54 protein-coding genes (2 of these 54 only partly in view) are annotated in these 57,514 nt (G+C 55.7%); 40 read left to right on the forward strand and 14 right to left on the reverse strand.

Features of this window, described 5'->3' with window-relative positions:
• The 3 genes from mutL to tsaE all read right to left on the reverse strand — a co-directional run.
• Positions 1–966: the 5' portion of a DNA mismatch repair endonuclease MutL gene (mutL, locus tag ACXAE6_RS00235; RefSeq protein WP_475142925.1), read on the reverse strand. Its footprint begins 894 nt before the window's first position; 966 of the gene's 1,860 nt are visible here — the first part of the coding sequence; the start codon lies at positions 964–966; its stop codon lies off the left edge, out of view.
• 85 nt (positions 967–1,051) lie between these two features.
• On the reverse strand, positions 1,052–2,395 hold the full coding sequence (locus tag ACXAE6_RS00240) for an N-acetylmuramoyl-L-alanine amidase (protein ID WP_475142927.1): 1,344 nt from the start codon (positions 2,393–2,395) through the stop codon (positions 1,052–1,054).
• Complete coding sequence (gene tsaE / locus ACXAE6_RS00245) at positions 2,386–2,859, reverse strand: tRNA (adenosine(37)-N6)-threonylcarbamoyltransferase complex ATPase subunit type 1 TsaE (RefSeq protein ID WP_475142929.1); 474 nt, start codon at positions 2,857–2,859, stop codon at positions 2,386–2,388. Before tsaE ends, ACXAE6_RS00240 begins: the two co-directional genes overlap by 10 nt.
• A gap of 152 nt (positions 2,860–3,011) precedes the next feature.
• On the opposite strand from tsaE, the gene queG reads away from it, so the two are divergent.
• Entirely contained in the window at positions 3,012–4,097 is a 1,086-nt protein-coding gene (queG, locus tag ACXAE6_RS00250) for a tRNA epoxyqueuosine(34) reductase QueG (RefSeq protein WP_475142931.1), read from the forward strand.
• On the opposite strand, the gene ACXAE6_RS00255 is transcribed toward queG, so the two are convergent.
• Positions 4,081–4,677, reverse strand: a complete 597-nt coding sequence (locus ACXAE6_RS00255; RefSeq protein WP_475142934.1) for an IMPACT family protein — start codon at positions 4,675–4,677, stop codon at positions 4,081–4,083. The genes queG and ACXAE6_RS00255 overlap by 17 nt on opposite strands.
• 167 nt (positions 4,678–4,844) lie before the next feature.
• On the opposite strand from ACXAE6_RS00255, the gene ACXAE6_RS00260 reads away from it, so the two are divergent.
• Together ACXAE6_RS00260 and ACXAE6_RS00265 are read left to right on the forward strand one after the other, a co-directional pair.
• Entirely contained in the window at positions 4,845–5,909 is a 1,065-nt protein-coding gene (locus tag ACXAE6_RS00260) for a BamA/TamA family outer membrane protein (RefSeq protein ID WP_475142938.1), read from the forward strand.
• A gap of 13 nt (positions 5,910–5,922) precedes the next feature.
• Complete coding sequence (locus tag ACXAE6_RS00265; RefSeq protein ID WP_475142940.1) at positions 5,923–6,798, forward strand: ion transporter; 876 nt, start codon at positions 5,923–5,925, stop codon at positions 6,796–6,798.
• 11 nt (positions 6,799–6,809) lie between these two features.
• On the opposite strand, the gene ACXAE6_RS00270 is transcribed toward ACXAE6_RS00265, so the two are convergent.
• A complete protein-coding gene (locus ACXAE6_RS00270) occupies positions 6,810–7,697 on the reverse strand; it encodes a helix-turn-helix domain-containing protein (protein WP_475151675.1) in 888 nt (295 codons plus the stop codon).
• 182 nt (positions 7,698–7,879) lie between these two features.
• On the opposite strand from ACXAE6_RS00270, the gene pobA reads away from it, so the two are divergent.
• The 5 genes from pobA to ACXAE6_RS00295 all read left to right on the forward strand — a co-directional run bounded on the left by pobA (position 7,880) and on the right by ACXAE6_RS00295 (position 12,997).
• Positions 7,880–9,061, forward strand: coding sequence for a 4-hydroxybenzoate 3-monooxygenase (pobA, locus tag ACXAE6_RS00275; protein ID WP_475142943.1), 1,182 nt, complete (start codon positions 7,880–7,882; stop codon positions 9,059–9,061).
• Between the two features lie 165 nt (positions 9,062–9,226).
• Positions 9,227–9,673, forward strand: coding sequence for an Lrp/AsnC family transcriptional regulator (locus tag ACXAE6_RS00280; protein ID WP_475142945.1), 447 nt, complete (start codon positions 9,227–9,229; stop codon positions 9,671–9,673).
• Between the two features lie 338 nt (positions 9,674–10,011).
• A complete protein-coding gene (locus tag ACXAE6_RS00285) occupies positions 10,012–11,109 on the forward strand; it encodes a TRAP transporter substrate-binding protein (RefSeq protein WP_475142947.1) in 1,098 nt (365 codons plus the stop codon).
• Between the two features lie 42 nt (positions 11,110–11,151).
• On the forward strand, positions 11,152–11,682 hold the full coding sequence (locus tag ACXAE6_RS00290; RefSeq protein WP_475142950.1) for a TRAP transporter small permease subunit: 531 nt from the start codon (positions 11,152–11,154) through the stop codon (positions 11,680–11,682).
• On the forward strand, positions 11,672–12,997 hold the full coding sequence (locus ACXAE6_RS00295) for a TRAP transporter large permease (protein ID WP_475142952.1): 1,326 nt from the start codon (positions 11,672–11,674) through the stop codon (positions 12,995–12,997). The genes ACXAE6_RS00290 and ACXAE6_RS00295 overlap by 11 nt, the downstream gene beginning before the upstream one ends.
• 7 nt (positions 12,998–13,004) lie before the next feature.
• Here the strand turns inward: ACXAE6_RS00295 and ACXAE6_RS00300 are convergent, their stop codons facing one another.
• A complete protein-coding gene (locus ACXAE6_RS00300; RefSeq protein WP_475142955.1) occupies positions 13,005–14,642 on the reverse strand; it encodes an EAL domain-containing protein in 1,638 nt (545 codons plus the stop codon).
• Positions 14,643–14,851: 209 nt separating this feature from the next.
• On the opposite strand from ACXAE6_RS00300, the gene ACXAE6_RS00305 reads away from it, so the two are divergent.
• Positions 14,852–15,559, forward strand: coding sequence for a substrate-binding periplasmic protein (locus ACXAE6_RS00305; RefSeq protein WP_475142958.1), 708 nt, complete (start codon positions 14,852–14,854; stop codon positions 15,557–15,559).
• Here the strand turns inward: ACXAE6_RS00305 and ACXAE6_RS00310 are convergent.
• Positions 15,556–16,071, reverse strand: coding sequence for a GNAT family N-acetyltransferase (locus ACXAE6_RS00310; RefSeq protein ID WP_475142961.1), 516 nt, complete (start codon positions 16,069–16,071; stop codon positions 15,556–15,558). The genes ACXAE6_RS00305 and ACXAE6_RS00310 overlap by 4 nt on opposite strands.
• Before the next feature lie 257 nt (positions 16,072–16,328).
• On the opposite strand from ACXAE6_RS00310, the gene ACXAE6_RS00315 reads away from it, so the two are divergent.
• The 16 genes from ACXAE6_RS00315 to ACXAE6_RS00390 all read left to right on the forward strand — a co-directional run bounded on the left by ACXAE6_RS00315 (position 16,329) and on the right by ACXAE6_RS00390 (position 31,982).
• Positions 16,329–16,736, forward strand: a complete 408-nt coding sequence (locus ACXAE6_RS00315) for a GreA/GreB family elongation factor (protein WP_475142963.1) — start codon at positions 16,329–16,331, stop codon at positions 16,734–16,736.
• A gap of 17 nt (positions 16,737–16,753) precedes the next feature.
• On the forward strand, positions 16,754–17,029 hold the full coding sequence (locus ACXAE6_RS00320) for an Lrp/AsnC ligand binding domain-containing protein (protein ID WP_475142966.1): 276 nt from the start codon (positions 16,754–16,756) through the stop codon (positions 17,027–17,029).
• Positions 17,030–17,204: 175 nt separating this feature from the next.
• Positions 17,205–17,792, forward strand: coding sequence for a hypothetical protein (locus tag ACXAE6_RS00325; protein WP_475142969.1), 588 nt, complete (start codon positions 17,205–17,207; stop codon positions 17,790–17,792).
• Positions 17,793–18,310: 518 nt separating this feature from the next.
• On the forward strand, positions 18,311–20,248 hold the full coding sequence (locus tag ACXAE6_RS00330) for a methyl-accepting chemotaxis protein (protein ID WP_475142971.1): 1,938 nt from the start codon (positions 18,311–18,313) through the stop codon (positions 20,246–20,248).
• Between the two features lie 3 nt (positions 20,249–20,251).
• Complete coding sequence (locus tag ACXAE6_RS00335; protein WP_475142974.1) at positions 20,252–21,811, forward strand: chemotaxis protein CheW; 1,560 nt, start codon at positions 20,252–20,254, stop codon at positions 21,809–21,811.
• A 56-nt stretch (positions 21,812–21,867) separates the two neighbouring features.
• Positions 21,868–22,917 (forward strand): chemotaxis-specific protein-glutamate methyltransferase CheB, encoded by a 1,050-nt coding sequence (gene cheB / locus ACXAE6_RS00340; RefSeq protein WP_475142978.1) that lies wholly within the window; start codon positions 21,868–21,870, stop codon positions 22,915–22,917.
• An 8-nt stretch (positions 22,918–22,925) separates the two neighbouring features.
• Complete coding sequence (locus ACXAE6_RS00345; protein WP_475142981.1) at positions 22,926–23,570, forward strand: hypothetical protein; 645 nt, start codon at positions 22,926–22,928, stop codon at positions 23,568–23,570.
• A 1-nt stretch (position 23,571) separates the two neighbouring features.
• Positions 23,572–24,423 (forward strand): CheR family methyltransferase, encoded by an 852-nt coding sequence (locus tag ACXAE6_RS00350; RefSeq protein WP_475142984.1) that lies wholly within the window; start codon positions 23,572–23,574, stop codon positions 24,421–24,423.
• 38 nt (positions 24,424–24,461) lie between these two features.
• Complete coding sequence (locus ACXAE6_RS00355) at positions 24,462–24,860, forward strand: response regulator (RefSeq protein ID WP_475142986.1); 399 nt, start codon at positions 24,462–24,464, stop codon at positions 24,858–24,860.
• Between the two features lie 6 nt (positions 24,861–24,866).
• Complete coding sequence (locus ACXAE6_RS00360) at positions 24,867–27,659, forward strand: chemotaxis protein CheA (RefSeq protein ID WP_475142988.1); 2,793 nt, start codon at positions 24,867–24,869, stop codon at positions 27,657–27,659.
• A complete protein-coding gene (locus ACXAE6_RS00365) occupies positions 27,649–27,909 on the forward strand; it encodes a hypothetical protein (protein ID WP_475142992.1) in 261 nt (86 codons plus the stop codon). Before ACXAE6_RS00360 ends, ACXAE6_RS00365 begins: the two co-directional genes overlap by 11 nt.
• Before the next feature lie 19 nt (positions 27,910–27,928).
• On the forward strand, positions 27,929–28,627 hold the full coding sequence (locus ACXAE6_RS00370) for a ParA family protein (protein WP_475151677.1): 699 nt from the start codon (positions 27,929–27,931) through the stop codon (positions 28,625–28,627).
• Positions 28,624–28,995: a response regulator gene (locus ACXAE6_RS00375; RefSeq protein WP_475142996.1), complete on the forward strand. Its 372-nt coding sequence runs from the start codon at positions 28,624–28,626 to the stop codon at positions 28,993–28,995. Before ACXAE6_RS00370 ends, ACXAE6_RS00375 begins: the two co-directional genes overlap by 4 nt.
• Before the next feature lie 26 nt (positions 28,996–29,021).
• Positions 29,022–30,320, forward strand: coding sequence for a methyl-accepting chemotaxis protein (locus ACXAE6_RS00380; RefSeq protein ID WP_475143000.1), 1,299 nt, complete (start codon positions 29,022–29,024; stop codon positions 30,318–30,320).
• A gap of 14 nt (positions 30,321–30,334) precedes the next feature.
• Positions 30,335–31,285 (forward strand): sensor histidine kinase, encoded by a 951-nt coding sequence (locus tag ACXAE6_RS00385; protein ID WP_475143002.1) that lies wholly within the window; start codon positions 30,335–30,337, stop codon positions 31,283–31,285.
• A 10-nt stretch (positions 31,286–31,295) separates the two neighbouring features.
• Positions 31,296–31,982 carry a response regulator transcription factor gene (locus tag ACXAE6_RS00390; RefSeq protein WP_475143005.1) on the forward strand — a complete coding sequence of 229 codons (687 nt, stop codon included), beginning with the start codon at positions 31,296–31,298 and terminating at the stop codon, positions 31,980–31,982.
• Positions 31,983–32,055: 73 nt separating this feature from the next.
• Here the strand turns inward: ACXAE6_RS00390 and ACXAE6_RS00395 are convergent, their stop codons facing one another.
• Both ACXAE6_RS00395 and ACXAE6_RS00400 read right to left on the reverse strand, forming a co-directional pair.
• Entirely contained in the window at positions 32,056–32,973 is a 918-nt protein-coding gene (locus ACXAE6_RS00395) for a response regulator (protein ID WP_475143009.1), read from the reverse strand.
• A gap of 141 nt (positions 32,974–33,114) precedes the next feature.
• Complete coding sequence (locus ACXAE6_RS00400; RefSeq protein WP_475143013.1) at positions 33,115–33,396, reverse strand: helix-turn-helix domain-containing protein; 282 nt, start codon at positions 33,394–33,396, stop codon at positions 33,115–33,117.
• A gap of 151 nt (positions 33,397–33,547) precedes the next feature.
• On the opposite strand from ACXAE6_RS00400, the gene ACXAE6_RS00405 reads away from it, so the two are divergent.
• The 10 genes from ACXAE6_RS00405 (at position 33,548) to ACXAE6_RS00450 (ending at position 42,763) form a co-directional block, all read left to right on the forward strand.
• A complete protein-coding gene (locus ACXAE6_RS00405) occupies positions 33,548–34,057 on the forward strand; it encodes a helix-turn-helix domain-containing protein (RefSeq protein WP_475143015.1) in 510 nt (169 codons plus the stop codon).
• Between the two features lie 292 nt (positions 34,058–34,349).
• Complete coding sequence (locus ACXAE6_RS00410; RefSeq protein ID WP_475143018.1) at positions 34,350–34,991, forward strand: TetR family transcriptional regulator C-terminal domain-containing protein; 642 nt, start codon at positions 34,350–34,352, stop codon at positions 34,989–34,991.
• A gap of 134 nt (positions 34,992–35,125) precedes the next feature.
• The gene (locus tag ACXAE6_RS00415; RefSeq protein WP_475143020.1) at positions 35,126–36,067 is read left to right on the forward strand and encodes a PDR/VanB family oxidoreductase; all 942 of its coding nucleotides are present in this window, start codon (positions 35,126–35,128) and stop codon (positions 36,065–36,067) included.
• A 2-nt stretch (positions 36,068–36,069) separates the two neighbouring features.
• Positions 36,070–37,356, forward strand: a complete 1,287-nt coding sequence (locus tag ACXAE6_RS00420; RefSeq protein ID WP_475143022.1) for an amidohydrolase family protein — start codon at positions 36,070–36,072, stop codon at positions 37,354–37,356.
• On the forward strand, positions 37,349–37,810 hold the full coding sequence (locus tag ACXAE6_RS00425) for a RidA family protein (protein ID WP_475143026.1): 462 nt from the start codon (positions 37,349–37,351) through the stop codon (positions 37,808–37,810). Before ACXAE6_RS00420 ends, ACXAE6_RS00425 begins: the two co-directional genes overlap by 8 nt.
• Before the next feature lie 17 nt (positions 37,811–37,827).
• Positions 37,828–38,676, forward strand: a complete 849-nt coding sequence (locus ACXAE6_RS00430; protein WP_475143028.1) for a creatininase family protein — start codon at positions 37,828–37,830, stop codon at positions 38,674–38,676.
• A gap of 56 nt (positions 38,677–38,732) precedes the next feature.
• Complete coding sequence (locus ACXAE6_RS00435) at positions 38,733–39,728, forward strand: ABC transporter substrate-binding protein (RefSeq protein ID WP_475143031.1); 996 nt, start codon at positions 38,733–38,735, stop codon at positions 39,726–39,728.
• Entirely contained in the window at positions 39,725–40,564 is an 840-nt protein-coding gene (locus tag ACXAE6_RS00440; protein ID WP_475143033.1) for an ABC transporter ATP-binding protein, read from the forward strand. The genes ACXAE6_RS00435 and ACXAE6_RS00440 overlap by 4 nt, the downstream gene beginning before the upstream one ends.
• Complete coding sequence (locus ACXAE6_RS00445; protein WP_475143035.1) at positions 40,561–41,373, forward strand: ABC transporter permease; 813 nt, start codon at positions 40,561–40,563, stop codon at positions 41,371–41,373. Before ACXAE6_RS00440 ends, ACXAE6_RS00445 begins: the two co-directional genes overlap by 4 nt.
• Positions 41,374–41,416: 43 nt before the next feature.
• Positions 41,417–42,763 carry an FAD-binding oxidoreductase gene (locus ACXAE6_RS00450; protein ID WP_475143037.1) on the forward strand — a complete coding sequence of 449 codons (1,347 nt, stop codon included), beginning with the start codon at positions 41,417–41,419 and terminating at the stop codon, positions 42,761–42,763.
• Positions 42,764–42,912: 149 nt separating this feature from the next.
• On the opposite strand, the gene ACXAE6_RS00455 is transcribed toward ACXAE6_RS00450, so the two are convergent.
• Entirely contained in the window at positions 42,913–43,272 is a 360-nt protein-coding gene (locus ACXAE6_RS00455) for a nuclear transport factor 2-like protein (RefSeq protein ID WP_475143038.1), read from the reverse strand.
• A 27-nt stretch (positions 43,273–43,299) separates the two neighbouring features.
• A complete protein-coding gene (locus tag ACXAE6_RS00460) occupies positions 43,300–43,893 on the reverse strand; it encodes a phytanoyl-CoA dioxygenase family protein (protein ID WP_475143042.1) in 594 nt (197 codons plus the stop codon).
• A 222-nt stretch (positions 43,894–44,115) separates the two neighbouring features.
• On the opposite strand from ACXAE6_RS00460, the gene ACXAE6_RS00465 reads away from it, so the two are divergent.
• From ACXAE6_RS00465 to ACXAE6_RS00475, 3 genes are all read left to right on the forward strand, one after another.
• Complete coding sequence (locus ACXAE6_RS00465; RefSeq protein WP_475143045.1) at positions 44,116–44,472, forward strand: GFA family protein; 357 nt, start codon at positions 44,116–44,118, stop codon at positions 44,470–44,472.
• 64 nt (positions 44,473–44,536) lie between these two features.
• Entirely contained in the window at positions 44,537–44,947 is a 411-nt protein-coding gene (locus ACXAE6_RS00470) for a VOC family protein (protein WP_475143047.1), read from the forward strand.
• 315 nt (positions 44,948–45,262) lie between these two features.
• Entirely contained in the window at positions 45,263–46,015 is a 753-nt protein-coding gene (locus ACXAE6_RS00475; protein WP_475143050.1) for a hypothetical protein, read from the forward strand.
• A gap of 315 nt (positions 46,016–46,330) precedes the next feature.
• Here ACXAE6_RS00475 and ACXAE6_RS00480 read toward each other — a convergent pair whose 3' ends face one another.
• The 3 genes from ACXAE6_RS00480 to ACXAE6_RS00490 all read right to left on the reverse strand — a co-directional run bounded on the left by ACXAE6_RS00480 (position 46,331) and on the right by ACXAE6_RS00490 (position 48,578).
• Positions 46,331–47,032: a Crp/Fnr family transcriptional regulator gene (locus ACXAE6_RS00480; protein WP_475143054.1), complete on the reverse strand. Its 702-nt coding sequence runs from the start codon at positions 47,030–47,032 to the stop codon at positions 46,331–46,333.
• 167 nt (positions 47,033–47,199) lie between these two features.
• Entirely contained in the window at positions 47,200–47,970 is a 771-nt protein-coding gene (locus ACXAE6_RS00485) for a Crp/Fnr family transcriptional regulator (RefSeq protein WP_475143058.1), read from the reverse strand.
• Between the two features lie 461 nt (positions 47,971–48,431).
• Positions 48,432–48,578: a lmo0937 family membrane protein gene (locus tag ACXAE6_RS00490; protein WP_475143061.1), complete on the reverse strand. Its 147-nt coding sequence runs from the start codon at positions 48,576–48,578 to the stop codon at positions 48,432–48,434.
• A gap of 257 nt (positions 48,579–48,835) precedes the next feature.
• On the opposite strand from ACXAE6_RS00490, the gene ACXAE6_RS00495 reads away from it, so the two are divergent.
• Complete coding sequence (locus tag ACXAE6_RS00495; RefSeq protein ID WP_475143065.1) at positions 48,836–48,982, forward strand: hypothetical protein; 147 nt, start codon at positions 48,836–48,838, stop codon at positions 48,980–48,982.
• A 638-nt stretch (positions 48,983–49,620) separates the two neighbouring features.
• Positions 49,621–57,514, forward strand: the 5' portion of a protein-coding gene (locus ACXAE6_RS00500) for a GH36-type glycosyl hydrolase domain-containing protein (RefSeq protein ID WP_475143068.1). It continues 815 nt past the right edge of the window; 7,894 of the gene's 8,709 nt are visible here — the first part of the coding sequence; the start codon lies at positions 49,621–49,623; its stop codon lies beyond the right edge, outside the window.

Here is a 57,514-nt window from a genome sequence, read left to right on the forward strand (position 1 = left end):
CAGAAAATCGTGCACCAGACGCTGATCACGAAAACGCACTTCGTGTTTGGTCGGGTGCACGTTGACATCCACACCGGCCGGATCGAGCGACAGATACAACACAAAACAGGGATGACGACCGTGATAGAGCACATCACGATAGGCCTGCTTAACGGCATGGCCGATCACCTTGTCGCGCACCACCCGACCGTTCACAAAGAAGTACTGCATGTCCGGCATGGAACGCGAAAAGGTTGGCAATCCAATCCAGCCGGTCAGCCGCAAACCCGCGGCTTCAACATCGATGACCAGCGCATTGTTCATAAAGTCGGCGCTAAGCAACTGCGCCACCCGACGTTCCTGCTCGGCCTGAGTGGTGGCCGCGCGCAACGAATGAATGGTGCGGTTGTTATGACGCAGCGAAAAGCCGACATCAAAACGCGCCAGCGCCTGACGTTTGATGACTTCTTCGAGATGATTGAATTCGGTTTTTTCGGTGCGTAAAAACTTACGGCGGGCCGGCGTATTAAAAAACAGATCGCGCACTTCAACGCTGGTGCCATCGGTATGGGCGGCCGGACTGATTTCGGTGTCCATATCCTGGCCGTGGGTATTAACCTGCCAGGCTTCAGCTTGCTCGGGCGGTTTGGAGGTCAGTAGCAAGCGCGCCACAGAGGCGACCGATGCCAAAGCCTCACCGCGAAAACCGAGCGAAGAGACCGCTTCCAGATCGTCCAGATTATAAATCTTGGACGTGGCATGACGGGCCAGCGCCAACGCCAAATCATCACGACCGATACCGCCGCCATTATCGCGCACGCGCATCAGTTTCACGCCACCGGCTTCGACCTCCACATCGATGCGATTGGCACCGGCGTCGAGCGAATTTTCCAGCAGTTCCTTGATCACCGACGCCGGTCGTTCAACCACTTCGCCCGCTGCGATCTGGTTGGCCAGACGCGGCGTCAGTATCTGTATTCGTTTCATAAGAACTCTTGTTGGTCGTCGCGGGTGTTGGTGGTCACTGTTTTGAGGTAACCGTGCCGTCTTTTGCGGTAACAATAACGCCGGCTCAGGCTTCGGGAATCAACAACACCTGGCCGATGCGGATAGAACTGCCCTGCAATTGGTTCACTTCGCGCAGGCGGCCCACTGAGGTGCCGTTGCGCGTGGCGATGCCCGACAGTGTATCGCCGCTGACCACGGTATAACGACGCATGCCATCGTTACCGCTGCTTTGCCGCCAGGCCACCCAGGTACCTGGTGGCGGGTTGTCATTAAACCAATCGATCACACCATCGCGCACCGCGCTGGCCAGTTGGCGGCGATAGCCCGCCGAACCCAGATTGGCTTCCTCGGTCGGGTTGGAGATAAAACCGGTTTCGACCAAGATGGAGGGCACATCGGGCGACTTCAAGACAGCAAAACCCGCCTGCTCAACGGTCGACTTATGCAGTCGTGCCACGCTGCGCATTTCACCCAACACCCGGCTGCCAACATCCAGACTGGAACGCATCGTCGCGGTCATCGATAAATCGACCAGCACCGATTTCAACACCTCGTCTTTGTCTTCCAGACTGATGCCGTTAATACCACCAATGACATCGGCCTCATTCTCCTGGTTCGCCAGATAGGCCGCCATGGTTGAGGTCGCGCCGCCAGAGGACAGTGCAAATACCGAGGCGCCGGAAGCACGAGGACTGGTGAACGCATCGGCGTGGATGGAGATGAACAAATCAGCGTTATGTTCACGCGCAATCTGACGCCGACGGTGCAATGAAATGTAGTAGTCGTCGGTGCGCACCAGGAACGGCTCGAAACCTTCGACCTCACTGAGTTGCCGATACAGCTCACGCGCTATCGCCAGCACAATATGTTTTTCGCGTGTACCGCGACCACCAATAGCGCCGGGGTCTTCACCGCCGTGACCGGCATCAATGGCAACAATAATGTTGCGTCTTTGGCCCGACAGATCGCCCACCGTCTTGCTAACCTGCTGTTCGCGCGGTTGCAGCGCTTCACCACTGGGACGTTCCAGATCGAGCACCAGGCGATGACCGTATTGTTCGTTCGGAGTGAGGGTAAAACTGCGCGGTGTTAGATCGGTATCCAGATCCAGCACAATGCGCAGATCGCCATCCGGACGGGCGCCACTGCGAATGCGCTGAATACCGCTGCGTTGCAAATCGAGCGACGCCAGAGAGGTTCGCAATTCGGAACCGGCAATATCGACCACCACCCGACTGGGATTGGACAGGGTGAACACCCGGTGCTCCACCGGACCGCTCAAATCGAATACCAGACGCGTATTATCCGGCGCAGGCCAGACCCGCGCACTTTCAATCTGCGCAGCCAAGGACACAGGTGCCAGCACGCACATCACGACCAGCATCAACAACCGATGCATCAGGCGCATTCCCCTTCTTGCTGCAACCATTCAATCAGACTCTGGCCCCGCTCAGTGCAGGACTCGAACGCCAGACTCCGGGCGGAGCCAGCTTCGCTGAAATGTATCACGACATCAGCACCGGGCAAGACCCCGGTACCACGCTCCGGCCATTCCACCAGCCAGGCGGTATGGTCCGTTAAGTAATCACGCAAACCAATAAATTCCAATTCTTCAGGATCGGCGAGCCGGTACAGATCGAAATGCACCACTGTTATGGACTCGCATTCATAAGGCTCAACCAGAGTATAGGTCGGGCTTTTTACCCGCCCGGTCCAGCCACAGCCCGCAATAATGGCCTGGCTCAAGGTGGTTTTGCCCATGCCCAGGGTGCCATCCAGATAGAAGCGGGCACCGTCCAGGTGCATCAGAGCACGCGCCAGCCGTTGGCCCAGCGCAGGCATCTGAAATTCATCGACAGTCAGTCGGTACAAGCGGTTTCTCCGAACCCGGGCAGATCAGTTGGCGCGCAGTGTACCATTGCCACCTGTTGGCCCAAAGGCTGAACCCACCCCGCCGCATTGACGGCGACCCGCCCAGCGACCACACTGCGCCCTGTTCCTGCTGACTCACTCCTATCACCGCCATGTCTGCTCCTGCCACCCGCATCGACGCTTTGGATCTCAGCGCCCTGGCTGAACGCATCAAAGCCTGCGCCCGCGATCTGGGGTTTCAGGCGGTGCATATTGGTTCGGCCAATAGCGAAGCCCACCGTCCGGCTTATGAAGCCTGGCTGGCTAAAGGCTATAACGGCGAGATGAAGTGGATGGAGCGCAATCTCGACAAACGCTTTGACGGCGCCCAGCTGCACCCGGGCACCGAACGCGCCATCTCAGTACGGCTCGATTACCGGCCCGAAGGCCCGATGCAGGCCATCCTCGATGACCCCAACAAAGCCTACATTTCCCGCTATGCCTTGGGTCGTGATTACCACAAAGTGATGCGTAAACGGCTGACGCAACTGGGGCGCACCATTGAAGACTGGGTCGGCGAACATGGCTTTCGCGCCTTTGTCGACAGCGCCCCGGTGATGGAGCGCCAACTGGCACAGCAAGCTGGTATGGGTTGGCTCGGTAAGAACAGCCTGCTGCTGAATAACACAGCGGGTTCCTGGTTCTTTTTAGGCGAGCTGTTCACCAACCTGCCCTTACCCATCGACCCGCCCTTTGAAACTGAACACTGCGGCTCCTGCGATCGCTGCATGACCGCCTGCCCGACTGACGCCTTTGTCGCCGAAGGCGTGCTCGATGCGCGCCGCTGCATCAGCTATCTGACCATCGAACACAGCGGTTCTATCGACCCGGAACTGCGCCCGCTGATGGGCAACCGCATCTATGGTTGCGACGATTGCCAGATTGTTTGTCCGTTTAATTCGTTCAGCCAGACCACCGGCGAGGCCGACTTCGAACCACGCCACAACCTCGATCAGGCTGATCTGCTGACGTTGTTTCAATGGAGCGAAGCGGAATTTCTCGAGTACACCGAAGGCTCGGCGATTCGTCGTATCGGTTACCAGCAGTGGTTGCGCAACCTGGCTGTGGCGCTCGGCAATGCGCCAACTCAGCCAGCCATCATCGACGCCTTGAGAGAGCGCCGCGATGACGTCTCCGACCTGGTGCGCGAACATATCGACTGGGCGCTGGAGCGCCACGGCGTCAATCCGCCAGGCTAAGCGTCACGTTCGGATTGGCCGGCGCCAGCGCCTTAAAGTCTTCTTTAAACCGCTCAAGCTGACTGTCCGGCAACTGCACCGTCATCGTCACCTCAGTGCCGTAATCGATCCGCTCGGCAGCAAGCCCGGACTGATCGAGCAAACGCCGGGCATCACTTTCCAACGCAAAAGGTACACACAACAGCAACCGATGCTGAGCCTCCAGCGCGATAAAGCTCGCCGCCTCCAGCGCCTGCGACACCGCCCCACCATAAGCGCGTACCAGACCACCGGCACCGAGCTTGATACCACCGAAATAGCGCACCACCACCGCCAGCACATTATCGAGTTGCTTGTGACTGAGGACGTTGAAGATCGGTTTACCGGCGGTTCCAGAGGGTTCGCCATCATCGCTCATGCCGGAATCACCGCCAGCGGCGAAAGCGAAACACAGATGGCGGGCATCGGGATATTGTTGCTGCAATTGCGCCAGTCTGGCCTGTGCCTGAGCTTTGTCGGCGACCGGTTCAACCCAAGCCAGAAAACGACTTTTCTTGATCAGGGTTTCGCTGTGCACCGGTGCGGCCAGTGTCCACTTCATAAGGCGTCCTGCTGCACTGTCATTAAAGATTCATCAGAGAGGGTGACGAGAGGCGAGGTGAAGAAAGTCACGATTATAGTGATTTAGCGCCACGCCGACAGCCGTCGCGTTCCATTCACCAAAACCACTGGTTACACTCGGCCAAACTTAATCACAAAGTAAAACTCATGAAAAACGTCCTCGCTACCGGCTGCTTACTGGCATTAGCTGTCGGCTCTGTCCAGGCTGAAGATTTGAAATCAGCTGGCTGGGTTATTTTACCGGCCATCGGTTCCAGCCCGGAAACCGGCTTTCAATACGGTGCCTACGTTATGCACCAATTCGCTCAGACTGCCGAAGGCGAGCCGCAAGATCGCCTGGCGTTGCTGCTGCAGGGCACCAGCGAAGGCCAGTACCAGGCCGTCATTCAGCCAGACTTTTATGTTGCAGGCGGCGACTGGAACCTGAGCAGTTCGTTATCCGCCCAATATTGGCCCACCACCTATTATGGCGAGAGCAACGACACCGACCTGGACGCCGATGCCGAAACCTACGAACTGACTGCCTTCAATGTTGAGGGTTCAGCCGCCTATGCGGTGACGCCCAATCTGCGTCTGGGTGCTTTGGTGTTTGTCGAATCCGAAGACATTGAAGAGGATGCCGATGTCGCCATCCTGACCAGCAACGACTTGGGTTTTGAAGGCGGCTTGTTCACCGGCATGGGCATCAAAGCCAGCTGGGACACCAGCAATGATCGCGACTGGCCGACTCAAGGCACGCTGGCACAAACCGAACTGCGCCAGTACAGCGAGACACTGGGCGGTGACTACGAATTCCTGTTGGTCAACACCGCCATCAGCCAATACATTCCGCTGGGTAATGACGTCCTGGCAGTGGGTGGCAACTACGGCTATGGCGATGACAACACCCCCTTCTCGCGCTTGCCGCGTCCTTCCGGTGAATCCTCACTGCGCGGCGCCGACGGCAACCTCTGGATCGGTCACCATCTGTTCGGTCTGCAAAGCGAATATCGCCATACGCTGACCGACCGCTGGGCCGTCACCGGTTTTATTGATGCGGCTCAGGTGGCTGACGAATCAGACGACCTGGCCTGGAGCCGTTTCCATACCGCTGTTGGCGGTGGTGTGCGCTATGCCGTCATGCCTGATTCGCGCTTTAATGTCCGTGGTGATCTGGCGTTGGTCGATGGCGAAAGCCTCGGCTTCACCATCAGCGTCGGTGAAGCCTTCTGATCAGTACCCGGTTATGAACCAGCGTCGTACCGACCATTTCCACATTGCCCGCCAGACCGACCAGCCAGAACCCATGGCCGGTTGGCGGCTGACCCTGAACGACATCATTTTTGGCGCCGAATCGGCGCCCGGCAAAGCCTTCGATATAGCGCTGATTATTGCCATCCTTATGTCGGTCGGAGCGGTGATGCTGGAAACCGTGGGCGCGGTTCAGACCGAACACGGTCGAGCGCTGGTGCGACTGGAATGGTTCTTCACCCTGGCGTTTACCGTCGAATACGGACTGCGTTTAGTGTGCGTGCGTCATCCCTGGCGTTACGCCACCAGCTTTTTCGGCATCGTCGATCTGCTGTCGATTATCCCGACTTATTTGAGCCTGCTGATTCCCGGCGTCAATTCACTGCTGGTGATTCGCGTGCTGCGCATTCTGCGCGTCTTCCGGGTGCTTAAGCTGTTTCGTTACCTCAATGAAGCGGAAATGCTGTTGCAAGCGATGCGCACCGGCTACCGCAAAATTCTGGTGTTTCTCTATGCGGTGATCACCATGGTCATCGTCTTCGGTTCAATCATGTATCTGATTGAAGGGCCGGCGCACGGTTTTACCTCCATCCCGCGTTCGGTCTACTGGGCCATTGTCACCCTGACCACTGTCGGCTATGGCGACATCACCCCGCTCACACCCATCGGCCAGTTTATCGCCTCGGCCGTGATGATCACCGGTTATGCCATCATTGCCGTGCCGACCGGTATCTACACCGCCGAACTGGCCAACCAGATTCGCATCAAACGCGATTCTCGCGGCTGTCCCGGCTGCGGCAAAACCGGCCACGAAATGGACGCCGACCACTGCCGTTATTGCGGTGAAGCTTTGGCAGCGTCCGACGACTAAGCCAGCCCTGTCTACCAGCGCGAAGTCCCGGCAAAACGCCGAAAATCACGCGGCGACTGGCCGGTCTGGCGTTTAAAAAAACGGGTGAAATAACCCGGATCGCTAAACCCCAGCCGGTCACCGACCTGAGCCACCGTCTGAGCGGTATAGACCAGCAACCTCTTGGCCTCGAGCAGAATCCGCTGATGCACCAACTGCAGCGCCGACTGCCCCACCGTGCGCCGGCAAATACCGTTCAGATGCGCGCTGGTAATACCCAGTTCGCGGGCGTACTGCGCCACCGTCCAGCCGGCGGTGTAATGCTGTTCAATCAAGCGGTTGAAGTCGCCAAAATGATCCACGCCCGCTGCCGCCGGCTCGACCAACAAACCGCCGGCGGGCAGACAATGCCGAATCAGACGCACCATCAAGGCAGCCAGTTGCGCCTCCATCAACGCCGCCCGCCCCGGCGCCTGAGCAATGTATTCGCTGTGAATCTGCAGCAGCGCATCATCGATGGCCGCGTGCTGCGGCGACGCCACCAAAGCACAGAGCCGAAACTCGGCAAACAACTGCGTCAGCAAGGCGGAGCTGACACGCTCGGCCAACCGCTGCACCAACGGATTGGCCAGCGTTAACACCAGCCCCTGGGCATCGGCATCGAACTCGAAACCGTGCACGCTCATTTCCGGCACCACCACCAGACCACCCGGTCCCAGCTCATGAAGCTGGGATTCATGCTGCACCCGCGCCCGTCCCTGGCGCAGATACAGCAGTTGATACAAGCCGGAGTGGCGATGCGGCCGAATCACCCAGTCGAGCGGCCGACTGCGCTCGGCGATGGCTTCGCAGTGCAGTAAGTCCGGCGTCGGCCAGTCCTGATGCTCACCGTAGAGTTTAAAAACCGGGACCGTCTGGATAACAGACTCCTTAGATCAAAAAATCATCAGAAGTTTTCAAATGTACAAGTAATACGTCGATTTAGCCATTCAAAGCGCCACTGCATCGATGAAAATGACAATTCCAGAAAACAAAGCCATAACAAGAAAGTCACAACAACAAAGCCGGAGTGATGTACAAGCCGGCAGCTGTGGAGGCCTCCATGAAAACTCAAGTCGCCATTATTGGCTCCGGTCCATCCGGCCTGTTGCTCGGTCAGTTACTGCACCAACAGGGCATCGACAACGTCATCATCGAACAGCGCAGCCAGGACTATGTGCTCGGTCGTATTCGCGCCGGCGTGCTCGAACAGGGCATGGTCAATCTGGTACGCGAAGCCGGTGCCAGCGAGCGCATGGACCGCGAAGGCGATGTCCACGAAGGCGTCTTCCTGGCGTTCAACGGCAAAAAAGTGCGCGTTGATCTCGCCGGCCTGACGGGCGGCGACACCGTTATGGTGTACGGCCAGACCGAAGTCACCAAAGATCTGATGGACGCCCGCGCCGCCGCTGGCCTCACCACCATCTACGAAGCCAGCGATGTGCAGCCGCACGATTTCTATTCCGACACCCCCACAGTCAGCTTCCGCAAAAATGGCGAAACGGTCACTCTGGCGTGCGATTACATCGCCGGTTGCGATGGTTTTCACGGCATCTCGCGCAAGTCAGTGCCGCAGGACAAACTGAAAACCTTCGAGCGGGTTTATCCGTTCGGCTGGCTCGGCGTTTTGTCAGACACGCCACCGGTCTCGGACGAATTGATCTACGCCAAACACGACCGTGGTTTTGCGCTGTGCTCCATGCGTTCGGCCACGCGCAGTCGCTATTACGTCCAGGTGCCGCAGGATGAAAAAGTCGAAGACTGGTCGGATGAGCGTTTCTGGGACGAATTGAAAAAACGCCTGCCACCGGAAACCGCGGAAAAACTGGTCACCGGTCCGTCAATCGAAAAAAGCATCGCACCGCTGCGCTCTTTCGTCGCCGAGCCGATGAAATTCGGCAAGCTGTTTTTGGTTGGCGACGCCGCTCATATTGTGCCGCCCACTGGCGCCAAAGGTTTGAATCTGGCGGCTAGCGATGTCAGTACGCTGTATCGCGCCTTGACCGCCACCTACAAAGATGGCCGCGCCGATCTGCTGGAAAAATATTCTGAAATCTGTCTGCGCCGGATCTGGAAAGCCGAACGGTTTTCCTGGTGGATGACCTCAATGCTGCATCGTTTTGGCGATGAAGATTTCGACCAGCGCATCACTCAGGCCGAACTGGATTACGTCACCAGTTCGCAGGCCGGCTTAACCACCATTGCCGAAAATTACGTCGGCCTGCCGTACGAAGCGCTCGAATAACTCACGACTCAAAGAATCATGTCGACCGGGGAATGTCAGCGGCGCTGGCATTCCCCATCCCACCGCACGAACGCTTCGTTACTAAATTACCTCGATCAACTGGCCTGCTAGTTGCTGCGCTTATCGCCTCTCCTTCGGGATCCCTGGTTTCGAGGTCACACACCGATGAACACTTTCGATGCGGCGCTGCTCAATCTATTAATAAAAGACGCCCGCCTGTCCTTTGCCGACATTGCCCGCCAACTGAATGTTTCTCGCGCACACGCCCGCAGCCGGGTTCAGTTTCTGGTCGACAGCGGCGTTATCGAAAAATTCACCGCCGTGGTTAACCCGGAAAAAACCGGCAAGATGGTCTCGACCTTTGTCGATCTGAAAGTACTGCCCGCACGCATCGAAATGCTCGCCGAGCATCTGGCCGAACAAACCGAAGTGGTCAGCCTGTACATCATGTCCGACCTGCAAAGTCTGCATATCCATACGCTGACCGAAGACAGCGAGGCCTTTGCCGATTTCGCCAGTCGTCACTTACTGAACAACCCCGACATCAGCTACGTCGATTGCAAAAGTCTGTTCAAACGCGTCAAACATCGTCGCGGCGGTGCCCGATTATAGGGCGATCATCAACAGGCCCTGTCGATAATGTGGCAAAGCATACATTTGGCATCTTCAGGCCGTAAAAAATGACAAATGCACTTGGCGTCAGCCGGTTCATCAAACATTCGACCGCCAATCTTACTGTTGGTGTTCATGACGTTTTTTAATGACCAGACAGGGCCTGTCAGACGCCTCTTAACAGACCACAAAACCCTGCGTCGAGATTTCTAAAATCTTATTATTATTCAATCACTTAAATACAAAAAGCCCGCTGGCACAGAAGCTGCAATTTCGCTCATCAGGGATGCCAATCAACCTTTAATTCTTAATCCAGCCATCACCGATGAGGCACTAGCATGACTTCCGATCGACGTAAGTTTCTTAAAACGGCACTGGCTGCCTCTGGCGGCGCCGGCCTGACACTGGGTGCACCAATGATCGCCCGCGCCGAATCCGCTGCGACCTTCAATATCCGCATGACCAACGCCTACGGGCCGGGCTCACCCTTCTATGTGCAAGGCCCGGGCAGCCCGACCGATTTTTGCGAACGCGTACGCCTTATGTCCGGTGGCCGGCTGAACATTCAACACTTCGCCGCCGGTGAATTGATTCCTGCGTTGGAAGGCTTCGATGCGGTCTCTGCCGGTCTGGTGGAAATGAACGCGGCCAATGCTTACTACTGGGCCGGCAAAATTCCGGCGGCCCAGTTTTTTACCACCGTGCCGTTCGGCATGAACAGCCAGGGCATGCACGCCTGGATCTATCATGGCGGCGGCCTGGAATTGTGGCAGGAACTCTACGAGCCGTTTGGCCTGGTCGCCTTCCCGATGGGCAACACCGGCGTACAGATGACTGGCTGGTTCCGCGAACCGATTGAATCGATCAACGATTTTAACGGCCTGAAAATGCGTATTCCGGGTCTGGCGGGTCAGGTGTACAGCGAGCTGGGTGTGTCGGTGCAGTTACTGCCCGGTGGCGAAATTTTCCCGGCACTGGAACGTGGCGTTATTGATGCGGCCGAGTTTGTCGGCCCTTATCAGGATCGTCGTCTGGGCCTGCATAACGCCGCTAAATATTACTACACCACCGGCTGGCACGAGCCGACCAACCTGACCGAACTGCTGATCAATAAAGAGGTTTGGGACAGCTTCCCCGATGACATCAAAGCCATCATTCGCGCGGCGTCGCAAGCCAGCGTGCTGGAAAGTCTGTCCTGGTCGGAAAGCGTTAACTCCGAAGCCATGACCGATCTGGTCGAAAACGAAGGCGTTATCGCCCAGCCACTCAATGCCGACATCGTCGCGCGCCTGAAAGAGGCCACCTTCGATACGTTGGAAAGCATGGCCAATGCCGATGAACAAACCCGCCAGGTGTACGACGCCTTTATGGCTTTCCGTCAGAAACATCTGGCCTGGGCGGCACTGAGTGAGAAGCCGTTTCTCAATATCGTCTGAGCTTAGTGTTTCTCAATATCGTCGAATCTAGAGAGTTGTTTTATGAAGCAAGCCATTGCGTTGATTGAATGGCTGGTGGAGGCTTTCGGAGGGCTGGCGCGCCTGTGCGTGCTGGCCCTGGTTTTTTTGGTCGCCACCAATGTCATCCTGCGTTATCTGTTTTCCATCGGTCCAGTTGCCTTGCAGGAACTGGAATGGCATCTGATTTCGCCCATCGCCCTGCTCGGTCTGGCCTACACCATGAAACACAAAGCCGACGTTCGAGTGGACTTTATTTATGATCGCTTTGGTTCACGCGGTCGTGCGCTGGTCGATCTGGTTGCCGCCGTATTAACACTCGCCGTCGGCGTCATTATCACCAAGCTGGCGCTGCCTTATGTGATGCAATCTTTCCGTATGATGGAAGGCTCACCCAACCCCGGTGGGTTGCCCTACCGCTATTTATTAAAAGCCTTTATTCCGCTCGGTTTTGCGTTGCTGGCGTTGCAGGCTATCGCCAATATTTTGCACGCCATCAGACAATTATTACCGACCCGAACCCAGTCCGCAGGAGAGCCTGAACATGACCAGTAATGAAGTATTGATCATCGGCATGATCGTCGGTTTTCTGGGCATGATGATGATCGGCATTCCGGTGGCGATTTCGCTGGCGGTATCGGGTTTTGTTGCTGGTTTTATCGGTTTCGGTCCCTTGCTGTTCAGCCTGATGCCGGCGCGGCTGACCGGGGTGGTCACCAACTACACCCTGCTCGCCATTCCGCTCTTTGTGTTTATGGGCGTCATGCTGGAAAAATCGCGCGTCGCCGAAGACATGCTCGAAACCATCGGCACCGCCATGGGCGGACTGCGCGGTGGCATGGGTCTGGCAATCATCCTGGTGGGTGTGCTGATGGGCGCGTCCACCGGCATCGTTGGCGCCACCGTCGTGACCGTCGGTTTGCTGACCTTGCCATCGCTGATTCGTCGCGGTTATGCACCCAGCGTGGCGACCGGAACCATCTGTGCGTCTGGGACTTTGGGACAGATTATTCCCCCCAGCCTGGTATTGATTCTGCTCTCCGATATCGTCGGTGAATCGGTTGGCACTTTATTCGCAGCGGCCTTTATTCCCGGCCTGGTTTTGGCGATGATTTATATGGCTTACTTGTTGTTACTGGGTGTGTTCAAACCGGACTGGGTTCCGGCCATTCCCAAGCAAGAACGCGCCCAAGTTAACGCCAAAGAACTGAGCATAAAATTATTGCGTAATGTGGTACCGCCGCTGTTGTTGGTGGTGGCGGTGCTTGGTTCTATTGTTGGTGGTATAGCAGCGCCAACCGAAGCGGCGTCGATGGGCGCGCTGGGGTCGATTTTAATAGCGGCGTTATTTGGTCGATTAAAACTCTCGCTGCTGCGCGATGTGACTCATGGCACCTTAACCATTTCGGCGATGGTGTTTTTTATTCTGCTCTGTGCTCAGCCATTTTCGCTGGCGTTTCGCGGCCTCGGTGGCGATCAGATGGTACATGCTCTATTCGCCCAGGTTCCCGGCGGCGAACTGGGTGCGCTGATCTTCTTAATGGCGTTGCTCTTTGTGCTCGGATTTTTTCTCGAATGGATCGAGATTTCCTACATTGCACTGCCGATGTTTTTGCCGGTTTTTCTCAACTACGGCACCGACATGGTGTGGTTATCGATTCTGATCGCAATGAATTTGCAGATGTCATTTTTAACGCCGCCCTTCGGTTGGGCGCTGTTCTTTCTCAAAGGCGTTGCGCCGCCGGGTGTTACCACCCGCGATATTTATGTCGGTGTCATTCCCTTTGTATTGCTGCAATTGCTGGCCTTGCTGGTGATGTTTAATCTGCCCGGTCTGGCGACCTGGCTGCCAGAAGCGATTGGTTGGTAGCGACGCTTTAGGCAGCCTTGCGCTGGCGTCGATTGGCGACAAAGGCGCTGTAAAATTCGTCGGCCGGCATCGGCTTACCATAGAGCCAGCCCTGGGCGTAATTAACGCCCTGGGCGCGCAACCATTCGGCTTGTTGCGCTGTTTCCACACCTTCAGCGACCAGCGTTAAGTTGAGCGACCAGGCCAGTTGAATAATGCTTTGCAACAAGCGGAAATCGATGCTGTCGGTGCCGATTGCCTGCACATAGCGGCGATCGAGTTTCAGGAAATGAAACGGCAGGTCGCTCAAATAATCGAGACCGGCCTGACCGGTACCAAAGTCGTCGATACCAAGAATGCAACCCAGAGCATCGAGTTTAACCAGCGCCTCACGCACCTGATCCCGATGGCCGGGATCGAGCGCCGATTCGGTCATTTCCACACGCAGATGATGCGGCCTTAACGCCGGAAAATAACGCTGTAGTCGACCGGCAAATTCCAGGCTATGCGCACCCAAGGCAAGTGGCGACGCATTGATGGAGATATAGCAATCCGCTGCTTGTGGCATCAGCCGGTTGAGTAACTCACAGCTTTGCCAGGCGATGATGGCGGTCAAGGGGCGAATCTGCTCGCTGCTTTCGGCCTCGGCAATAAACTCCACCGGCGGCAACACAAACTGGCCATTGCGGCGCCAGCGTGCCAAGGCCTCCGCTCCCAGCCATTGTCCAGAATGCAGATCGACAATGGGTTGAAACCAGGCTTCGAATTCTTGCCGTGCCAGCCCTAGCCGAATCTGATGACTGACCTGTTCCAGACGATGGCGACGCAACAGCACCCAGGCCACGGTCAGCGCACAGCTGAGCAAGAGGATGCTGAACACCGCCCAGCGCTCCAGTCTGATCACCGACCAGAGTGTTTCCGGCGGATAAATCAGTGACACACTGAGCTTGGCATCCTGACTGGAGCGCACCTGCACCAGACGTGACTGAGGGCTTAAAGCGGTTTCGATCAGAGGGTCGTTGCGCTCCAGCACAGCTTCCGCCGCCTGGCGATTGAGTGACGATATAGCGCCTTCAACCAGCAACGGACGGCTTTGATCGCGGTGACCAATCATGATGGCTTCGTTGGCTTGACGGACCCGATCGAACAGCTGTCGCAACGCTGCCGACGACAGCACCGCCGCCGTGGCCACACCCCGGGCATCCCAGCGGTAGATCAACAGTCCCGGGCGTTCAACCACTGGGATATAACGCTCTAGCGACAGATGCAGACCCAGGCCATCACGCAGTGCGGTTAAAGGTTGCGCTTCATCCAAAGGTCCCCAGCTGGTGCAGACCAGACGGTAGCCCGCATCGATGCGCAAAAAGCCCTCGATTCCCGGCAGGCCATAGGCTTCTCGCTGCATCATCTGACGACGTTCAACAGAGCAGCCGGCACTGTTATCGAGTTGCAGGTTAATCAAACTGCCGTTGACGTGGTCGAGCAGGATATCCAGATCAGCCAGCACCGCCAGCGACGTCTCTCTGGCCTGATCAGCCTGGTGGCTGCGTACCGTCGACAACATTAATAAACAGACCAGCGTCACCGGAATCACCATCAACATCAGGCTGACCAGCCAGGTCCAACGGTCCGTTAAACTGTCTTTCCAACGTAAATGCAGGGGCATTTTGCTCTCGAACCACCGACAACCGTGGCGTTTAACCACGTTCGAATCGAGGAGGAATCGTCCTGGCGACGGCGGCCGTAATCACCGCATCGTCCCGGAGTATCGTGGCGCGCAGTCTATGAAGATTTCATGACGGTTCGATGACAGCAAAACCCCTCACCCGCGACTAGACTTCTGTGCACACCGATTCAAAACCTCAGGAAGGCCGGATGTTGCATCGCCGTCTGTATGGATTGACTCTCCTGTTGCTGACCATCACGGCCCTGGCAGAACCTCTGACAGTCGTCACCTTGCCGGAATCCAGTTACAACAGAATCGGCATTCCACTGATTGAAGAACTCTACCGGCAAGTGGGTGTCGAGGTTGCCACCCTGGCCGTTCCCGCACCACGTCAAGCGGTGATGCTGTCGCAACGGAAAGTCGACGCCATTATCGTCTACCCCGAAGGGCTGGAACGAACCCAGGCTGAATTTATCCGCCTGCCAGTGCCGATTACCGCCGTCAGACTGCGTCTGTTTACCAGCCGCGACGAGCTTGAGTGGCCACTGCCGGCCGGCCTCACGCTGGGCGTGCTCAGAGGCATCATTGACAATGATGCTCGCGCGGCACTGCCTGACGACCTCAACTTCGTGGCTATCAACAACCCAAAGCAGATGATGCGCATGGTCGACCGGCAACGTATCGATCTGGTCCTGCTGCCCTACACCGAGGGCCTGGGCATCATCAACGACAGCGGCCTGGCAAATACGCACGCTATTGGCCCGGTACTGGCTGAAGTACCGGTCTATCACTACCTGCACCAACGGCACCAACATTTGGTCGCACCCTTGACCGCCGTGCTGGAAGACTGGACAGCATCGGGATACCTGGAAAGCATCCACCGGAATTTTCGGCTTGAACTGGAAGCCGCGCTTTAATGATGGCGGTACACCATCGGCACAAAGCGGATGCCGTCTATAACCGCTTCATCGCCCTGCGCCACAAAACCATAGTGTTGATAAAAACCGACGGCGTTAATAGAAGAACGCAAGTGAATGTCTGTCGCCGGGCATTGCGCCAGCATCGCATCCAATAACTGACGCCCGATACCCTGGCCTTGATGCTCCACCGCCACATAAAGCGCGAACACAAAATAATCGTCACGCCAGCGAATATAGCCGACCGTACCATCGCCGAGCATCGCCTTGAGCGCCCCGAAACCGTCGTCATTCAACGGCCGCTGCCAGCGCCTGGACCGCTGCCCCTCCAATGTTTCGACGCCTACGGCCGACAGCAATGGATATACTTGTTGTTGATGCGCCGCATCGGCGATGGCATCCAGATGCGGAATATCGGCCGTTGTGGCCGGGGTGATGGTAACGTCCACAGGCTGACTGTCTTTACTGCTCATCATTAGTGCATCGACCCAAAAAATAACCCAGCTGGCCATCTTAGCAGACCCCAAGGCTGCCTTGCTTTTACCCTCAGGCTACACTAGGGTCTAAGCATCCCACGCGACCTGTTTGTTGATTGCCATGATTAATCCCCTGGCCCAGCCCCACCACAAAACCTCGCTCACCTTCCCCATCTAAGCCGGGCGGTTTTTCGCTGTCCGGCCAGTTCATTGCTGAAAAACTCACAGTGCCCGTCTTCGCTCGAACGGGCTTATGCCATTTTATTGTGACAACAAGATCGCAAGGTGTGGTTATGAACACAGAACTGATTCTTTCGTCTCTGGATTGCGAACGCCTGGAGATACTGCTCGACTCAACACCGAAAAACCTCATACAGAATTTATCCAGACTGCAGTACAAGCTGGCCAACGCCACCTATGTCAAACCCTGCGAGATGCCCGCCGATCGGGTCAGCATGAATTCCATTGTTGAATTCTCCCTGTCGCCATCGGGGAGACATTTCAATCTGACGCTGGTTTATCCCCGTGAAGCAAACGACATTCAGTCAACGCTGTCAGTGTTTTCACCCATAGGAACAACGCTGCTCGGCGCACGGTTGGGCGAGACGTTAAGCACCGCGCCGGGTGGCGATAAAGCACACACCATCACCTTGCACCAGATTCACTATCAACCCGAACGCGACGGCCATTTGCATCGCTGATACCAAGAGGCAAGACCATGATTCTTGAAGCTTTTTGGTACGTCTCACTGAGCCGCGAACGCGGCTATGATCCCAGCTCGCTGGAGACGTTCGTGCGGCAGGAAAAGGCAATCGCCGACTGTTATTTTGTCTTTGGTGATAACGACTATGTGATGAAAATAAACACCCGCAATTCGGTTGAATATCAGCGACTGAAATACCGGATGTATCAATCCGTGCCGGCAGTCAGTGCCATCAACGATCAGGTGGTGGTCGCCACTATAAAACGATCGACACGATCGACACCTGGATGATATTCAGGCCTTCGGAAATGCCATCCGCCAGACCGGTAAAACCTTGCCGGTCTATTCGCGGCACACCGTAAAAACCCCCAGACCGCGCGGCCTTAATTCTGGCCTGAAATATGCCTTCATCAACGCAGGGACAGCAACCGGCAAACCACCATTGTTTTGCCCATAAGGAGGCTCCATGAACGGTCTGTCGATAGCGAATCTGATCACTTCGGTACAAAACAATCCGCGGCAAAACACTCTGTATGCCCAGCAGGAATCGCCGACGCCCAGTCTTGCCAACAACACCGATTCCGCTGTCACCCTGTCCGACAAAGCACAACATCTGAGCCGGCTGGAAGCGCTGGTTAATTCAATTGTTCAGCAGCCGGGTAAAGAGCCGCAACCGCTGGACCTTGAAGCCATGCAGGCACTGGATGAAAAGCTTCACTCCGGGGAATTGATATACGGACCTGAGCTCGAACTGATGCTGGGCTGGATGATCATGGGCAGTTCAGCTGAAGGCTGGACTCAACAAGGACTCGACTTGACCAAAGAAACCCTGATAGAAGCCGGTCATACCCTCAAACAAGCCTTTAAAGAAGCCTTCAATACAACGGATGGCCCAGCCAGTATCGCCTTTGACCACCACGCCATCGTCGCCAGCCAGCAAAGCGTGCCGGACTGGTTTATGGAACAACGCGCTCAGCAACTGCAGTTATTACCTGACGATATGCGTCAGGCTTTTGAACAAGGCAAAACCTATTTTGTGACAGCGCTCAGTTGAGCGCTGAAGCGCTACTGCAGCCTTGAATTATTTCATTCCATAAAAACTAACTGTTTAATTTCAAAAATAATCTGACCTATTCCGATCAGCTTTGCGCAAACTGACTGCGCCGCCTGGTCATTATCAATTTGTTGACGGTGCGTTCACGAAACAGCATTCAATTAACAAATGCTTATTTAATTTTCTCTTATTTAATCTTGCCTAATTCAACGTTTTTTTGCCGACAATGGGATAATTCACTCATATTTAAGGTTATGAACGCAGCGTTCCACAAAAAATAAACCGCTAAAATCGATCTGTTAACCATCATTCATTTAATCAATTAAAAATTTAACCGACCCAGTATATATAAGGTTTTCAAGCCCATATTAGATATTGAAATCTCTACTAAATAAAATCATGCCACCTTCTGGTAGATCTCGATCAGCTTTAAAAAACCAAAAAAACTCTCAAGGAAATTCGACCACTGGCCGATGGATTTTACTACATGCCCTAGCAGACATTCAGAGGACGCAGTCATGGCGCTGGTAAAATCCGGCCAGAACGGTTCTGGCGACAACGTCAGTCAAGCGAGTACGGCCAAACCCTCAACAGCCAATCAAGGTCAGAATGACGAAGCAATGAAGGCGCGTCGTCGCGCTCGCACGATGGCCAAGAAGCAGCAATTAGCCGAGCGCATCGCAGCGGCTGTCAATGAACTGAACAGCGGAACCAGTGAGATTTCGGCAGCGGCCGAACAGTTACAGGCGTCGATGACACAGATCTCCACCGGCGCCGAAGAAGCCTCCGGCGCGGTTCAGGAAACCAATCAGGTGGTGCGTCAGGTCAGCGAGGGTATCGAGACTCAGAGCGAGGCGACCCGGGAAGCCAGCGAGCGCTTGCAGCGCATGCAAAAACGCGTGCTCGGTGCCAGTGAAAGCGTTGAAGGCATGATTGAATCCATCAGGCTGTCGATTCGTCGTCAGGGCCGCGCTGTTGAAGCGGCCGAGTTGTTGTCGAAACGTTCTGATGAGATTGGCGATATTGTCGAAGCGGTTATTCACATTGCCGATCAGACCAATCTGTTGGCGCTGAACGCCGCTATCGAAGCGGCCAGCGCTGGCCAACACGGTCGCGGTTTTGCAGTGGTGGCCGATGAAGTGCGCACCCTGGCAGAAACCTCGCAAGGTTCGGCCAATAAGATTCAAGGCTTGGTGGAAAATATTCAGACCCAGGTAAAAACCCTGGTCGAAGAAACCAACAAATCAGCCGAAGCCAGCAAGAAAGATATGGAAGCGGCCGATGCCGTGGTCGAACAACTCGATAAAGTTCGCAAGTCGATGGACCGCATGGTTTCGGAAGGCGAAAAAGTGGCCAAGGCAGTATCGGAATCGCTCAAGGGTGTGCGCCTGCTGAGCAACGAATCCGACACCATTGCCGCTGCCGCTGAAGAACAGGCATCGGCGTGCGAAGAAGCCATTCGCATGGTGGAGCAACAGAACGCGGCACTGCGCCAAGGCCGCGACAGTGCTCACAGCCTGGCGGTACTGACCGAAGATCTGCGCATCAACAGTGAAGCCGACAAGAGCGGCGAAGAGGTGGCCAGCGCCACCGAAGATCTCGCTGCCGCCATCGAAGAAATTAACCGTTCTGCGACCGAAGTCGCCACTGCCGTTGAACAGATTTATCGCGGTGCCAGCCAACAAGGCCAAAGTGCCAGCAATGCCGCCTCAGCAGTACGCCAGTTGGAAGCCGGCGCGCAACAAGCCGGTGATCTGGTCAAAGGCATGATTGAGGCGGCCGACGAAGCCGGTGATCGCATCAAAGAAAACCGTCAGGAAGTGGAATCCCTGGCCAGCAATATTCAGGAAGGCGTTAAGGAAGTTCGCAAGGCGCGCGGTCAGATTGACGAACTGGAGAATCTGATTCGCGAGATCAACAAGGTGATGAACCAGATCGACCGCGTCAACATTCAGACCTCCATGCTGGCCGTCAACGGTGGCATCGAGGCCGCGCGAGCTGGTGAACATGGCAAGGGTTTTGTCGTGGTTGCCACCGATATCCGCAATCTGTCTTACGACGCTAACGAAAACGCTGAACGCATTCAGACGGTTATCGAATCCGCTCAGGACGACATCGCCAAGGTGCGCCACATCATGGACGACATCAGCGACGCCGCTGCCGAAGACGCCGAAAAACAAGCGCACACCGTGCGTGATTTGGGCGACGTTGAAGACGCTATGGAAGAAGTGATCAGCGGCAACAAAGAAATCCGGGATGCCTCCGAGCAAATCGCCGTTTCTGTGCAGGAAGCCTCACGCGGTGTCGAGCAGATTGCCAGCGCCGCCGAAGAAGCTTCCCAGGCCACCAACGAAGCATCGGCCGCCGCCCGTCAGCAGGCTCAAAGCACCGAGCAACTGGCCACGGCGACCGAAGAAATCGCGTCGCTTGCCGACGAACTCCAGACGCTGGAGTAGGCCATGACCGCCCAAGCAGCCGCCCAGTCAGCGGCCCAGGTGACAGCCGATAGCAGCGCCGTCCAGTGCCTCTGTTTCACCCAGATGGATGGCGCTGAGACCACTCAGGCCTACGCCATCGATATGGATGAGGTACGCGAAATCATGCGTGTACCAGAGTTCAATGCGGTCCCTCTGGCTGGCGCACATCTGCTGGGCGTCACCAATTTACGCGGTGCGGTTCTGCCCATCGCCAGCCTCAACCGGCTGCTCGGACTGCAACCGACGGACACCCTGAAAACCAGCCGGGTGCTGGTACTCAAGGGTGACTATCCGGTGGGTATTCTGGTCGATCGCGTCGAGCAGGTTGAATGGGTGCCGGCTCACCAACTGGACCGTTCCGAACGCAGCCGCGCTCATGCTCAACATGGTTTGCTGGCTGGTTTTATCCGGCCGGACACCGCCGATCAACCGGTTCGCCGCCTGCTCAACGGGGCCGCCGTCATGGCCGCGAGTTCAGCGCGCGACTGCCCGGCTACCGCCAGCAATGGTCCGGCGACGGGCACCGGCACGCGCAATCAAAATGCCCGGGCGGCGATTGAGGAACAGGAACAGTTCATCAGTTTCGAGCTCGGCAGCCAGCGCTATGCGCTCAGTATCCGACAGATTAAAGAGGTGGTGCGGCCACCGTCTGAACTGGATCCGGTACCCGGCGCAGCCGAGCACATTGTCGGCATCATGCCGCTGCGCGAACTGATGGTGCCACTGGTGTCGCTGACCCAGCTGTATCAACTTAATGCTGAGCACAACCAGCGTGACACTCGCGTCCTGGTGGTACCGGTAGGCGCGCGCGATGGGCGTGAATTCATCGGTCTGGTGGTGGACCGCCTGCGCCAGGTGGTGACCGTGAAACGATCCGAGCTGCAACCGGTGCCGGAATCGCTGACCACCGAGGGCGACTTCAACGACATCAGCGCGCTGATCGAAACCGCAGCCGGTGGCGATCTGACCGCCGTGCTCGATGCTCGCAAACTGCTCAATCTGGATGCTCTGCGCGAAGCCGCACGAGCAACCGACAGTACCGAGGCCGTTATGACACAAGCAACCGAAGTGGGCGAAGAACGCCAGTGGGTGGTGTTCAATCTGCAGGACGAAGAGTATGGCGTGGCCATCGAGTCCGCCAAGGAAATCGTCCGCCTGCCGGAAAAACTGACCCGGGTTCCCCAAGCTGAAGATTTTATCGAAGGCGTAATCAACCTGCGTGGCCAGGTGTTACCGGTGATCGATCTGCGCCGCCGTTTTGGCTTGGAAGTGCCACAGCAGAATCACCGCCAGCGCATCATCGTGCTGAACCTCAATGGTCAGCGCACCGGCTTTATCGTCGATGAGGTGCGCGAAGTGCGCAAGGTGGCCGAGACGGCCATCGAAGCGGCGCCGCCGCTGTCTCCGGAGCAGGCAACCCTGGTTACCGAGGTCGCCAACCTGACCGAGGAAGATCGCCTGATTCTGCTGCTCAATACCCAGCGCCTGGTCAGCGAACAGGATGCGCGTCGGCTGGCCCAACTGCAGGCCGACCCCGCCTGATTCACGCTGACCGCTGCGCCCGCGCGCACCCAGACAAGACAAGAGATGCACCGAGCATGATAGATGTTCTGATCGTTGATGACTCAGCCCTGATGCGCCGTTATTTAGCGCAGATTCTGGAAGCTGATTCCCGCTTCAAAGTGCGCCGCGCGCGTAACGGCGAAGCGGCCCTGGCGATGATGGCCGAACAACTGCCAGACCTGGTCACGCTCGACATCAACATGCCGGAAATGGATGGCCTGACCTGCCTGAGCCACATCATGACGCGCCATCCCTGCCCGGTGATTATGGTCTCGTCGCTGACTGAGAAAGGCGCTCTGGCCACCCTGGAAGCGATCGAACTCGGCGCCATCGATTATCTGGCCAAGCCCGGCGGGACCGTCTCGCATAACCTGGCCAACATCGCCGACGAGCTGCTCGATAAAGTCGACATCGCCCTGTCGGCCCAGCCGCAGATACGCCCGGCAAACCACCGCCGCGGCGCAGCGCAACCGAAAGACAAACCCCAAACCGTCAAACGGGCCGCTGAGAATTTAGTGCTGGTCGGTGTATCCACCGGCGGACCGGGCGCTTTGGAAGCGCTGCTAGGCGGACTGCCCAAGCGTCTGGATTGGCCACTGGTGATTACCCAACACATGCCCGCCACCTTCACCTCGGTGCTCGCTAACCGCCTCAATGGTTTGACCGACCAGACCGTGGTCGAGGTGTCGCGGCCGACACCCTTATTGACCAATCACATCTATCTGGCCAAGGGCGATTGTGATCTGGAAATTCGCCGTCGTGGCGGTCGCCTAATGGCCGTGCCGTTACCGGCCAACGACGACCTGCCCTGGCACCCGAGCACTGACCGCCTGGTGGCGTCGGCCATGTTGGAATTAGACAGCTCACAACTGATCGGCGTGTTGCTCACCGGCATGGGTGATGATGGAGCCCAAACCATGACCGAACTGCATCGCAGTGGCGCCGTCACCCTGGCCGAAAGCGAAAGCAGTTGTGTGGTTTACGGCATGCCGCGCGCCCTGGTTGAAGCTGGCGGTGCCTCGGAAATACTGCCCATCGACGCCATGGGGCGGCGTCTGGGTGAACTGATGACTGAGCGGGCCTAGAGGTCGTTATGGCGTTGATCAAACAACCGCAACTTGCTGCAACCGCATCAACCGGTCCGACTGAAGGCGAACTGATCCAGTTATTGGACAGCGCCGCTGAAAGCGACTGTTTTCATGCACTGGTCAATGCGCCGACGCTCAGTTCGAGCGGCCGACAAGCCTTGCTGCAACGCCTGGCTGACAGCCACGAAGCGCGCTTTCAGGTGTTGGCGTTGAATCGCCTGATAGACGGCCTAACCGAAGCGGAACTCGAGGTGCTGCTTGAGTTGTTGGGCAGCGAAGATGCCGCTCTGCGCAACCAGGTTATTGATGCCCTGGCGCAGGTGCGCGATCACGATATCGAAGCGGCCTTGCTGCAGGCCCTGGAAATGCGTCTGAACCACGAGGATGCCGATCAACGCATCCTCAGCATCAACTTATTGGCGCACTGGAATGCGCCTCAAGCGCTGCAACGTTTGGCAGAACATCTGTCGGAGGAAACCCATCTGAACGTGGCGATGACCATCGTCGAAGTATTGGTCAGCGCCGAGGCGACTCAACACTGGCCTGCAATTGAGTCGCTGGCGCAGCGTTTTGCCGACGAGCCCTTTGTGCGTTTCACGCTGCAATCAGCGCGTCGCCGTTTGGCTGCGTCGTCATCGGAGCCCGATTGAAATGGCCGTCACTCAGGCAATTAATACGGGCATCAGCGATGCTGATTACGGCCGCTTTGCGAATTTTTTTTATCGCAAAACCGGCATTCATTTCGACACCAATAAACGCTACTTCGTCGACAAGCGTTTGCTGGAACGAATGCAGGTGTGTCAGTGCGTGCACTTCGATGACTATTACCGACTGCTGCGCTTTGACAAGGATGGTGAACTGCAAACGCTCATCAACTTTATGACCGTGAATGAAACTTATTTTTTTCGCGAGCAATACCAGCTCGATTGCCTGGCCAACAGCCTGATGGATGAAGTGGCGGCGAGCAAAAAAACCGGCGAACGCATTCGCATCTGGTCGATGCCCTGCGCCACCGGCGAAGAGCCTTATTCGATCGCCATGATGCTGTTGCACCACTGGCCTGGACTGAGCCGGTGGGATGTGGAAATTCTCGCTTCCGATATCGACACCGCCGTGCTCGACCGGGCGCGACAGGCCAGCTACAGCGCCCGCGCCGTGCACAACGTACCGGCGGAGATACTGAGCCGATACTTCAAAGTCGAGTGGCAGTCGGGCAACAAGCAATACCAACTCATTGACGACATTAAACAGTCGGTGGGGTTCTCCAGAGTCAATCTGCATTCGGCTTCGGAGGTGGCGGCCCTGGGTTCGCTGGACATTATTTTTTGTCGCAATTTGTTGATTTATTTTAATGAAATGTCGCGTCGATTAGCCGCCGAACGGCTGTTCGATGTGCTGCGTCCCGGCGGTTTTGTTTGCCTGGGACATTCGGAATCGATGAGCCGGATTTCACCCTTATTTCGGGCGCGGAAATTTCCCGATGCCCTGGTTTATCAGAAATAGCTGTAGCAACAGGTGCAGCCGTCGCCTGAGGAGAAGTTATGACCATTCTGATCGTCGATGACGCACAGACTGTGCGGATGTATCACCGGGAAATTCTCGAGTCGGCGGGCTTTAACGTCGCCGAGGCGGCGAATGGACTGGAAGGCCTGGAATATCTGCAACGTCATGGCGACGACGTCGAGGCGCTGTTGCTCGACATCAATATGCCGCAGATGGATGGCTACACCTTTTTGCGCGAACTGCGTCAGCAAAGCCAGGGACGCGATCACCCGGTCATCATGATCAGCACCGAAGCGGAAATGCACGATCGCGAGATGGCCTTTAAAGCCGGCGCCAACGGTTATTTTGTCAAACCGGTGCAGCCGGACGACCTGGCGCGCAGTATCTGCCTGATGACCGGAATAACGCCCCGCCCCGTCCACCTGGAACAGGAGTGAGTACTGATGGATAAATTGATGGCGCAATTTATCGAAGAAGCCCGCGAGCTGATCGGTCGTGCCGGTCAGGGCTTGTTGAAGTTGGAAAAACACCCTGACGACGCTGAATTAATCGACGGTATTTTCCGTGATGTTCACACCCTCAAAGGTTCCGGCGGCGTACTGGAATTGGCACCGCTGGTGCGGGTGCTGCATCGCGGCGAAGAGTTGCTGGAACATGCCCGCACCGAACCGGACTATCTGACCGCCGATTGCGTCGATGCGCTACTTGATGCGCTGGATCAGGTTGGCGTCTGGATCGACGATCTCGACAGTCGCGAAAGCCTGCCTGAAAGCGCAGCCGATCAGGCCAAAACGCTGGATGAGCGCCTGGCCGGTTTTCTCGGCGAACGCAACGCAACACCGGCCGAAGAGGCCGCCCCGCTGGACGGTGAAGGCACCCGTTGGGGGCTGTTCGAGGAGGCATTGCCGACTGCAGCGACTGCCGCAACAACCGCCGATTGGTTGCCGTCGATATCGCCCCAGCAAGCCATGAACTGCTGGCGTGCGTTATCGCCGGAGCAACCGCTCTATGCGGTCGAGTTCCGCCCCGATGCCGGCTGTTTTTTTCGCGGAGACGATCCGGTGTTAATGGCCGCCAGTGCACCGGGTCTGGCACTGCTGAACTTCGAACTGGATGCGCCCGAGGAGGCGCTGGAAAACCTCGATGTCTATCAATGCCGGTTACAGCTGGGACTGATTTGCCAGGCCAGTGCCGAGGCCATCGAAGCGCACTTTCAGTACGAAGCCGATACCGTCAGCCTGACACCACTGGCGCCGGAAACGCTGATCCAGCCAAGCGGTCAAGCCGAGGATGCCTTAGCCGAAGAGCACCTGAATAAGCTCAATGAACTCTGGGGCCAGGGGCAGCAAAATCTGCTGTTGAAGGAACTGGATAGCCTGCTCAAGGAAGCTGACGCCGAGGGTCGTAATGCCAGCTTATTAAGCTGGATGCGCTGCTTGGTGGAGACGCGTCCCGACGATGCCCTGGTGTTCGATACGCTGGTGCTGGCGTTGCAATCGCCGCAGACCGTACTCGACAGCCAGGGCCGCATCGACTGGGCAACGGCGTTGGGCCAGAGTGAATCGACACCCGCTCAGCAAGCATCGACTTCACCTCAGCGTCGTGACCAACCCGCATCGGCAGTCATGCTGGATCCGGACAGCGCGGCGGTCGGCACAGTATTGGCCGATCAACAACAACTGATGCAACTGTGCCAGGACGATGCTCTGCGCCCAGGCAGTTTCGATGCCGCCCAGCGGGTGCTCAGCAATACCGCCCGGGCGTTGGATGCGCAACTGCCAACGCCGGTGGCCGAAGCAGGCAATGCCGATGTGCTGCAGAACGCCCTCGATGATTGGCTCAGTGATCCGGTGGACAGCGCTGCTGCTGCGACCCCGGTCGAAAAAACCCCAGGCGCGCCATCAAATTCAATAGCAGTGCCGCCAACGAGCACCGTCAACACCGCACCAACAGCAACAACAACACCAGAGAGTCAGCCAAAAGCGAAGCCCGCCGAACCCGCAGCAGCGCTGGAACGTGACAGCGTCGCACCGGTGATCCGTAACTTTAAAGTGGATCAGGAAGAGGTGGAAAACCTCGGCGATCTGGTCGGTGAATTGGTGGTCGCTAAAAATGCGCTGCCGTTTTTGGCGCAGCGTGCCGAACAGGTGTTTGGTCAACGCCAACTGGGACGCGAAATTCGCGAACAATTCAACGTCATCAACCGCATCACCCGCGCCTTGCAGGACGCCATGATGGCGGTGCAGATGTTGCCGGTGTCCTATGTTTTTGATCGCTTCCCGCGGTTGGTGCGGGATCTGTCGCGCAAGCTCGGCAAGTCCATCGAGTTGAGCGTGGTTGGTGATGACACCGAAGCGGAAAAGCACGTCATTGAAAGCCTCGCCGATCCGCTGGTGCATCTGATGCGCAACTCCATCGATCACGGCATCGAATCGCCACAACAACGTCAAGCCGCAGGCAAACCGCAAACCGGTCAGATTCGCCTCGAAGCCCGCCAGCAAAATGAATGGGTGGTGATCGAAGTGGCCGATGACGGCGCTGGTATCGATCCGCAGATGATGCGCAAACGCGCCTATGAAAAAGGCCTGGTCGACGAACGTCGCTTGCAGGAAATGACCGACGAAGACGCCATCGATCTAATCTTTACTCCCGGCTTCTCAACACTGGATAAAGCTTCTGAATTGTCCGGTCGCGGTGTCGGTATGGACGTGGTGCGCACCACGGTGGAAAAAGCCGGTGGTCGTCTGGATATCGACAGCCAGATCGGCAAAGGCACCACCTTCCGCATGCAATTGCCGTTGTCGATGTCGGTCAGCCAGGTGATGCAAATCTGGATTGGCGGTCAGCGCTATGGCGTGCCCATCGACCAGGTCGCCGAGACGGTGCGTCTGCCGGTTGATCGGCTGCATCGTTTCAAAGGGCGCGAAACCATTTTGCTGCGCGAACGAGTGGTACCGGTATCGCGCGCGCGCGAACAACTCGGTTTGGAAGCCGCTGAAGAAGGCGACAGCATCGCCTTGTTGGTGGTGCGTCAGCGCGGCGAATTAGTGGCCCTGATGGTCGACGAATTCAGCGAAGGCGTGGAAGTTATTCTCAAGCCGATGGAAGGCGCGCTGGAAAATCTCGGTGTGTATCAGGGCACCGCTTTATTAGGCGATGGCAGCGTTTTGCTGGTGCTGAATGTCGGCGTGCTGCTGTCGAATGCGGTCTTGGAGGAGAGTGTCGATGAGCATTGAGGTACGCGGTAAATTAATCAAGCTGGTGGGCGATTGCGGCGTTGAAGACGCCGAAACCCTGCACGCCAAATTATTACGCGCCAAAGACGATGCGCGCCTGGATTTGTCGGAGTGCCAGCATCTGCATTCGGCCGTGGTGCAAGTGCTGCTCACCCAGCCACGTCAGCTCAAGCGCGGACGTGACGACGACAGTTGGATTGCACTCTGGTTACAGCCGCGCCTGGAAAATCTTGCCGGATTGCCTGCTTGAACGGATGCCTTTCGTGCTGATGCTCAATCCCAAAGGTGGCAGCGGCCGCACCACAACGGCGGTGCATTTGGCGGTTGAACTCGCCAGGCGCGACGCTCGGGTGCAACTGCTCGATGCCGACCCCCAGGGCCATGCGTTGACGCTCTTGACGGCGCCAAAAGTGCTGCAGCGTTTCACCACCCTGAGTGCCGCAGCTGTGCACGCAGATTGGACGGTTGATCGAAGCCTGGGCGATGACTGGTTGGTGATGGATACCGCCGCCGGTGATCCGGCGCTGTGGCGCGATTGGATAGCGACGGCCGATTTGATTCTGGTGCCGACGCGTCCTGACCCTTTGGGTGTCGCGTCTGTAACCCAGTTGTTGGCGCAGTTTGCGCTGACGCGCGACCGCCAACGGCTGGTGGTGGTACCGGTGGCCTGCGATCGCAGTGTGCCGGTGCATCGCCAGGCGCTCGACGCCTTGGTTGAGCATCTCGGTTCGCAACCGGTTTGGCGGCCGGTGCGGCCGGATATCCGGCTGGCACAAGCCTTTGGCCGCCACCAGCCGGTGCAACAATGGGCGCCACGCAGCCGTGGTGCCATGGATCATTTTATGCTCGCCAATGCGGTGGAGCAGTTTGTCGCGACCCTAAGGTCGCCTGCGGTCAGCTTCGCTGGCGAACATCGCCCAGCGGACAGCGGCCGATCTTTCAACCCAAAGAGGGCAGCAGTGAGATGAAAACAGTACTGGTAGTAGATGATTCCCCGACCATGCTGATGAGTGTAACCGGGGTGCTTGAGCGCAATGACCTCAAAGCGGAAGCCGCAAACAATGCCGAAGAGGCACTGCAAAAACTGGACGCTGGCGTCAAGCCGGACCTGATCATTTCCGATCTGAATATGCCGGGTCTGAACGGCATCGAATTCATCCGCAAGGTGCGCACTTTGGGGCCGCATCGCTTCACGCCCATCCTGATGCTGACCACCGAATCGCAACAGGCCAAACGCGATGAAGCGCGCCAGGCCGGTGCCACCGGCTGGCTGGTTAAACCCGTTGATGGTGAGCAACTCATGCAGGTGGTGCGCAAAGTACTGCCCGGCACCTGAGCGCCGAGTCATGGGAGAACGCACCAATGAATGACGATAAAAGTCTGGCAGGCCTGGGGCGGCGACTGTTACGCCAGTTGCTGCTGTTGTTGACGTTGATCTGGCTGGCGGTGTTTTTCGGCTACGACTCACTGCGGCAGTTCACCGCGACCTGGCCGCTGCCGGAGTCGATCATCGCGGCGTCCAGCATGGTGATCATCGTCTGCGTTCTGGTATTGGGGTTGTCGCTCTGGTCCCGGCTGCGCCAAGGCGATCTGATGGTCGGAGCCAGCGGCATTCTGAATTATTTTTCCAACCAGTTGAAACGCTATATGGGCGCGGTTCAGCAGGTTGAGGTCGCCCTCGACGAACGGCAATTGCTGTACGGTATTCTCAGCGGTCACTTGCAGCGCGCCAACGACCATACCGAGCGTTCAGTGCTGGATTTAATGGGTCAACTGGATCGCATGCAAGGCGAAGTGCGCCGCTTTGCCGACACCATGGACGTTCACACCCGCAGCACCGACGAACTCGCCGAGGAATCCAATCGCAAGGCCGAAGCCAACCGCGAAGCGGTAGACAATCTCAGTGAGGTTATCGGACGGCAGAATCGTCAGATGGCCGAAAATCGGGAAAAAGTCTTAGCGGTGATGGACCGGGTAACGGCGCTTGAGAACAGCCTGGATTTAATTAAAAAAGTGGCCGACCAGACCAATCTTTTGGCACTGAATGCCAGCATCGAAGCAGCGCGTGCCGGTGAACACGGGCGCGGCTTTGCCGTAGTGGCCGATCAGGTTCGCGAGTTGTCCGGTCAGTCGGAAGAGGCCGCCGAACGCATCAGTCGGGAGATCACCGACATGGCGCACACCATCCAGAGTCAATTCCAGGCGGAACTGGACGACGCCAATCAAGATCAGGAACGCCTGGTGCTCGATCGTGTCGCCGCTCAGCTTTCCGAACTGGGCGATGGCTATACCACCTTGCTCGATCAACACAACGGCCTGGTTGATGAAATGCGTGGCCTCAGTGACCGCTTCAATGCCGTGGTTATGGAAGCGTTGGGATCGGTGCAATTCCAGGATATTTTGCGTCAGCAATTGGAGCAGGTCATCAACGGTCTCGAACGCCTGGCCGGCAGTGACAAAGCGGTGGTGGAACTGCTGGATGACCCGGACCGTGAATTGGCCGACCGCTTAAGCGTTCACCTGGACGAATACAAGGAAGGTTACGTGATGCAGGATCAGCGTCAGGTGCATCAACAATCGCTGGACGGTGAAGATGCAAGCGACGCCGACACACAGCACGGCGACGCTCGTCAGGCGCCACCGTCGATCGAATTATTTTAGCGACGGTGTAAATCATGGCTCAACTGAACAGCGTCCATCCGCAGCCGATGTCGCAGTGGTTGGCGCAACGCCAAAGCGATCTGCAGCAACGCAAAAAGCGTTTACGACAGCGCTGTCAGCAGCTGGGCCAGCGCCTGCACCTGGAAGGTTTCAGCGCGCCGGAGCTGGACAACCTTGGCACCATCGAACTGTTGCAAGCCTTATTGGCCGCCGAGCAAAAAGTACGTCGCCAATTGGTAACAACAGTCGGTCAATTAGAACAGGCAAACCAGCTGAATTCCGATTTTATTGCCACCGCATCGCACGAATTACGCACGCCCTTGACCGGCATGCTGTCGAGTCTGGAATTGATCGATACTTACCTGGAGCGCAGCGAAGGTTTGGCGGATTGGTCACGTACCCGCATTGCCACCCACCTGGACCGATCCCGGCGCGCCGTCGGTCAATTCAAGACAGTGGTTGATGACCTGCTGGTACTGGAAAGAGCCGCAGCGGGCTACCTAATCAGCGAACCGCAATTCACCGATCTGGATCTCTGGTTAGCGGACCTGCTGGACGCTTTTCAGCCAGTAGCAGAACGTCAATCGATCGCCCTGTCGTTGCAACAAACCGTGAACCGGCCGGTGAATCTTGACCAGAAATTAGTGCGTCATTGTTTGAACAACCTGATCAGCAACGCTCTAAATTTTTGCCCAGCCGGCGCCCGTGTGCTGGTTTCGGCCAAACTCAATGATCAATTTTTATTGTTGAGCGTCAGCGACACCGGACCGGGCATTCCACAAGCCGATCAGGCGCGTATTTTCGATGCTTTTTATCGCGGCCAAAACGCTGAATTAGCGGCCGGAACCGGCTTGGGATTGGCCATTGCGCAGCGTTTTATGAGCTTGCTCGATGGACAGATTGAAGTGCGCAGCCGCCTTGGGCGCGGTACTCGCTTTACCCTCAGATTACCTCTGGCATCCTAGGAGACAACGCATGGCAGAACAGATTCTAATCATTGAAGACGATCGCACCGTGCTCGATAACATCACCGAAATGCTGACGCTGGAAGGCTATCAGACCCTGGCGGCAGTTAATGGTGGCGATGGCTTGCTCACCGTCAGCCAACAACGGCCCGACCTGGTGATCTGCGACATCATAATGCCGATGATGGATGGTTTCGACACCCTGAGACGGCTACGCGCCGATCCGGAAATCAGCGCAACGCCTTTTATTTTTTTGACCGCCAAAACAGCAGATAGCGACAAACGGCTGGGGCAGGAACTGGGCGCGGACGATTATCTGACCAAACCATTCACACGCGACGATCTGCTTAAAGCCATTCAACTGCGCATGGGCAAACACGCCAGCCTGGACGCGCTGGAAAATCAGCGTCGTGCCGTGCGCAACGGAACCACCAAAGGCAGTCAGGCCATCTTGCTGCGCATTGCTGCCGTCGAAGGTGACACCGACAGCCTGGCGCAATTAATTGAGCAGGTTGCCGATGTAGATGTCCTGGATGAACAAGGCCATACCGCTTTAATGTTTGCGGTCATGATGCGCAACCAGGATGCCGCCCGCCTGCTGGTTTCCGCCGGAGCCAGCGTCGAGCGTATTCATTCGCAAAGCGGTTTGAGCATAGCGGCCATGGCGCGCTCCATGGGAGTGAAGTTATTGCATTGAGCGCTGTTATTTTTAAAGACAGGCCGGCATACAGCAAGCAATAAATTATTGGTGTTTTAATACCGAACGATGACTAGCTGCTCTGTCGTACCGCGCCATCAGACGCTTCATCAAACATCTCTTCCAGAGCTGCGACGGTGACTTCCAGCGCATCGATCAGGGTGTCCTGCTGTTCCATATTGTCGACCAATGAACGGGCGTCGCGACTGACCATGACGCCCAGAGTTTTTCCTGCAACCTCAAAACGGCCAACCATCATCTGTACCGGCGTCCAGGTGCCGCTGCGATCACAATGGGTAAGGATTATGGGTTCGTCTGCCGCTATGGCTTGCTCCAAAACATCGGTTAACCGGCCGCCCTCGTTTGGCGTAAAGAGCATCGCCAGGGGTTGGTTTTCAATATCCTGGCTGGACCACAAATACAGCGCCTGAAAACGTCGGTTAACCTCGATGATGCGATGTTGCTGCCAATCGAACAAACAGAACGCATCCATAGCGGTCCAGAAAACGGCACGGTAACGGGCTTCGTTGGCGGCTAATTGTTGGCGGGTATCGATGATGGATTGATCCACATCCAGCTGCCGGGCAAAACGGACCAAATAACGATGCAATTGCATGCTATCAAGAGGTTTAATAAAGATGCGCTCTACATCAAGATTAATGGCCTCGACCAGGTACTCGGTCTGGTCGTGAGCGGCGGTCACCAACACCGGCAGTTGCGGGTCCAGTTCGTGCAACAGGCGCGTCATGGTCAAACCATCCATAACCGGCATAACAATATCGGTAATGACCAGATCGGGTTTTGGATCGGCTTGCTGAAACTGACGCAGACCATCGCGGCCATCGGCAGCCGTCAGCACCTGACCAAAACGTTGCCCCAGAAAGCTGGCTAATTGATTGCGCACCTGGGCATCGTCTTCGACACAAAGAATGCTCAGGCGCTTCAAGATTGCCAGAGCGGAATGATGTTGGGTGTCTGCTTTTTCGGCCATATTCCGGGGTCCTGCCCTAGATATTCGCTAGCCTGTCGACCAAGGGCTGGGTAACCGTCATGATCCTTAGGACCACCGGATTAGAGTTTCCGGTTTGCAGTGAAGGATGTAACCGAATACAGCGCCTCACCGATAGGCAACTCATGCAGCCTTGCGATGTCCTTTAACCGCTTGGGTGTTATTCTTGTCGGTAAATCTGCTAAACCAGATAACAAAAGAATCGACGCCACTGACAGCGGCGACAGTCCCTTTGCCTTTGGAGCAGCGTCTTGCCAACGCTGTGGTCAAGGTAATGGGTAATGCGTAGCCGTAACTCATGGCCAAACGACGCAGACTCCTGCCACAGGTTCGCAGTGCTGCATTGATGTGCGCCCAAAGCCAGTCAACAGACTGGCTATTTTTGTGATTTTTATGAGTGGCCATTTAATAAATCCATTGGCCTGAATTTTACGTATTACCGGAATAATCATGGTCAGTAAGTTACGCACAGTCAACAGTAAAATACGCGATCGGTTCTAGTTTTGTCTTGGGGATACGCGCCGGCGTATTGTCAAAATGTTGTGGAGAAACACCTATGGCAAGCGAGGATCGTGCACTGGATTTGATGGTAGACAAGAGAGTTAGCCACCTGCCGGATCGATTGAAGCGATCAATCGGTTCTGAGTCTGCACGATCATTCGCCGAGAGAGCCGGAATTTCCGAAGGAACGATGCGCAATATGTTGTCCGGCGGCAACCCGAGACTGGACAGTTTACTACGCGTCACCATCACCGCCGGCGTGTCGCTGGACTGGCTCACAGGCTGCGAACACACAACGCAAGCGGAACCAAAACGGCACCATTGTGGTGGCACGACGGCAACCACTCCGGCGGTTGAGCATTTACCACTGGAGATTTACTCCAAGATGGCGGCGCCTTTGATCAAGCTGACCCGCAACAGCACCGAGCGCGAGGCAGTGCTTAGGCAAGTACTGCGCATCCTGAACATGCTGGTGGACGGAGACAGCCAGAAGATGGAACATCTGGATGAAGACGATATCGAGATCGTGGTACGTCTTGGGCTTATTGCAACTCAATTGGAATAATCTTTATCCCAGTCTCATCCGTTAAATGACGTTCTTGGTGACAGCGGCCGGTCAGCAGACGAACCGCTTCCAATCCTTAATGGCTCGCGCTAGCGCCTGGTGCTAATCAGCTCCGACTGACAACTGTCTAGCTATCTAGGGCAGCTGTCAGGACAGGCGGATGTTCGGTTAGCTGAAAATTTCACGACAGGGTAGACTTGCCGCCATGCAACGGCAGCCGTCGTTCGCCATCCTGACGCTATGACCCAAAATAGTACTTTGTAACGATGAACCTCACCACGACGGTGCAAAAGTGAGCAAAGCAACCAAGCCCGAGAGTCGGCCTAAATTAAGCCGAACCGAAATCAAAGAAAAAATTCTGAATGCGGCCATTACTGAGTTCAGTCAAAACAGCTTTTTAGGCGCTTCGACCCAGGCTATTGCTGAGCGAGCCGGGTTAAAAAAATCACAGCTGCACTACTATATCGAAGACAAAGAGGCGCTCTATGCTGAGGTGCTCTCCTGCTTGTTCACCGCCTGGGGACAGTTTTTCGAATTCGATGAACAGGCCGAGAATGGCCCTGTCGAGACGCTGCGCCGCTATATCAGGATGAAGCTGCAATTTGCCTTCAACCACCCGGAGCTATCACGCATTTTCACCTCCGAGTTACTCAGTGGCGGCCAGCGGTTAGAAGCATTTTGGCCCGAGGCCATGGCCTCCGCTAAGGTCAATGTTGATGTGATCAACGCCTGGGCAGACAAAGGGCTGATACGCCCGATAGATGGCCGGTTATTGCTGATGAATATCTGGGCCCTCTCCCAGTATTATGCGGACTACGCGCTCCAGGCAGAGCGGCTGCTCGGCGATTCTTTACACTCCAAAAGCCTGCAAGAGACCATTATTGCTGAGCAAACGACGTTCATTTTTCTGGGTTGTGGGCTGCCCGCTGACTGATAGTCGTTGTCGCTGATCTCCCGTTAAAAGCGCCCGATTCTAACGGCGCATCTCCCCCCTGAACTGCCTTGATCCTAAGTTTTGGCACTCGTTATGCATTGGTTTGTCCAATCGGTCAAACTAAATGGTCAAAAATGAGTTCGAAGCAGTTCATTCAGGTTGTGGTCAGTGACGTCAGTGCACTGACATCTGATGTTTCACGTTATCGATTGACGGCAGTCGGCGCTGAGCCACTACCGGCCTTCACGGCTGGCGCTCATATTGAAATAAAGATCACCGCGGAACTGACGCGCGCTTATTCCCTGTGCAGTAACCCGGCCCACGCCAGTGATTACTATGAGATCGCGGTCAAAAAAGAAGCCGCAGGTCGAGGCGGTTCCTTAGCCATGCACGAGAGGGTGACGCTGGGTACAACCCTGACCATCTCCGAGCCCAAAAATCACTTTGCTCTGGCCGAGCAAGCATCGCATCACCTCTTGATAGCCGGTGGTATTGGCATTACGCCGATGATGGCAATGGCACACAGTCTGTCCGCACAGCAGCAACCATTCACTCTGGCAGTCTGTGCTGCCGGTGAGGACCAACTGCCGTTCGCGCAAACCTTGCGCACGTCAAATTGGCGCATCCATGAAAGCCTGGCTGGCCGGGAACATTTTGACATCGACGCGTTATTTAACGACCTACCCAGTGACTTGCATGTTTATTGTTGTGGCCCCGATAGCCTGATCGAGACGGTAAAAGCCCATTGCCAAACGCTGCCTGCAGCGCACTACCACGAAGAACGTTTTGGTGCCTTAGCCCCGCAAACCAACGCCGACAGTGTTGAGCTCTATTTAAGTGCAAGCGATATACAGGTCACGGTGCCGCAAGGCACCAGCATGATCAGCGCGCTGCGCCAAGCCGGCATCAAAATAGACAGTGTTTGTGAGCAAGGTATTTGCGGCAGTTGCATCACGGCCTGGCGCGATGGCGAACCGGAACATCATGACCAATGTCTGGACGCAGAAGACCGCGCTCAATACCTGGCGGTTTGTTGCGCCGGTTGTAAATCTCCCAGCCTGACTTTGGAGCTGTAATTATGGAGGTTGTGACGGCTATGACGGCACTGCGCAATGCACGACTGCCCAGATGGGCGTTACCCAGAGATTGGCCAGAAACCGCAGGCGAACCGGTGTTAGCTAACATCGATATCGCCGACGGTCTTATTGTGGCGCTAACCCCAGCGACGCAACCGACCAAGGGTGACGATCTGGCTGGCAGACTGATGTTGCCGGGCTTAGTCGACGCCCACACCCATCTTGATAAAACCTTCACCCGTCAGCGACTGGGCAAATTACAGCCCGGCTTGTTGAATGCCATCGAGGCAATGAAGGCCGACCAGGCGCTATGGTCCGAAGATGATTTAACCGAGCGTATGGAACAGGCCATTGCCGAGGCGGTAGATCAGGGTGTGACCTTGCTGCGCAGCCACATCGATTGGCAAACCCCAACGCCACCCACCGCCTGGCATGTGCTGGCAGATCTCGCCAAAAAATGGCACCACCAGATTCGCATCCAGAGAGTGGCCTTGCTGCCGTTGCCCCTGCTCGCGCAGCGCGCCGATATCGAAACCATCGCTCGGGCTATTCAAGCGTCCGACGAGGCGATCATGGGCGGGTTTATTCACAGCAGTAACTTTAATGAACGGGCGATACATGAGTTGGTAGCCGTCGCTCAGCAATACCGCCTTGATCTCGATTTGCATATTGATGAAGAACTGAACCCTCAGGCGCAAGGCTTAAGTTGCCTATTGGATGCGCTGGAAAAGGTTCAGTTTACCGGCCGGGTGGTGTGCGGGCACGAGTGCGCGCTGAGCCAACAAACAGAAGCCGAGGCTCTGGCACTGTTGGACCGTGTTGCCCAACAACCCATCACCCTGGTGGCACTGCCGGCAACCAACTTATTGCTACAGGATGCGGCCACTGGCCGTACCCCTCGGCAACGTGGATTAACCCTGTTACACGAAGCCAAGGCGCGTGGCATCGCCGTGATGATTGCCAGCGATAACGTCCAGGATGCGTTTTGCGCCATCGGTCAATACGACCCAATAGAGGCTTTGAAACTGGGCGTTTACAGCGCGCACTTAAATGATGTTTTTGATGACTGGTCACAAGCTATTTGTCGAGCCGACTGGTTAGAGGCACCGGAAAGCCCGTTCAATCTGATCGGCAAGGCCGCCCATTTCACCCTCTTCGATAGCACCGCACCGCAATGCTGGCCTAACAGTGAAGCGCGGTTGCAGATGCGCCGCGGTGAATGGCAGCCAGCGAGCAAAAAAACTGCAAACCCTTTCTTTATCCAACCCAGCGGAGTGCAACATGACTGAGCAAGCCAGCGCCCAGGGCGCGCCACTGGCTCGCTATGCAGCGACCAAGCGTGTCGGTGACTTTGTATTTATGTCGGGCGTTATTGCCGTCGATCCTGCCCGACGTTTAATCGTGACCCGCTTTAACGATATTGCCGACGATGTTGCAGACAGCATCGGTCGCACCGGTGAGTTTTCAGTAGACATCAAACAAGAAAGCATTCTGGCGCAAAGCTGGTATGTGCTCGATGCCATTCGTCAACACATCGAGCGAGAAGGTGGCCAAATGAGCGATGTTTTTAAGCTCGTTCAGTACTTTCGCAACCTCGATCACTTCCCGCTTTATAGCCAGGTTCGTCGTCAGTTTTTTCCAGGTGAACCGCCCATTTCGACCATCGTTGAAGTGAGCGCGATGCTACCGACCAAAGACATTTTAGTGGAAGTAGAAGCCACCGCTTATCTGCCAATGATCTAATACAAAGAGGTATAGAGATGTTACATGGATACACCCCAGCCAAACGCTTTCTGCCCTATTTAAGCTGGACCGATATTGATGCTCTGGAGGATAAGGAAAACACCGTTATTGTGTTACCCGTGGGCGCAATTGAACAGCATGGTGCCCATTTACCCTGCTCTGTGGATGCCACCGTTGCCGCTGGTGTGGTCGGCAAAGCATTAGAGTTACTGCCGGCCGATATTCCGGCCTACGCCATCCCGGCGATTAGCTACGGAAAATCGGATGAGCATCTGCATTTCCCCGGCACAATTACCTTAACGGGTGAGGTTCTGCTGCACACCATTCAAGAAATTGGTGAGTCTATTTACCGCGCGGGTTTCCGAAAATTATTGATGGTGAATGCCCACGGTGGCCAACCCCAGCCACTGGAAATGGCGGCGCGTGAATTGCGGTTACGCCATGGCGACTACATGGTCATTACGCGTTCTGCCTGGTCCGTTCCCCACGACACCAGCTTTTATTCTGACCAGGAAAAACAACTGGCGATGCACGCTGGTCATGGCGAGACGGCGCTGATGATGGCGTTAGCACCCGATACCGTGCACATGGATCGCGCCGAAGCCAGCTACCCAGAACCCTTCCCATGCCCGACGCTGAGCACCGGCCGACCGGCGTCGGCTTGGGCTTCTATCGATTTTGGCCCAAGCGGGGTTATCGGTGACCCCACCGGCGCTACCTTGAAGCAGGGCGAAAATATCCTACAGCAACTCGGTGAACAGTGGGCACAGGCCATTACCGAAGTTCATCAAGCCCAGTGGCAAAAACGCGAGCACCAAAGTTGGGGCCGCAGCCAATTCAATGGATACATTCACAGCCAGCGCTAAAAGGCTGGCCTAAAGCAGGCACGACAAAGCGATATAACACACGCGGAGAGAGCAAAATGAAGTTGAACTTTTTGACAGGAAAACGGGCGAGCATTGCTGCAACGCTGATCACAAGTTTAGCGGCTAACGTCTCACTGGCTGACAACGAACCCTTTACCTTAATCACCAACTGGTACGCACAAGCCGAGCATGGTGGTTATTATCAGGCCCTGGCCGACGGCCTTTATGAAGAACAAGGCTTAGACGTCACCGTGCGTATGGGTGGCCCGCAAATCAACGGCACTCAGCTGATGTTAGCCGGCCAGGCGCAATGTGTAATCACCGATGACATCGGCGCGATGATGGCGAACAAACGTGACATCCCGGTGACGCTAGTGGCGACCTCTTTCCAGTTTGATCCAACAGTGGTGATTACCCACACCGATGTTGAAACAATGGAAGATCTGAAAACGCGCACCATTTTGATCTCTAACAGCGCGCAGTCGAGCTGGTGGCCCTGGGCGAAAAAGCAATACGGCTTTACGGATGAAATGACCCGGCCTTACACCTTTAATATTCAACCCTTCGTGCTCGGCAATGATATGGCTCAACAAGGTTTTATGACCTCAGAGCCCTATGCCATGGAACAGGCCGGTGCTGACTACAAGGTGTTTTCACTGGGCGAGCTAGGTTACCCGCCTTATGGCAACTCCATTTCTTGCCGTAACGACGTTATCGAAGAGCACCCGGAGCAAATCATCGCCTTCTTAAACGCTTCGATGCAGGGTTGGAAAAATTATCTGCAAGACCCCAGTGCCGGCAACGTCCTGATCACCGAAGACAATCCTAATATGACCGAAGAGCAAATCGCCTTTGCGGTCGATTTGTTCCGAAGCTCAGGCATCGTGACTGGTGGCGACGCTCAAACCATGGGGATAGGCGTAATCACCGACGAACGCATGCATCAGACCTGGCAGATGGGCATCGATAATGGCTTATTCACTGCCGAAGAAGTGGGTGCCGATCAATTTTATACGACTGAATTAATTAACGAGAGCCCAGTGTTGCCATGAATTCTGAAGCCAAGATAAACACAGCCGCTGCGCAACAGGAGGGCACTGATAAAGCAGATGCAGCGCCCGCTGTTGAGCTGTTGTCGGCTGAGAAAATCTATGGCAACGGTACTCGTGCATTATTACCTGTAGACCTCAAAATCGAGCAGGGTGAGTTTGTCACCCTGCTTGGTCCCTCAGGCTGCGGTAAAAGTACCTTGCTAAAAATGGTCGCGGGCCTGGAAGAACCCACCGACGGCCGTCTGTTGCTGTGGCGCAAACCGGTTAACCAGCTGCAAAAAAACGGCCGTACGCTATCCTTTGTTTTCCAGGAAGCGTCGTTAATGCCTTGGCACAGTGTTCGTAAAAACGTGCGATTGGCCTTAGAACTGGAAGGCGTACCGAGCGCTGAAGCGGACGAGCGCGTTGCTCAGGCCCTTAAGCTGGTCGGCCTGGAGAAATTCGCCCAGGCGCTGCCACGTGAACTGTCGGGCGGTATGCAGATGCGTGTTTCTATCGCCCGTGGTCTGGTGATCAAACCTGACCTCCTATTGATGGACGAACCTTTCGGCGCGCTTGACGAGATCACTCGCTTTAAGCTCGACAGTGAGTTGCTCGATCTCTGGCAACGCAATGGTTTGTCGGTCATCTTTGTCACCCACTCCATCCATGAGGCGGTTTTCCTATCGCAACGGGTTATTGTCATGGCAGCTCGACCGGGCAGGATGGTTGCTGACGTGAAAATTGATGAGCCGTTTCCACGCAAGCAAGAATTTCGCATGACGCCAAGGTTCGCGGAATATGCCATGCAGTTGCATAGTTATTTGGATGATGCTTCTGAGGAGAATCTAAGATGACTCAGACCGTCAAGCAAAATCACATGCCATTTTTACAAAACGAAAGACTTAGAAAAATTGTCATTCCGGCTTTTATCGCAATCATCCTGTTGAGCACCTGGCAGGCTTTTGTGACTCTGGGTGAGATACCGGAATACATTTTTCCATCGCCGTGGCTGGTCGTGAAAACGCTCTATCAAGACTGGGGCCTGCTTGGGCATGCCTTGATGATCACTTTAAAGATAACGTTGCTATCCTTTCTGCTAGCTATTGTCGTTGGCGTTTTGGTGGCCTTTATTTTCGTCCAAAGCCGTACCATAGAAACGGCTTTTTTCCCTTACGCTGTACTGTTGCAGGTAACACCGATTGTCGCCATTGCGCCGTTGATCATTATCTGGATAAACAACACAACCCTGGCCCTGGTGGTGTGTTCAATGTTGGTGGCTTTGTTCCCCATCATTTCCAACACCACCCTCGGCCTGCGTAGCGTTTCGCCTAACTTGTTAGCCTATTTCAAATTACGCCGAGCCAGTCGCTTGCAGGTCTTGTTCCGGTTACGAGTCCCCTCAGCCTTACCTTACTTTTTTGCTGCCTTACATATTGCCGCTGGTTTATCGCTGGTCGGTGCTGTTGTCGCTGAATTTGTGGCTGGCGCCGGTGGCAGTGATACCGGCTTGGCGTATCAGATTTTGCAGTCGGGTTACCAGCTCAACATCCCTCGAATGTTTGCTGCCCTGACACTGATCTCTTTTACCGGGGTAATGCTCTTTTCAATGATGTCGCTGCTGTCTAAATCAGTGATTGGCAGCTGGCATGAAAGCGAGCAATAAGTTTTTTTAGGTGCGTTTTCTCTTACCGTAAATCAGGAATGTTATGACAACTAAACAAGCTCTTGCTGATATGCAGAATCAGCTGCCCGATCTGGAGTGGGTGACGTCGCCTATCCATATCAAACGTCTTTCAAAAGATTTCTTCTGGTTCAGTCCGTTACTGCAAGAACAACTGACCGGTAAGCATGCAGACATAGTCGTGCGACCGAAAAATGAGACAGAGCTGGCAGCGCTGATTGCTCATTGCGTCCGTGAGGGCATTAACATGACGGTGCGCGGTGGTGGTACCGGAAACTACGGCCAGTCAGTCCCGTTAAACGGCGGCGTGCAGATTGATATGAGCGGTTACGATAAGGTCAATTGGATCCGCGATGGTCTGGCCAGTGTACAGCCCGGCATTAAAATCGGTGACCTTGAAGACCAGGCGCGCGCGCAAGGTTTGGAAATGCGTTGTATGCCGTCCACCTACCGGATGGCAACCATGGGAGGTCTCTTTGCCGGTGGCTTTGGCGGCGTTGGTTCAATTAATTACGGCCCCATCAGCGCCCCCGGAACCGTACAGTGTGTGCGCGTAATGACCATCGAAGAGACGCCCAAGATTCTGGAGTTGCGCGGCAAAGAGGTACTGACCTTTCATCATACCTATGGCACTAACGGTATTATCGTTGGGCTAGAAGTAGCCTTGGCACCGGCACGCGACTGGGGCGAGTATCTGCTTGCTTTTAAAAGCATTGACAGCGCTTTTCAGTTCGCCAAAGCCCTGGCTAATAGTACCGGCATAGAAAAACGCGAAGTATCTCTGTATGACCCGGCAAGTGCCGTTCATTTCAGTGAAGCAAAAACCAATATGGACGCCGATGAGTACTTGGTAATCAGTCTTGTCGCGCCTAATTCCGTCGAGCCTATGGCCGAATTGTTAGCCGAAAACGGTGGCCGGATTGCCTGGTCGCAAACTTACGCTGACATGCAAGAAAGCCAGCACACGGTCATAGAGTATTGCTGGAATCATGCCACGCTGCACGCCATGAAAAATGATAAAGGTCTGACGCACTTACAAGCCAACTACCATGTTGATAGCGTCCTGGACCAGCTGTCCTCCATTAGAGAAGCAGTGGGTGGCGATGTTCAAGTGCATCTGGAATTTATTCGCCTGGCCGATAACAGCTTGTTTATTACTGGCCTGCCGCTGGTTCACTACAAGAACGCTGACCAGTTGGCTGACATCATGGCGCTGCATGAAAAGGTAGGTGTGAAGATTAACAACTCACACGTCTACACCTTAGAAGATGGCAAGCATGGCGGCTCGCTGGCTGATGCTATTTTGCACAGCAAAAGACAAAACGATCCCCACTTGCTGTTGAACCAGGGCAAGGTGCGCAGCGTTATTTGAACAAGCTGACTGGCACTTTGAGTAGAAGACCCCGATCACTCTAGTGATTGGGGACTCACGCCGGGACAGTTCCAGGGGTAAAGACAATGATAGGCAGGCCAGCACGCGCTACTCTCTCAAGCCGGGGCAGCCGATAAGAGAGGTTTTATTTATCCCCGATATGACTCAATGCGCGCCACTCGCTCACACTTTACCGTGGTGTATTCGATTAGATGGCAGAAACGTCGCGGCGTTTTGCCATGTGTTGCAATACCATTTACCGCACCCGCCTTGCCGTGTGAGACCACCCGATCGATATCCAATTTCGTCGGCACAGACTGTTTCGATAAATAAGCGGCAATAGCATCAACCCCAGTGAGTGTTAGCTCTGGCAATCGCCACCTAACAGTCTCAGCCAGCAAGCCTTGCAGGTGTTTCATATCCAGCATTTCCAGCGCCACGCCAATGCATTCCGTGGTGGTGTTTTTGGGTGAATTGCCGCAATCGGCGCTGCGATTTATCTGCGTCATACCCACCTGACTCCCTGCTGAAAATAATCAGTGTGCAGCGACCAGGTGTCGCATCGTCGCCATCAACCTTGGCTTTTTCGATGCGTTGATCGACGGCGTATGCAGCACCCGCATATCCATCAGATAGACATCACCGGCGCGACCGCACATCTCGACCAAGGACAGCTCGCAACCCTCGACGGAAATGGCATCACCACCGCTCAGTTCTTCAAGCCGCTGCTTGGCCGCTGTTGGATTGTTTAACCGATGCGAACCCGCTAACGCCAGAGTCGCGCCGCCGTGAACCGGCACATCATCCAGCAGCACAAAAGCCTGGATGCCGGGTATTGATCGTGTCTGCGACTGGGCAACATCGCGGTGCCAGTTCAGACCGGTCAGCGTCCAAGCATTTTTATGCGGTAACGATATTAACAGCGGAGCACTTTGCGCCGGCGCCAAAGGCCGTTGCACCAGTTGTTCCATGGCTGAACTTAAGGACGCGGTCATCAAGGTCTGGTGCAGGTCGGGGTAGGCAATCCACTGCCCCAGCTTGTCGGTCTGCTGAAAGATGGGCACGCCTTTGAGACGCTGCGACAGCGTACGGCCCGACGACCAGATATTGAGTCGTTTAAGGTCGTCCAATATCCGGGCCTTAATCGGTTTTACTACCTTTTTAGACAGGGCCCCACCCAGATAAAGGCAGCCCCTGACCTCAAATTCTGTGCCCTGTTCCGGCGTCATCAGCCTACCTCGGGTTAAATCTTAGCTATTTTATGGATTTCTTTGCTGGCCTTGTCGAATATGAAGCGGCTGATTCGACTCAACCAACAATAAAACCTTTCAGCACACCAAAAGGAGCAACCGATGGCCACTTCTCATTATCACGGCAGTTGCCAGTGTGGCGCTGTTCAGTATGACGTCGATGTCGACCTGGACAATACCATCACCTGCAACTGTTCACGTTGCCAACGGCTTGGACTGGTGCTGGCCTTCGCGCCCAAAGCCAGCTTCGAGCTGCAATCCGGCGAACAATCACTGACCGAATACCTGTTCAACAAGCACCAAATCCAGCACCTGTTCTGTTCGGTCTGTGGCGTGGAAAGTTTTGCCTACGGCAGCATGCCCGATGGCAGCGAAATGGCCGCCATCAATGTTAACTGCCTCGATGGCGTGGAACCCCGGCAGTTAAGCAGCCAGCACTTCGATGGGCGCAGCGCTTAACATCGAATTAGGCTAAAAATACCGACCAACGACAGTCGTGAAATCAACCAGAAGGATACTAACAATGACTCAGATGATTTTCGTGAATTTACCGGTTGCCGACCTCAATAAAGCCATGGATTTCTACACCGCCCTGGGCTTTACCAACAACCCCCAGTTCACCGACGAAACCGCCGCCTGCATGGTATGGAGCGAATCCATCATGGTGATGCTGTTGACCCATGCCAAATGGAAAACCTTTACCGACCGGCCCATTCCACCCAGCACCAGCAGTGAAGTCATGCTCGCCCTCGCCTGCGAAAGCCGCGACCAGGTAGACGCCCTGAACGAAGCCGCCACCAACAACGGCGGCACCGCCGACATCAACCCCAAACAGGACCTGGGCTTTATGTACAACCGCAACCTGGCCGATCCGGATGGCCATGTTTGGGAAATGGTTTGGATGGATATGGCGGGAATGGAAAGCGAAAGCTAAAAAACCTGAACCAAGATTGATAGCCAACACGCGCTATAACACAGCAGGGGACCCCAGGTGTGCTATCCAGTACCCGGACTCCCCTGCCCTTGTCGCGCCAACGCCACCTAAAGCGCAGTCACTCAGTAATGGTCCATCAACAGATAGAGCCAGCCGGCCATACAGTCCGGTGCAAAGTTCATCGCAAACTCAACATTGATTCATATTTCCAGACATTTGCGTCAATTTTCCTACACCTTGCCAATAGCCCATTTTCATAATGCCCAGGGAGACCGCATGGCGGATAACTAAAAAAATCCCTGGAGTACAGAACCAATGAAAAAGCGCAGTCATGACCACAACGCATCAGCAGTACGGCACACTCATCTTCCAGCCACCCTGGTCCTGGGCCTGCTCGTCGCACTGGGCGGCTGTGCCACCGTGGCTCCGGTCGTTGAACCGGTATCACCCGAGAGCAGTGCCATCATGATCAAGGTGCCCAACCCCTGCCCGCCGCTAGCGGCCTGCAAAAACAAAAGCCTGACCTTTGCCCGTTTAACAGAAGACAACAATCTCCTTTCGGGAGAGCTGCAGCAGACAGCCGTCAGTTACGATGACCACTACTACCTGCTGAATGCTGAGCCCGGACAATACGTTGCCGTCGCCATCAGCTACTCAAGAAGCACAACCAGTTCAATGAATTCGGGAAATACACAGTTTGGCTTTTCGCGAACCTTGGGAGAAACCATCCTCTTATCTGAACAAGCGGTCGAGCGCAGTCTGGTGACGGTCTCTGCTGGCGAACTGGCCGTTATGGGCGCATTTGAACTGAACATTGAAGGCCGGGTGTCGCTAGCGCCAAGAGCCTCTGCTTTCCTGAGAGATGCCGATGCCACCCAGACCCATTACGCCTATCAAATAGATCCGGAACTTGAGAACCGTGGAGTGATATCGAGTTACAAATATTACCGGGGTACCTATCAGTCCGAAGATCGAAGTGAACAGGTTCTGGAAGAACTGCTAACCAAAGCAACCAAGCACATCGGCCAGCAGGGTTGGAGTACACAGATTGAAAATGCGCGGCAGTAGTTAAAGCCTTAGCCGGATAGGTTCGTTTGTTGTGAACCTGTCAGGGTGATTCTGAATATCAGCACGGGGCTGAAAAAAAACGATGCCCTGTTTTTTAAACCTGCTCATTTCCACCCTGAAAACCGCCCGGGATTTCTATACCGTCCTGGGCTTTACCACTAACCCATAATTCATCGACGACATCACCACCGGCATGGGCCGGGGCGGATCCATCATGGTGATGTTGTTAACCCACGACAAATAACGCTTCACCGAATGCAGGCTGCATCAATGCCGCTACGGCATCCTGAAAATCTCTTGCGCACACAGCCCTGGTCAATTCATGGCAAGGTCATAACAACGGGCCATCGCGTCGTAACAGGGGCATGAAACACCCTCAAGACCTTTGCGATCAAGAATGTCGATGTTGCCACGGGCATAGCTGATCAATTGTTGGTCTTGCAACGCCTCGGCCGCCAAACTGACACCGCTGCGGCGCACGCCTAACATATCGGCGAGCAAAACATGCGTCAGGTGCAAGCGGTCCTGGTGGGTGCGGTCGTGTGTCATCAGCAGCCAACGCGCCAGTCGAGAGTCGATGGTATGAAAATGCAGGCATGAACCGGCCAGCGTGAGCTGTTGCATTAACACATGAATGTACAACAACAACCTTCTTTTAAAATCCGGATTGTCCTGCAATGTCAGCAGAAACAGATCGGCGGGGATGGCCCAAGCTGTGCCGGTGCCTTGCACCAACGATTTTAAGGGCGCTGTGTCAGCCCCCAACACCAAACTGGTGCCAAGCATACCTTCGTTGCCGATCAAACCCACTTCCAGTGGACGCTGATCGGTTACAGTTAGCAAGGAGATGTAACCAGACAGCGGAAAATAGACTTGTTCATAGCGCTGGTTGACGTCGCAGATCACTTCGCCATAGCTCCAGTTTACCAGGGTACTTTGTTCTAATACCTTGGTGCGGATGTTGAGTGGTAAGGATTCGAGCAGAAGATTGGTGTCTGGGTTCGATCGCGATGGCATTTAACGGTCCTGCAGCACATAAGGCCGTAAGAGGCACGAAAAAGGTGCTCGGGCAATCTCGTAAAATGAGTATGAATATCGGTGCAGGGTAAATCTGTACGTTGGCACACCAAGTTTTCTTAGAAAATATCCTTAAAAAAAAGACAGTGCCAGTGACAGACCAGTTATCAGTCAGTAGATATTTTTTTGGGCAATAATCGATCAGTTTCCTGTTTCACTACGGAATAACATTCGCAGCACAATGTCTCTAACCGGGACCGATCCAGCACTTTAATGTGTCCGCGATGATAAGAGATAACATCGAGCTTTTGTAATTTCCCCGCCGCTTCAGTCACACTTTCGCGGCGTACGCCGAGCATATTGGCGATTAATTCTTGAGTCATGATGAGGTTGTTGCTGTCCAAGCGATCCAAAGATAACAGCATCCAACGACAAAGCTGTTGATCAATACTGTGGTGACGATTGCATACCGCTGTTTGCGCCATCTGAGTAATCAACGCCTGGGTGTAACGCAGCAGTAGCATCAACATTTCAGTATGACGACTGAATTCACTTTTGAATAAACGGGTTTCCATTCGATAGGCGTAGCCAGCACTTTGTACGATGGCACGACTGGACGTGCTTTCACCGCCCAGAAACAAGGCGGTGCCCAGTATTCCTTCGTTGCCAACCACAGAAATTTCCGCTGACGCGCCATCTTCCATCACATAGAGCATGGAAATGATGCAGTCAGTCGGAAAGTAAACATGGCGTAACGTATCACCAGATTCGTATAACACCGTTCCCAGTGGCAAAGTAACCAGTTCCAAATGCGGCCGAATGCGCTCCTGAACATCGTCAGGCAGAGCGTTCAGCAGATGGTTTACGCCAAAAAAAGGTTTAGCACCCAGATCGGTAATCTCGTTTCTATGCCGTAACAGCGCGGTCGACTTTTTCATTAAATACCCTTCCCATTCAGTCCCTTATGCGCATCATCAGTATCAAAAAAGGTCGCTGCTGAGCGGTTTGGATACCGAATAAGGACCGATGTTGACAGCGACGAATATGATCTACCGTCATGCTGTCACAGTCAGACGCTCAAGTCTGTACGCTATCGCACACTACTAACCCACAAGCCGACTTTACATATCAAGCGCCGCTGTTGGCGCTGTTGATGGCGAGCCGCTCAGCTCCGGACGCTGGTTGACTCTCCTTTTGTGTAAAGCAATGGCTGTATAGTAAATGGAAAGGCAGCGCCCGTAAGATAGACACGTTGCGCTGTCTTGTTAATACAGTGGTGGAGGTTGCGGGCTAAATTCAGTTTCATCTGCATCAATGCATCAGGCGAAGCCACTCTAGACAAATCCCATCATGCCAATGATAGTCAGAATAATGACCGAGTTATTTTTTGATATTCGCTTTACAGTCCACGTCGCTGGATGACTCTGACCACCAATAATACGACGGCAGTGATGATCAATAGATGGATATAGCCACCCAGGGTGTACGCTGAAAATAATCCCACGACCCAAAGAATGATCAGTAAAATTGCGATGGTTTCTAGCATTTTAGATTTCCTTGAAACAAAAAAGCATCAAAAAAATCTTACCTAAAGCATCATCATCAGTCTGTTCGCTATCACACCCAGTGATGCTTTATTCATTGTTGGATTCCATGTTGGTTAGCGCACGGTCAGAAAATTCTTGGTATGCCAGTATCGGTGTGGAGTTGAGATATTGAACAGCTTGACTCGGTCCTTAGGCTCTTATCAGTCTCGCAGAGCCAGCAAGGTGAATCTCAGCACGACATCAAAAGGTTACCATCATGAACATTCAAACATCACAACCCAATAAGACTCAAAGCGATCAACATAAAAAGGAACAGGCTAAGCAAGAACAGGCCAAGGGTCAGGAAAAACAGAAATTTCCTGGCGGCAGTGGTCCCGCCAAAGACTCTGGTAAAAAAAACTGATTCACCAGACGTCGATCTAATCGTGAGTGTTAACACTACACGATAATGGAACAAGTAAAAGCGAGTGGGATCCCACCCGCTTTTATTCTCTATTTTATTGCCCTGAGCATTTTCTGCATAGATTTCAAATCCTGCTTCAGTATCTGATAATCGTACCAATAACCAACCCCATTGCTATGCCACTTTAATGCCACCAATGGCCCCATAATTGTCAGGTGTGCGCACGCACCTTCAGTCAACGAAGCTACTGTTGGCGTCCATAACGGTAGCGCGTAAGCAACCTATACGCTGTGACCTGTGACTTTCATGGTGTCTGCTTCGATGAACGCAATGGAAAGCAAATAACCTTGATGTGCTCTGGCGGGTGGGAAATTCAGCCCACATCGTTGGCTTGGTCTGTACGCCAACGAACAGACGGCATCGATCATCTCGGTAGATAGTGGAACATCATCATCAGGATACCAACCGGTACGCCTCAGGTACGCAATGATGAGCGTAAGCGGTGTTGAATATTATTGTGCCGGAAACCTTCTCGACGGCCTGACAAGTTCTGACTCACTGCCAGCCCCATAGCCTAACGATCCAGAGGATGTTCCGACCGTTATCACCGTCGTCACATCCTGTGCAGGAGTGACCTCATGTCGTTACCCACCTTTGTCAAACGCTTCTGGCGCAAACGTTTTTATCACCAGTATTTCTTGCAAAAAATCTGGCCAAACTACAACCAGACCGGGCTGTGGGCCGACCCCAAGCCGATCCGCGAAGAGTTGTTTGGCATTGAATGGTTGGAACGCCATGCGCTCAGTCTGGCTCACGCTCAACAGGTGACTCCCCAGCCGAAGCGAGTGCCATCGTTGCATCGTCGGCTGAATCAAAACGCCGCTGTTTTATTGGCGGCTTATCGTGCCAGTGCCGAAGACCTCGCTCAGCAACGTACCATAGCACCGGCGGCCGAATGGCTGCTCGATAATTACCATCTGGTCGAGCGCCAGATTCTAGAAATCCATGACGACTTACCGCCCGATTATTATCGGCAACTGCCCAAACTCGAGGCGGGACCCTTAGCCGGTTACCCGCGCGTATTTGGTGTGGCTTGGGCTTTTACTGCTCACACTGACAGCCATTTTGACAGCGATTTTCTGTGCCGTTTTCTTATTGCCTACCAAAGTGTTCAACCGCTTACCATCGGCGAATTATGGGCGGTGGCTATTACCTTGCGCATTGTGTTGGTGGAAAACTTACGCCGGTTGACCGACCAAATTACGCAAGGTCGCCATCAACGCGACGATGCCAATGCCCTGGCCGACCGTCTGCTGACTCCGGGTCAAGCACGTTCGGCTTTAGAAGCTGACATTGCAGCCAGACCAGCTGGTTTGTTGTCGGACCACTTTACGGCTCAGTTGGCGAAACGCCTGCGCGATCAAGATCCAACTTTGACGCCTGCGCTAGCTTGGTTGGAAGAGCGTCTACAGCAACAGGGCCGCTCGGCTGAGCAGGTGGTACACGACAGTCAGATGGCATTGGGTGCCGCCAATTTAACGGTGCGCAACATCATTACCAGCATGCGCTTTATTTCCGATATCAATTGGGCCGATCTGTTCGAAAGCGTCAGCCTGGTCGATCAGCATCTGAGCGCAGCAACCGACTTTGCGCAGATGGATTTTGTGACCCGCAACCTTTACCGCAGTGCCATCGAACAACTGTCGCGTCACTCGGCGAAGAGCGAGCTCGACATTGCCGACTTAGCCATTGAATTAGCACAACAGACAACCGATCAAGCCGACGCTGCCCAACGTGACCCTGGGTATTATTTGATGGCCAGCGGTCGCGCTGAATTGGAACGACAATTGGATTTTAGGGTGCCTTGGCCGCTGCGTTTGCATCGGGCTGTGGTAGGGCTGGGGATTGGCGGTTACATCAGTTCGATTCTGCTGTTGAGTGTTGTCACGCTAGTGGCGGTGTGCTTTTTTATGGGCATGCTGAGCGTGTCGCAACCCGGGCTCTGGCTGGTGTTACTGGGGTTATTTTTGCCCGTCAGCGAGGTCTCGACGACGCTGATCAACCGCTTTCTGGCCTTCTGTGTGAAGACCCAGCCGTTGCCCGGTTTGGCGTTGAAGTCGGGCATACCGCAAGCACTGCATACGCTGGTGGTGGTCCCGACGTTACTGACATCTGAGCGCGATCTCAGCCGGCAGATTGAACAGTTGTTGGTGTATTTTCTGTCCGGCCCGCCGGGCTATATCAATTATGCGTTGTTGACTGACGGATTGGATGCCGACCAAGCCGAATCGGTTGACGACGACGCCTTGTTGGCGGCCGCCAGCCAGGCGCTGCAAGCGCTCAATGCACAGTATGGTCCTGGACCGGCCGGGCCGCGCTTTTTGCATTTTCATCGTCGTCGTCAATACAACCCAGCCGAACGAACTTGGATGGGCTGGGAGCGCAAACGCGGCAAACTGACGGAACTGAATGCCTTGCTGGAGGGTGCCACAGACACCAGCTTCGTGTCGCTCAACGGCGAACCGCTGCCAGTGCCCACGGCAGTGCGCTATGTGATTACGCTCGACGCCGATACCCGTGTGCCTCGCGGTTCCCTGCGTCGACTGATCGGCAAGATGGGCCACGTACTCAACCAGCCGATTTTCGATGTCGATCGGCAGCGCGTGGTGCGCGGCTACGGTATTTTACAACCCAGAGTCACACCGGCGTTGCCCATCGGCCGTGAAGGTTCCCGTTACCAGGCCATTTTTTCCAGCCCCGGCGGCTTAGACCCTTATGCCGCAGCGGCCTCGGATGTGTATCAGGATCTGTTCGGCGAAGGCTCCTACACCGGCAAAGGCATTTACGATGTGCAGGTCTTCCAACAGGCAATGCACGGTCGAGTAGCCGACAATAGGCTGCTCAGTCACGACCTGTTCGAAGGCCTGTTTGCCCGCGCGGGTTTGGCCTCCGACATTGATGTGGTCGAGGAATTTCCGGCTCGGTACGACGCCGATGCCAAACGCAGCCATCGTTGGACCCGAGGCGACTGGCAATTATTGCCGTGGTTGTTTGGACGCTTTCGTTTGGCGCGATCGGTGTCGCTGATTGGCCGGGGCAAAATACTCGACAACATGCGTCGCTCCTTGTTGCCCCCGGCTTATTGGCTGGCGCTGATGTTGGCGTGGTGTTTGCCGTTGGCGTCATCAATGCAACTGACGGCGGCGGTGCTAATCACCATGGCACTGCCCATTTTTTTGCCCGCTCTGTTGGCGGTAGTGCCGCATCGCAGCGGCGTCAAACTGAGCCGTCGCGCCAATAATCTGTTCAGTGATTTAGCGTTGGCCAGCCAGCATTTTGCGTTGGTTGTCGCCTTTTTGCCCGACCAGGCTTGGCGCATGCTGGATGCTATCGTGCGCACCCTGATTCGGTTGTTTATTACCCATCGGTCGATGTTGCAATGGACCACGGCGGCGCAGTCCAACGGCGCGGCGCGGTTAACGGTTGGCCAAACTTACCGCCATATGCTGCCCGCCTTGGCAGTGGTGACGGTGGTCGGTCTGGCGGTGCTAGTGCTAAACCCACCAGGGCTGGTTGCGGCGCTGCCGATAATCGGTCTGTGGCTGGCGTCGCCCTGGTTGGCTTATCGGGTTAGTTTGCCGCCGCGTGACGAACAACAACCGCTGAGCGATGACGATGCCCAAGCGTTGCGGCTGATCGGCCGACAAACCTGGCGCTATTTCGATACCTTTGTCAGCGCCGACAGCCATGATTTGCCGCCGGATAATTTTCAGGAAGACCCACAACCGGTGGTAGCGCAGCGCACCTCGCCGACCAACATCGGTCTGTATTTACTGTCGTGCCTGAGCGCGCGGGATTTTGGCTGGATCAGCAGCGACGAGATGGTGCGCCGACTGGAAGCGACGCTGGCGACGATGACGCAATTGCAGCGCTATCAGGGCCATTTTTACAACTGGTACGACACGCGCGATTTACGTCCCTTGGAGCCGCCTTATGTGTCGTCAGTCGACAGCGGCAATCTGGCCGGGCATCTGATTGCCCTGGCCAATGCCTGCGAGACGGACGATGGTATCGAACACCCGGCCTCACTGACGGCCTTGCACGATACTCTATGCTTGGCGCAGCAAGCCCTGGCGCAGTGCGAACCAGACGAAGCTTTGACGGGGTTGCTGAATCAGATGGCGCAACATCTTGATGCTTCAAACTCAGATGCCGCCGCCCAAACACAACTCGAAACCGACTTGCAGCGCTGTTTGGCGTTGCTGGAGGCGAGTCTGCAGACAACGGAGCCATTGGCCGATGTCGCTTATTGGCTGCGCGCCTTGCAGACGCAGTTGCACCGCCATCACCCAGCGACCGGTTCGGCATTGACGCCGCGCTTACAGGCCATTGCCGAGCAAACGCGCGCCATGGCGATGGCGATGAATTTCTCTTTTCTGCGCAATCGGCAACGGCATCTGCTGTCCATCGGTTATGCCGTCAGCGAAAACCGGCTCGATTCACATTGTTACGATTTACTAGCCTCTGAAGCGCGCCTGGCGTGTTTGTTTGCCATCGCCAAAGGCGACCTGAGTACGCCTTATTGGTTTCACCTCGGCCGCGCTTCGACGCCATTAGGCCGAGGCTCGGCACTGATATCCTGGTCCGGTTCGATGTTCGAATACCTGATGCCCTCACTGATAATGCGCGCGCCCAAGGACAGCCTGCTGGCACAAACCAATGCCTTGGTGGTGAAGCGACAGCAAGCTTACGGCCACAGCCTTGGACTGCCGTGGGGCATTTCTGAATCGGCGTTCAGTGCCCGCGATATGGAATACACCTATCAATACGACAACTTCGGCGTGCCCGGCCTGGGGTTGAAACGCGGCCTGGCCGACAACCGGGTTATCGCGCCGTATGCCACTGCCCTGGCGGCCATGATCGATGCCCAGGGCGCACGAGAAAATTTTCGTCGCCTGGAGCAGCTCGGTGCGCGCGGTCGTTATGGTTTTTATGAGGCGCTGGACTTCACCGCCTCGCGCCTGCCCAAGGACGAGCAGCGGGTGTTGGTGAAAACCTTTATGGCGCATCACCAGGGTATGACCATCGTCGCCATCGCCAACACCTTGCAAGGCGGTCGACTGCGCGACTTATTTCACCGCGAACCGATGATTCAAGGCTGTGAACTGCTGTTGCAGGAACGGCTGCCGCGCAACGTCGTCATCGATCATCCGCGTGCCGAAGAAGTGAATGCCTCACTGCGAGACGTTGATGTCGGCCCACCACGTCAGCGTCACTACAGTGCGGCCGACATGGCCGAACATTCCCGGCCCATTACTCAGCTTTTGTCGAACGGTCGTTACGCCGTGATGTTGACTGCCGATGGTGGTGGCTACAGCCATTGGCGCGGCCTTGCTGTGACTCGGTGGCATGAAGATCCAACCCAGGAAGCGTCCGGTTCTCGGGTGTTTGTGCGCGATGTCGACAGCGGTGATCGCTGGTCACCCAGCCTGCACCCGGAAGGTTGTGATGCACAGGGCAACTTGCACACCGGCGTCGACCGGCGTGGTGGCATGCCACGCGGATCGGCCGATCAGCGCGACAGCAGCATGACGGACAAGCTCACCCGAGCAGCACCGGAGTTTCAGAGTTACAAGGTGTCTTTCAGTGAAGACCACGCCGAATTTATCCGCCGTGACACCCGCTTGCTAACGCGCATGACCGTCCGGGTTTCCAACGAAGACGACGGTGAAGTACGGCGCCTGTCGGTGGCGAATTACGGTCGCAAGACGCGGTTGCTTGAAGTCACGTCTTACGCCGAACTGGTGTTGGCCGCAGCGACCGCCGACCAGGCGCACCCGGCCTTTACCAAGCTGTTCGTGCAGACCGAATATCTGCCCAAACTGGGTGCTTTGATCGCCACGCGCCGCTTGCGCGATGCCACTGAAACGCCCATTTGGGTCGCTCATCTGGCCGTGGTGGAAGGCGAACAAAGCGCGCCGCTGCAATACGAGACCGATCGCGCGCGCTTTTTTGGCGACCAGCGTCGCTACGGCTCTGTGGTCCGGCCCGGCATCGGCAGTGCGGCCGCTTTGCTGAGCGATGAACCCTTGTCCAATACGACCGGCACGGTGCTCGATCCGGTGCTCTCGCTGCGCCATCGACTGAGTGTCAGCCCGGGTTCGGTGGTGTATCTGACCTATTGGACGCTGGTCGCGTCGTCGCGGGCTGAACTGATCGCCGCCATCGAACGTCACCACGATCGCCACGCCTTCGATCGCGCCAAAACGCTGGCCTGGACTCAAGGCCAGGTGGAACTGCGCCACCTGGGCATCAGTGCGGCGGAGGCGGCTGACTTCCAGCAGTTGGCTGCGCCCCTGCTGTACAGCGATGTTGCCTATCGGGCACCGGCCGCCGCCATGATGCGCGGCATGGGACCGCAATCGGGCCTGTGGGGCATGGGTATTTCGGGTGATCGACCCATCGTGCTGTTGCGCATTGACGAATTGGCTGATCTGACACAGGTGCAGCAACTGCTGCGCGCCCATGAATACTGGCGCATGAAGCAGTTGGCGGTGGATCTGGTGATCATCAACGAACGTTCAATCAGCTACGTTCAGGATCTGCAAAATGCCATCGATGCAGCGGTTCGCAGCAGCCAGTCGCGACCACGTTTTGGCGTCGAACTGGCCAGTGGCAACGTCTATACCCTGCGCGCCGACCAGATGAACGTTGCCGGTCGTACGCTGTTGCAGGCCGTCGCCCGTGTCGCGCTGGTGGCCCATCAGGGTGATCTGGCGGCGCAACTGAAACGCTCAGACGCGGAAACCGCCAATCACGACCACGACCGCGCGTTACCCGTCGACGAGCCGAAGACCGCGCAGGCCAACACGGCCGTTGTGTTGTCTAATCCGAAGACAACGCTGGAGTGCTTCAACGGCCTGGGCGGTTTCGACCGCAACGGCCGAGAGTACGTGACGGTATTGTCACAGCACGTGCGCACACCCGCCCCCTGGATCAATGTCGTGGCTAACCCGGGGTTTGGTTTTCAGGTCTCAGCCGAAGGCAGCGGTTACACCTGGGCGGGCAACAGCCGTGACAACCAACTGACGCCCTGGTCGAACGACCCGGTGATCGATCCCAGCGTAGAAACCCTCTTTGTTCAGGACCACGCCAGCGGCGACTTGTTGACCGCCACCGCCACCTTGCGTGACGGCGGCCAGTACGTGGCACGCCACGGTTTTGGTTACAGTCGGTTCCAGCACGCCACTGAGCACCTGGAACTGGATCTGCTGCAATTCGTGCCGCTGGAAGATCCGGTCAAATTATCGCAGCTGACGCTGCATAATCGCTCGCGCGAGTCACGCCGGGTGACGGTAACCGCTTACCAGCAATGGGTGTTGGGCACTTATCGCAGCGGTTCGGGTGCGTTTATCACCACCGAAGTGGATGCCGACAGCGGCGCACTGTTGGCGCGCAATCTGTGGAGTACGGCCTTTCCTGGCCGGGTTGCCTTCGCCGATCTGCGTGGCCAACAGCAGCAGTGGACCGCCGATCGCACCGAGTTTCTGGGCCGCAACAACGCCACCGGCCTGCCCATCGCCTTAGTGAAACAACGGCCGCTATCGGGCGCGGTGGGGGCCGGTCTTGATCCGTGCGCCGCCTTGCAAGTCAGCGTTGATATCCCCTCCGGGCAGAGCATTACGTTAGTCGCCGTCTTGGGTCAGGGCGAAACGCTGGCCCACAGCCAGAGCCTGATTCGCCGATATCGAGAGGCTGACATCGACGCCCTGATGGCCGCCGTGGACGATCACTGGACCTCGGTGTTGGGTGCGGTCCAGGTCAAAACACCGGATCGAACGCTGGATATTCTGCTTAACGGTTGGCTGCTGTATCAGACCTTGGCCTGCCGCATCATGGCCCGTTCGGCGTTTTATCAGGCCAGCGGTGCCTATGGTTTTCGCGACCAACTGCAAGATGGCATGGCGTTGATGCTGACGCGACCCAACCACACTCGCGAGCATCTGCTGCGCGCCGCCTCGCGCCAGTTTGTCGAAGGCGACGTCCAACATTGGTGGCTACCCCACAGCGGCCAGGGCGTGCGCACGCGCATCAGCGACGATCGCGTCTGGCTGGCCTACGCCACGGCCCACTATGTACGCTGCACCGGCGATACCCAAGTGCTGGACGAACGGGTGGCGTTTATCAGTGGTCCGCGCCTTGACGAGCATGAGCACGAAGCCTTTTTCCAGCCGTTGACCGCCGACGAACATGAGTCGGAATCGTTGTTCGAACATTGCGCCCGGGCCTTGGATAAAACGCTGTCGCGCCTGGGCCAGCACGGCTTGCCGCTCATGGGCACCGGCGACTGGAACGACGGTATGAACCGAGTCGGCGCACTGGACCAGGGCGAAAGTGTTTGGCTGGGCTGGTTTTTGGTCGCCACCTTGGGTGATCTCCTGCCTATCGCCGAAGCCCGTAATGACCATCGCGTGCCTCTCTGGCGGCAGCAAATGACGGCCTTGCAACAGGCACTCGAACAACACGGCTGGG

The organism is Saccharospirillum sp. ABV4_185 (assembly GCF_056159245.1).

What these genes read in the sequence shown, in the direction of transcription:
- ACXAE6_RS00240 (WP_475142927.1), bottom strand. Translation starts at nt 2,395, where the DNA reads ATGCGCCTGATGCATCGGTTGTTGATGCTGGTCGTGATGTGCGTGCTG.
- queG (WP_475142931.1), top strand. Translation starts at nt 3,012, where the DNA reads ATGTCTGCTCCTGCCACCCGCATCGACGCTTTGGATCTCAGCGCCCTG.
- ACXAE6_RS00255 (WP_475142934.1), bottom strand. Translation starts at nt 4,677, where the DNA reads ATGAAGTGGACACTGGCCGCACCGGTGCACAGCGAAACCCTGATCAAG.
- ACXAE6_RS00260 (WP_475142938.1), top strand. Translation starts at nt 4,845, where the DNA reads ATGAAAAACGTCCTCGCTACCGGCTGCTTACTGGCATTAGCTGTCGGC.
- ACXAE6_RS00265 (WP_475142940.1), top strand. Translation starts at nt 5,923, where the DNA reads ATGAACCAGCGTCGTACCGACCATTTCCACATTGCCCGCCAGACCGAC.
- pobA (WP_475142943.1), top strand. Translation starts at nt 7,880, where the DNA reads ATGAAAACTCAAGTCGCCATTATTGGCTCCGGTCCATCCGGCCTGTTG.
- ACXAE6_RS00280 (WP_475142945.1), top strand. Translation starts at nt 9,227, where the DNA reads ATGAACACTTTCGATGCGGCGCTGCTCAATCTATTAATAAAAGACGCC.
- ACXAE6_RS00285 (WP_475142947.1), top strand. Translation starts at nt 10,012, where the DNA reads ATGACTTCCGATCGACGTAAGTTTCTTAAAACGGCACTGGCTGCCTCT.
- ACXAE6_RS00290 (WP_475142950.1), top strand. Translation starts at nt 11,152, where the DNA reads ATGAAGCAAGCCATTGCGTTGATTGAATGGCTGGTGGAGGCTTTCGGA.
- ACXAE6_RS00295 (WP_475142952.1), top strand. Translation starts at nt 11,672, where the DNA reads ATGACCAGTAATGAAGTATTGATCATCGGCATGATCGTCGGTTTTCTG.
- ACXAE6_RS00300 (WP_475142955.1), bottom strand. Translation starts at nt 14,642, where the DNA reads ATGCCCCTGCATTTACGTTGGAAAGACAGTTTAACGGACCGTTGGACC.
- ACXAE6_RS00305 (WP_475142958.1), top strand. Translation starts at nt 14,852, where the DNA reads ATGTTGCATCGCCGTCTGTATGGATTGACTCTCCTGTTGCTGACCATC.
- ACXAE6_RS00310 (WP_475142961.1), bottom strand. Translation starts at nt 16,071, where the DNA reads ATGGCCAGCTGGGTTATTTTTTGGGTCGATGCACTAATGATGAGCAGT.
- ACXAE6_RS00315 (WP_475142963.1), top strand. Translation starts at nt 16,329, where the DNA reads ATGAACACAGAACTGATTCTTTCGTCTCTGGATTGCGAACGCCTGGAG.
- ACXAE6_RS00320 (WP_475142966.1), top strand. Translation starts at nt 16,754, where the DNA reads ATGATTCTTGAAGCTTTTTGGTACGTCTCACTGAGCCGCGAACGCGGC.
- ACXAE6_RS00325 (WP_475142969.1), top strand. Translation starts at nt 17,205, where the DNA reads ATGAACGGTCTGTCGATAGCGAATCTGATCACTTCGGTACAAAACAAT.
- ACXAE6_RS00330 (WP_475142971.1), top strand. Translation starts at nt 18,311, where the DNA reads ATGGCGCTGGTAAAATCCGGCCAGAACGGTTCTGGCGACAACGTCAGT.
- ACXAE6_RS00335 (WP_475142974.1), top strand. Translation starts at nt 20,252, where the DNA reads ATGACCGCCCAAGCAGCCGCCCAGTCAGCGGCCCAGGTGACAGCCGAT.
- cheB (WP_475142978.1), top strand. Translation starts at nt 21,868, where the DNA reads ATGATAGATGTTCTGATCGTTGATGACTCAGCCCTGATGCGCCGTTAT.
- ACXAE6_RS00345 (WP_475142981.1), top strand. Translation starts at nt 22,926, where the DNA reads ATGGCGTTGATCAAACAACCGCAACTTGCTGCAACCGCATCAACCGGT.
- ACXAE6_RS00350 (WP_475142984.1), top strand. Translation starts at nt 23,572, where the DNA reads ATGGCCGTCACTCAGGCAATTAATACGGGCATCAGCGATGCTGATTAC.
- ACXAE6_RS00355 (WP_475142986.1), top strand. Translation starts at nt 24,462, where the DNA reads ATGACCATTCTGATCGTCGATGACGCACAGACTGTGCGGATGTATCAC.
- ACXAE6_RS00360 (WP_475142988.1), top strand. Translation starts at nt 24,867, where the DNA reads ATGGATAAATTGATGGCGCAATTTATCGAAGAAGCCCGCGAGCTGATC.
- ACXAE6_RS00365 (WP_475142992.1), top strand. Translation starts at nt 27,649, where the DNA reads ATGAGCATTGAGGTACGCGGTAAATTAATCAAGCTGGTGGGCGATTGC.
- ACXAE6_RS00370 (WP_475151677.1), top strand. Translation starts at nt 27,929, where the DNA reads ATGCTCAATCCCAAAGGTGGCAGCGGCCGCACCACAACGGCGGTGCAT.
- ACXAE6_RS00375 (WP_475142996.1), top strand. Translation starts at nt 28,624, where the DNA reads ATGAAAACAGTACTGGTAGTAGATGATTCCCCGACCATGCTGATGAGT.
- ACXAE6_RS00380 (WP_475143000.1), top strand. Translation starts at nt 29,022, where the DNA reads ATGAATGACGATAAAAGTCTGGCAGGCCTGGGGCGGCGACTGTTACGC.
- ACXAE6_RS00385 (WP_475143002.1), top strand. Translation starts at nt 30,335, where the DNA reads ATGGCTCAACTGAACAGCGTCCATCCGCAGCCGATGTCGCAGTGGTTG.
- ACXAE6_RS00390 (WP_475143005.1), top strand. Translation starts at nt 31,296, where the DNA reads ATGGCAGAACAGATTCTAATCATTGAAGACGATCGCACCGTGCTCGAT.
- ACXAE6_RS00395 (WP_475143009.1), bottom strand. Translation starts at nt 32,973, where the DNA reads ATGGCCGAAAAAGCAGACACCCAACATCATTCCGCTCTGGCAATCTTG.
- ACXAE6_RS00400 (WP_475143013.1), bottom strand. Translation starts at nt 33,396, where the DNA reads ATGGCCACTCATAAAAATCACAAAAATAGCCAGTCTGTTGACTGGCTT.
- ACXAE6_RS00405 (WP_475143015.1), top strand. Translation starts at nt 33,548, where the DNA reads ATGGCAAGCGAGGATCGTGCACTGGATTTGATGGTAGACAAGAGAGTT.
- ACXAE6_RS00415 (WP_475143020.1), top strand. Translation starts at nt 35,126, where the DNA reads ATGAGTTCGAAGCAGTTCATTCAGGTTGTGGTCAGTGACGTCAGTGCA.
- ACXAE6_RS00420 (WP_475143022.1), top strand. Translation starts at nt 36,070, where the DNA reads ATGGAGGTTGTGACGGCTATGACGGCACTGCGCAATGCACGACTGCCC.
- ACXAE6_RS00425 (WP_475143026.1), top strand. Translation starts at nt 37,349, where the DNA reads ATGACTGAGCAAGCCAGCGCCCAGGGCGCGCCACTGGCTCGCTATGCA.
- ACXAE6_RS00430 (WP_475143028.1), top strand. Translation starts at nt 37,828, where the DNA reads ATGTTACATGGATACACCCCAGCCAAACGCTTTCTGCCCTATTTAAGC.
- ACXAE6_RS00435 (WP_475143031.1), top strand. Translation starts at nt 38,733, where the DNA reads ATGAAGTTGAACTTTTTGACAGGAAAACGGGCGAGCATTGCTGCAACG.
- ACXAE6_RS00440 (WP_475143033.1), top strand. Translation starts at nt 39,725, where the DNA reads ATGAATTCTGAAGCCAAGATAAACACAGCCGCTGCGCAACAGGAGGGC.
- ACXAE6_RS00445 (WP_475143035.1), top strand. Translation starts at nt 40,561, where the DNA reads ATGACTCAGACCGTCAAGCAAAATCACATGCCATTTTTACAAAACGAA.
- ACXAE6_RS00450 (WP_475143037.1), top strand. Translation starts at nt 41,417, where the DNA reads ATGACAACTAAACAAGCTCTTGCTGATATGCAGAATCAGCTGCCCGAT.
- ACXAE6_RS00455 (WP_475143038.1), bottom strand. Translation starts at nt 43,272, where the DNA reads ATGACGCAGATAAATCGCAGCGCCGATTGCGGCAATTCACCCAAAAAC.
- ACXAE6_RS00465 (WP_475143045.1), top strand. Translation starts at nt 44,116, where the DNA reads ATGGCCACTTCTCATTATCACGGCAGTTGCCAGTGTGGCGCTGTTCAG.
- ACXAE6_RS00470 (WP_475143047.1), top strand. Translation starts at nt 44,537, where the DNA reads ATGACTCAGATGATTTTCGTGAATTTACCGGTTGCCGACCTCAATAAA.
- ACXAE6_RS00475 (WP_475143050.1), top strand. Translation starts at nt 45,263, where the DNA reads ATGAAAAAGCGCAGTCATGACCACAACGCATCAGCAGTACGGCACACT.
- ACXAE6_RS00480 (WP_475143054.1), bottom strand. Translation starts at nt 47,032, where the DNA reads ATGCCATCGCGATCGAACCCAGACACCAATCTTCTGCTCGAATCCTTA.
- ACXAE6_RS00485 (WP_475143058.1), bottom strand. Translation starts at nt 47,970, where the DNA reads ATGAAAAAGTCGACCGCGCTGTTACGGCATAGAAACGAGATTACCGAT.
- ACXAE6_RS00490 (WP_475143061.1), bottom strand. Translation starts at nt 48,578, where the DNA reads ATGCTAGAAACCATCGCAATTTTACTGATCATTCTTTGGGTCGTGGGA.
- ACXAE6_RS00495 (WP_475143065.1), top strand. Translation starts at nt 48,836, where the DNA reads ATGAACATTCAAACATCACAACCCAATAAGACTCAAAGCGATCAACAT.